The sequence below is a fragment of the Streptomyces sp. NPDC003027 genome (assembly GCF_053591435.1).
This window is the reverse complement of sequence record NZ_JBSFTU010000046.1, coordinates 1-47,845: the sequence shown is the minus strand read 5'-3', so window position 1 is coordinate 47,845 and position 47,845 is coordinate 1. Positions and strand designations below refer to the sequence as shown.

The window sequence follows — 47,845 nt, the reverse complement described above, 5'->3', positions numbered from 1 at the left end:
ACCCTCTCGGGCTTTCCTCCGGGCTTTTCCCTTCGGTCTTTCGTGTTTCCAGCTTAGCAGATCCGTTTTCCGTTTCCGCCACCCGCTGGAGCGGGCTGCCGGTCCGTTCTCCGCTTTCGCGTTTCCCTTTCCGGCGGTTCCGACTCTATCAGATCCTTTCGGGCCTGATTCCCAGTCAGCGGGGTTTGTCTTCCCGGCTGTTGGGCCGTTCCGACGAGTGAGACTTTAGCGGATTCCCCGCCGCCGACGCTAATCGGGCGGCTCGTGCTCAAACTTCGAACACGGATTCCTCATTTCGCAGAAACGCACGGAAAGCAGAACGGCACGGAGAAGTGCCGTCGGCTTGAGTGGTTCTTGCGGAATGGCTGTCCGGGGCCGACCGGGGTCGGTGCTCACGTCGGACAGCTCGGAGAACACTACGGATCGGTCAAACCCATGTCAACCCGGGGTCTGAGGCGTACTCTCCTCGCATGACTACGCATGCGCGCACCCTCCAGTGGTGGGCCGCCTGACGGCGGCCGCGCACACGCATGCACATCAGCGGCCGCCGCCTCGGCGGCCGTTCGCGTATCCCCCTCCGGGTGCCGGCCGTCGAGCCGGCGGTCGCGCTCCGACCACGAGCAGCACCGAACCAGGAGTGAGGGAGAGGAACGCATGAGGAAGCGGATCTTCAGCGGGGTCAAGCCGACCGGGCATCTGACGCTGGGCAACTACCTCGGAGCCGTACGGCAGTGGGTGGAGGCCGACCAGTACGCGGCGGACGCGCTGTTCAGCGTCGTCGATCTGCACGCTCTGACGGTGGAGCACGATCCGGCGCGGGTGCGGCGGCTCAGTCGGCAGGCGGCCACGCTGCTGCTGGCGGCCGGGCTCGATCCGAAGCTGTGCACCGTGTTCGTACAGAGTCATGTGGATGAGCACACCAGGCTGTCGTACCTGCTGGAGTGCACGGCCACGGACGGCGAGCTGCGGCGGATGATCCAGTACAAGGAGAAGGGCGAGCGGGCGCGGGCCACCGGGCAGAGTGTGCGGCTGTCGTTGCTGACGTATCCGGTGCTGATGGCGGCGGACATCCTCGCGTACCGGACGGACGAGGTGCCGGTGGGTGAGGACCAGAGGCAGCATGTGGAGCTGACCCGGGACCTGGCGGTGCGGTTCAACCAGCGGTACGGGCATGTGTTCACCGTGCCGAAGGCGACGTCTCCCGCGGTGGCGGCGCGCGTCATGGATCTGCAGGACCCGTGCTCGAAGATGGGGAAGTCGCACGAGAACACGGCGGGCATCGTCTATCTGCTGGACGACGCGGACACCGTCCGGCGGAAGATCATGCGGGCGGTGACCGACAGCGGTCGCGAGGTGGAGTACGACCGGGAGGCCAGGCCGGGCGTCGCGAATCTGCTCGATCTGCTGGCCGCTTCGACGGGTGGGGACCCGGAGGCGCTGGCCGGTGCGTACGAGTCGTACGGATCCCTGAAGAAGGACACGGCGGACGCGGTGGTCGAGCTGCTGAGGCCGGTGCGGGAGCGGCACGCGGAGCTGGCCGCCGATCCGGGGCATGCGGATCAGGTGCTGAGGGAGGGGGCCGAGCGGGCCCGGGGGATGGCGCGACCGGTGGTGGACAGCGCCTATCGGGCGGTCGGTCTGCTGCCGGCCGGGTGACACGACGAAGGGGATAGGGAAGCGGCCGCCGGGGTGCGGGGACCCCGGCGGGTCGTGGTCGGTCAGCCGTTGCCGGAGGCGAGTTCGCGGCTGCGGTCGCGGGCGGCCTCCAGTGCGGCGATCAGGGCCGCGCGTACGCCGTGGTTCTCGAGCTCGCGGATGGCGCTGATGGTGGTGCCGGCCGGGGAGGTCACGGCCTCGCGGAGCTTGACCGGGTGTTCGCCGCTGTCGCGGAGCATCACGGCGGCGCCGATGGCGGCCTGGACGATCAGGTCGTGGGCCTGGGCGCGGGGCAGGCCGAGGAGGATGCCGGCGTCGGTCATGGCTTCGACGAGGAAGTAGAAGTAGGCCGGGCCGGAGCCGGAGAGGGCGGTGGCGGCGTCCTGCTGGGACTCGGGGACGCGCAGCGTCTTGCCGACGCCGCCGAAGATCTCCTCGGCGTGGGCGAGGTGCTCCAGGGTGGCGTGGCTGCCGGCCGAGATCACGGACATGCCCTCGTCGACGAGGACGGGGGTGTTGGGCATGACGCGGACGACGGGGGTGTCGGCGGCGAGGCGGTCCTCGATGAAGGAGGTGGGGATACCCGCGGCGGCGCTGATGACGAGGCGGTCGGCGGTGACGTGGGGGGCGAGTTCGTCGAGGAGGCGGCCCATGTCCTGCGGCTTCACCGCGAGGATGAGGGTGTCGGCGCGCTTGGCGGCTTCGGCGTTCGTCACGGGCTCGACGCCGTAGCGGGCGCGGAGTTCCTCGGCGCGTTCGGTGCGGCGGGCGGTGACCAGGAGGTCGGCGGGGCGCCAGCCGGCTCGGATCATGCCGCTGAGGAGCGCTTCACCGATCTTGCCGGTGCCGAGGACTGCGACGGTCTGGGTCATGGCTCTGTTCACCTCGCCGTGGATACGTATGTGCCGCCATCCTCGCACCGTGCGCCGTCGGTGGGGGCGGGTGTCCGAGGGGCGGTCACCCCGTGGGGTCAGGCGGTGCGGCGGCGGAGGGTGGCGGCGCCGAGGGTGAGGACGAGGAGGGCGCAGCCCGCGACGACGAGGGCGTCGCGGACGAAGGCGCCGGTGACGTCGGGGTGGCGGAGGACTTCGTTCATGCCGTCGACGGCGTACGACATGGGCAGCGCGTCGGAGATCGCTTCCAGCACGGGGTGCATCCGGTCGCGCGGGGTGAACAGGCCGCACAGGAGCAGCTGCGGGAAGATCACGGCCGGCATGAACTGGACGGCCTGGAATTCGGAGGCGGCGAAGGCGGAGACGAAGAGGCCGAGGGCGGTGCCGAGGAGGGCGTCGAGGAGGGCGACGAGGAGGAGCAGCCAGGGCGAGCCGACGACGTCGAGGCCGAGGAGCCAGAGGGCGAGGCCGGTGGCGAGGGCCGACTGGACGACAGCGAGGAGGCCGAAGGCGAGGGCGTAGCCGGCGATGAGATCGCCTTTGCCGAGGGGCATGGCGAGGAGGCGTTCCAGGGTGCCGGAGGTGCGTTCGCGCAGGGTGGCGATCGAGGTCACCAGGAACATGGTGATCAGCGGGAAGATGCCGAGCAGCGAGGCGCCGATGCTGTCGAAGGTGCGGGGGCTTCCGTCGAAGACGTACCGGAGCAGGAGGAGCATCAGGCACGGGACGAGGAGCATCAGGGCGATCGAGCGGGGGTCGTGGCGCAGCTGACGCAGGACGCGGGCGGCGGTGGCGAGGGTGCGGGCGCCGTTCATCGCTGGGACTCCTCAAGGGGTGCTGCCGCGCGGGCGGCGGCGTCGACGAGGCGGAGGAAGGCGTCTTCGACGGTGGCGGTGTCGTTGCGGCGGCGCAGGGCTTCGGGGGTGTCGTCGGCCAGGATCTCGCCCTCGCGCATGAGCAGGAGGCGGTGGCAGCGCTCGGCCTCGTCCATGACGTGGGAGGAGACGAGGATCGTCGCGCCGCGCCGGTCGGCGATGCGGTGGAAGAGGTCCCACAGGTCGCGGCGGAGGACGGGGTCGAGGCCGACGGTCGGTTCGTCGAGGACGAGGAGCTCGGGGGTGCCGAGGAGGGCGACGGCGAGGGAGACGCGGCTGCGTTGGCCGCCGGAGAGCCGGCCGGCGAGCGCGTCGGCGTGCGAGACGAGGTCGACGTCGCCGATGGCCCGGTCGACGGCGGTGCGGCGCTCGTCGCGGTGGGCGCGGCCGGGGAGGAGGACGGAGGCGAAGTAGTCGAGGTTCTGGGCGACGGTGAGGTCGTCGTAGACGGACGGTGCCTGGGTGACGTAGCCGACGCGGGAGCGCAGGGCGGCGTCGCCGGCGGGGTGGCCGAGGACGTCGAGGGTGCCGGTGACCTTGCCCTGGGTGCCGACGACGGCCCGCATGAGCGTGGATTTGCCGCAGCCGGAGGGGCCGAGGAGGCCGGTGATCTGCCCGGGTGGGACGGCGAAGTCGAGACCTCGCAGGACGGTGCGGTCGCCGCGGACGACGGTGAGGCCGCGCGCGACGATCGCTCCTGCCGGGACCCGCTCGGAGTAATTCACCATGTGATGAATAATGCGCACGGGGGTGGGGGGCGTCAAGGATGAGGGGTGGGTGCAGGGCTGTATGGGGGCGCCCTGCCTCTGCCTGGGGGCGCCTGCCCCGACCGCTCGCCCTCGGCGAGGGCCGGTGCCTGGCGGGTTACTTTCGCTTGGGCTTCTTGCGGGACGCCGGGTTGCCCGTGCGGGAACCGCGCCGCTTCTCGTACCGGGCGCGGGCGGTGTCGTACTCGGTGCGGAGGAGTTTCTCGCCGGGGGCCTCCACGAAGCAGCGGAGGGCATAGGCGAGGAGGGAGCCGATGAAGCCGATGGCCTTGAGGCTGCGCAGCGACTCCTCGCGCGCGGGGTCGCTGGGGCGCCGGACGAAGCCCTCCCAGGTCTTGCGGAAGGCGATGGCGCTGCAGATCGCGAACATGACGATCACGAGGGTGTTGACGAAGCCGCCGACCTCGGCGATCTCAAGCCCTTGGTAGCCGAAGCGCAGGACGAGGCACCCCGCCGCGGCGGCGGCGAGCGCACCGGCGGCGAGGCCGGCGCGGCGCAGTCCGTAGTGGCCGTCGTGGTCCACCCAGGTCGTGCCGAAGAAGCGGATCGCCTCGGGCCGCGGCCCGGCGGGGCCCGCGCCGGGCGCACCCTCGGCGGCGGCGCGGTCGGTGCCGCCGCCGCCCTTGGGGGTGCGGGGATCCTCGGGCCGGGAGGTACGGTCGTCGTCGCTCACGAGGTCGATTATCCCCGGGCGGCCCTGGGAGGGGTCAGCCGCAGCGGCGGGCGACGTAGCCGTCGCTGCCCGTCTTCACATAGGCGTCGGAGATGAACTCGCCCGGCGCGATGTTGTCCCAGATGTCGGTGGTGCCGTACGGGCCGGAGATCCATTCGCCCGGCGTCTGGCAGTAGATGGCCACCCGCACGTCGAGGGCGAGCGTCCGCACGATCCGGTACTGCGTGCCCGGCCCCGAGCGGACGTTGACCCGGTAGCCCGGGGCCACCGGGTAGCGCGTCACGCTCATCGTGGTCACTCCGTCCGGCTCGGCGGCGACCGTCGATCCGCTCTTCTCGTCCACGCCCATGGCGTCCTCCCCCGTGCGCAGAAGCGCTGCGCTGCGATTCACTCTCTGCGACGCGCAGGCTAGCAAGCCCCACCGGTACCGCGGGCACCATGGACTAGGCTCCGTGCGTCGCGCACGCGCGTGAACACAACGGGGAACCACACGGGGGTTGGCTATGCCGCCGTTGCGCAGTACCGGCGCCGACCGGGAAGCGGAAGAACCTGAGTACGCCGGCGAATACCGTCTCCAGGCCTGTCTCGGCGCGGGCGGCATGGGAGTGGTGCACCTGGCCACCTCCGCCTCCGGGCTGCGGCTCGCGGTCAAGGTCGTCCACGGGCAGTACGCGGAGGACCCGGAGTTCAGGGCCCGGTTCCGCCAGGAGGTGGCCGCCGCCCGCCGGGTGAGCGGTGCCTTCACCGCCCCCGTCGTGGACGCCGATCCCGACGCCGTGCGCCCCTGGATGGCGACGCTGTACGTCCCCGGCCCCACCCTCGCCGACCAGGTCAAGCGGAACGGGCCCCTCGCCCCCGCCGAGCTGCGCCGGCTGACCGCGGGGCTCGCGGAGGCGCTGCGCGACATCCACCGGGCGGGGGTCGTGCACCGGGACCTCAAGCCGAGCAACGTACTGCTCACCGACACCGGGCCCAAGGTGATCGACTTCGGCATCTCCCGGCCCCTGGACAGCGATCTGCGTACGGAGACGGGGAAGTTGATCGGGTCGCCGCCCTTCATGGCGCCCGAGCAGTTCCAGCGGCCCCGTGAGGTCGGGCCGGCGGCGGACGTCTTCGCGCTCGGCTCCGTCCTGGTGCACGCGGCGACCGGCCACGGCCCGTTCGACTCCGACAGCGCGTACATCGTGGCGTACCAGGTCGTCCACGACGAGCCGGACCTCACGGGTGTTCCGGCCGACCTCGCGCCGCTCGTCGCCCGCTGTCTCGCGAAGGAGCCCGCCGAGCGTCCGACCCCCGCCGAGATCATGGCGGCGCTGCTGCCTCCGTCGTACGAGGCGGCGGCGTTCATACCCGCGCAGCGGCGGCCGCTCACACTGCCCGAACCGGGGCCGGGGTCCACGCCGTCCTGGGACGCGGACACACCCGTACGGGTCGCGGCGCCGGCCCCGCGGCGCCGCCGGCTCCGTCTGCCGGTCGTCGCCACCGCGCTCGCCGCCGCCCTGGCCGCCGGCGGCCTGGCGGTGGCGCTCCGGGCGGGCGGCGGCGCCCCCGCGCCCGCTCCGGACAGGACCGGGGTGGCCAGGGTCTTCACCGGCTGGCAGACCCCGCTGCAGAAGGGAGGCGCCTCCGCCGCCCCGGCCTGCGCCTCCACCGGCGACGCGCTGTTCTGCTCGGCCCGCGGCACCGGCCTGGCCCGCCTCGATCCCGCGACCGGCCGGGTCCTGTGGTCACGGCAGGCCGACGTCGGCCACCCCGTCTCCGCGCCGGTCGCGTTCGGCGGCCTGGTCGGCGTCGTCACGGCCGACGGCACCCTGCGCGCGTACGAGAGGGAGCGGGGTGCTCCAGGGTGGGACACCGGGGGCGCGCGCCCGGGTGGGGCCACGCCCGCCGGAGACACGCTGGTGTTCCCGGCGGACTCGGCAGCAGCCGTCAGGGCCGTCGACGGTACGACGGGGGAGCAACGCTGGCAGCGCGCCCTGCCGGGGTTCAAGGCGCCCCGGTTCGGGCTCCACGACGCCGCGACCGGCCTCCTGCCCGTGTTCGAGACGGCGGCCGGCGGAACGCACACGCTCCTCGGGGCGCTGCGGCCGGAGACGGGCGAGGTCGTCTGGCGGAAGCGGTTGGACGGAGACCTGGTGCCCGTGGGCGCGGGCAGCGGCGGTGTGCTGTTCCTGCGCTCCGCGAACAGCGACTCGCGGATCGACGCCGTCGTCCGCTACGACCCGGCGCGGGGGTCCGCCCGCCGTGTCCCGCTGCCGTACCGGATGGACGAACCCGGGATCAGCGTGCGGGGCGACACCGTCCATCTCCTCACGCCGACCGGTCGGCTGGTCGCCCTCGACACCGCCGCTCCCGGCGGACGTGTCCTGTGGGAGTTGGAGACCGCCGCCGGGAACGTCTCCGCGCCCGTCGCCGGCGCCCGTGACCGGCTCTATCTGTCCGCGTCCGACGGGCGGCTGCTCGCCGTCGACACCGCGCGGGGCGCGCTGCTCGGGCAGACCGAGCCGCGGCTGCGCGACGGCAGGCTCGGGTACGCGGCCACGGTTCCGGCACCGGTCGTGTCCGGGGACCGGGTGTTCGGGACCGCGCCCGACGGGTCGGTGTTCGCCGTGGACGGGCGGGACCCCGGCGCCTGGTGAGGGACGGGGGCGCGGGAGGCGGGCGCGGCCCGGACACGTCCCGGACCGCGCGCTGCGCCTCAGCCCAGGCGGGTCACGTCCCGGACCGCGCCCTTGTCGGCGCTCGTCGCCATCGCCGCGTACGCCCGCAGCGCCGCCGAGACCTTGCGCTCGCGGTTCTTCGGGGCGTAGACGCCGCCCAGCGCCTCGCGGCGGGCGGCCAGCGTCTCCTCGTCGACGAGGAGTTCGATCGAGCGGCTCGGGATGTCGATACGGATCCGGTCACCGTCCTCGACGAGCGCGATGGTGCCGCCCGAGGCCGCCTCCGGGGAGGCGTGGCCGATGGACAGGCCCGACGTACCGCCCGAGAAGCGGCCGTCCGTGACCAGCGCGCACGTCTTGCCCAGGCCACGGCCCTTCAGGAAGGACGTCGGGTAGAGCATCTCCTGCATGCCGGGGCCGCCGCGCGGGCCCTCGTAGCGGATGACGACCACGTCGCCGTCCTTGACCTTCTTGTTGAGGATCTTCTCGACGGCCTCGTCCTGCGACTCGCAGACGACCGCCGGGCCCTCGAAGGTCCAGATCGACTCGTCGACGCCGGCCGTCTTGACGACACAGCCGTCCTCCGCCAGATTGCCGCGCAGGACCGCGAGACCGCCGTCCTCGGAGTACGCGTGGGCCGCGTCGCGGATGCAGCCGCCGGCCGCGTCCGTGTCGAGGCTGTCCCACCGCTCCGACTGCGAGAAGGCGGTCGCGGAGCGGACGCAGCCGGGGGCGGCGTGCCACAGCTCGACGGCCTCCTCCGAGGGGGACCCGCCGCGCACGTCCCAGGTCTCCAGCCACTCCTTGACGGAGCGGGAGTGGACGGTGTGGACGTCCTCGTTCAGGAGCCCGGCGCGGTACAGCTCTCCCAGGATGGCGGGGATGCCGCCGGCGCGGTGGACGTCCTCCATGTAGTACGTGCCGCCGGGGGCCACGTTCGGGGCGACCTTGGCCAGGCACGGCACCCGGCGCGAGACCGCGTCCATGTCGGACAGGCCGTAGTCCAGCTCGGCCTCCTGGGCGGCGGCGAGCAGGTGCAGGATCGTGTTGGTCGAGCCGCCCATGGCGATGTCGAGGGCCATGGCGTTGTCGAAGGCCGCGCGGGTGGCGATGGAGCGCGGCAGGACGGAGTGGTCGTCCTCGTCGTAGTAGCGCCGGGTGATGTCGACGACCGTGCGGGCCGCGTTCTCGTACAGCGCCTTGCGGGCGGTGTGGGTGGCGAGGACCGAGCCGTTGCCCGGCAGGGAGAGGCCGATGGCCTCGGTCAGGCAGTTCATCGAGTTGGCGGTGAACATGCCGGAACAGGACCCGCAGGTCGGACAGGCGTTCTCCTCGATACGGAGCATGTCCGCGTCGGAGATCTTGTCGTTGACGGCCTCCGACATCGCGTCGACCAGGTCGAGCGTGCGGACCGTGCCGTCGACCAGGGTCGCCTTGCCGGACTCCATCGGGCCGCCGGAGACGAAGACCGTCGGGATGTTGAGGCGCAGGGCGGCCATCAGCATGCCGGGGGTGATCTTGTCGCAGTTGGAGATGCAGATCAGGGCGTCGGCGCAGTGCGCCTCGACCATGTACTCCACACTGTCCGCGATCAGGTCGCGGGAGGGCAGGGAGTAGAGCATGCCGCCGTGGCCCATGGCGATGCCGTCGTCGACGGCGATCGTGTTGAACTCGCGCGGGATGGCTCCGGCGGCGGTGATGGCCTCGGAGACGATCCGGCCGACCGGCTGGAGGTGGGTGTGGCCGGGGACGAACTCGGTGAAGGAGTTGGCGACGGCGATGATCGGCTTCCGGCCGATGTCCGCGCCGGGTACACCGGAGGCGCGCATAAGGGCGCGTGCGCCCGCCATGTTGCGGCCGTGGGTGACAGTGCGGGACCTCAGCTGGGGCATCGTCGCTCGCTCCTCGGGTGATGGGTGTGCTTGCTTTCGAGCGTACGCCGACGCTCCAAGATCTGGACAGGGTGTCCGTATGCCGGACCAGTTGTTCAGCTTTCGGTCAACCGGGCGGGCGGCGCGGGAACAGGCCGATGGGTCCGGTCGCGCTCAGGCTTCCGTGAGGTACCGCTGGAGGGTCGGAGCCACCTGGGCCACGATCTCCTCCGGGTCCGCGGAGGCCAGCGGCTCCACCTGGATGACGTACCGCAGGATCACGACGCCGATCATCTGCGAGGCGGCGAGCTCCGCGCGGAACTTCGGGTCCGGTACGCGCAGGTCGGCGGCCACCCGCTCCAGCAGTCGGCGCAGGACGAAGCCGCGCAGCACCTTGGCCGCCGCCTCGTGGGTGAGGGCGGAGCGGATGATCGCCAGCAGCGGGGCGCGGGTCGTGGGGTTCTCCCAGACGCCGATGAAATAGCGGGCGAGGCGCTCGCCGATGCCTTCGGGCGGGCCGCCGAGGACCGCGGGGATGACCAGAGCGGGCTCGAAGGAGACCTCGATGGCGGCGGCGAAGACCTCGTCCTTCGTACCGAAGTAATGGTGCACCAGCGCCGGGTCGACGCCGGCCGCCTTGGCGATGCCGCGGACGGAGGTCTTGTCGTAGCCGCGGTCGGCGAACTGCGCGCGGGCCGCCTCCAGGATCCGCTGCCGCGCGCCGGGGCCGCTGTCCTCGGCGGTACGGGACGGGCGGCCGCGCCGGCGCGGGGCCGGTCCGGTCATGAGCGGGGGACCCGGCGCCGGGGCGTCGCGGTCGACGAGGCGAGGTGGAGGCGGGTGAAGGCGAGGGCCTCGGCGAGGTCGGCCTCCCGTTCGGCGGCGGACATCGCGCGGCGGGTGTTGACCTCGATGACGACATGGCCGTCGAAGCCGGTGAGCGCGAGACGCTCAAGGACCTCGGCGCAGGGCTGGGTGCCGCGGCCGGGGACCAGGTGCTCGTCCTTGGCGGAGCCCCTGCCGTCGGCGAGGTGGACGTGGCCCAGGCGGTCGCCCATGCGGTCGACCATGGCGAGGGCGTCGGTGCGGGCGGTGGCGGTGTGGGAGAGGTCGACCGTGAAGTGGCGGTAGTCGTCCTTGGTGACGTCCCACTCGGGGGCGTACGCGAGCATCTCGCGGTCCTTGTACCGCCAGGGGTACATGTTCTCGACGGCGAACCGGACGTCGGTCTCGTCGGCCATCCGCCAGATTCCGGTGACGAAGTCGCGGGCGTACTGGCGCTGCCAGCGGAACGGCGGGTGCACGACGACGGTGGAGGCGCCGAGCTTCTCGGCGGCCGCCTGGGCGCGCTGGAGCTTGACCCAGGGGTCGGTGGTCCAGACGCGCTGGGTGATGAGGAGGCAGGGCGCGTGGACGGCGAGGACCGGGACCTGGTGGTAGTCCGAGAGCCGGCGCAGGGCCTCGATGTCCTGGCTGACGGGGTCGGTCCAGACCATGACCTCGACCCCGTCGTAGCCGAGGCGCGCGGCGATCTCGAAGGCCGTCGCCGTCGACTCCGGATAGACCGAGGCCGTCGACAGGGCGACCTTCGCATCCGGGATGCGCACCACTGGTTCTGCCACGAAGGACAGGGTACGGGGCCGACCGCGACGCCGTGGAGGTGGTTCCGGTCACTCGGGGGCGCGCGGCCCGCGACGAGGGAGGCGACCGCAGACGAGGGGCGGCCCCGCACGGCGCCGAGGGGGCGACGGAGACGCTGTTCCGGCGGGCGAGAGGTGGTCCAGGCGGAGATCTACTCCGGCGGGAGGCGGTCCAGGCGGAGATCTACTCCGGCGGGAGGTGGTCCAGGCGGAGATCTACTCCGGCGGGAGGTGGTCCAGGCGGCGCAGGATCACGCCCTCGCGGAGGGCCCAGGGGCAGATCTCCAGGTCGTCCACGCCGAAGAGGTCCATCGCGCCCTCGGCGACGAGCGCTCCGGCCAGGAGCTGGGGGGCGCGGCCCTCCGAGACACCGGGGAGGCCGGCGCGTTCCCGGACCGTCATGGCGGCGAGCTTGGGGACCCACTCCTCCAGGGACCTGCGGGTGAGGTCGCGCTGGACGTACAGCCCTTCGCCGGATCCGGGCGCCCCGGCGATCCGGGCCAGCTGCTTGAAGGTCTTGGAGGTGGCCACGACGTGGTCCGGCTTGCCGAAGCGGGTGAACTCACCGACGCTACGGGCGATCTGAGCGCGTACATGGCGACGCAGCGCCTTCACGTCCGCCGCCTCGGCCGGATCTCCGGGGAGCCAGCCGGCCGTCAGCCTCCCCGCCCCCAGGGGCAGCGAGACGGCCGCGTCCGGCTCCTCGTCTATGCCGTAGGCGATCTCCAGCGAGCCGCCGCCGATGTCGAGCAGGAGCAGCTTGCCCGCGGACCAGCCGAACCAGCGGCGGGCGGCGAGGAAGGTGAGGCGCGCCTCCTCCTCGCCGGTGAGGACCTGGAGGTCGACGCCGGTCTCCGCCTTGATCAGGGCGAGGACGGCGTCGGCGTTCGTCGCCTCGCGCACCGCCGAGGTCGCGAACGGCAGCACCTCCTCGCAGCCCTTGTCCTCGGCCGCCTGGAGCGCCTCGGCGACCGTGGCGATGAGCCGCTCGATCCCGCCCGGGGCGATGGCCCCGCGCTCGTCGAGGAGTTCGGCGAGACGCAGCTCCGCCTTGTGGGAGTGGGCGGGCAGCGGCCGCGCGCCCGGGTGGGCGTCCACCACCAGCAGGTGCACCGTGTTCGAACCGACGTCGAGGACTCCGAGTCTCATGGGCGGAACGCTACTGCGCCCGCGCGCATACGCTTGTCGTGTGCCAAAGACGAAAAAGGCGAAGCCGGACAAAGCCAGTGGCGGCGACAGCGGCCTCCCGTCCCCCAAGGCTCGCAAGGCCCCCAAGGAGCTCCCGATCCTCCACCCCAAGAAGCAGGTCAAGGCGCCCGAACCGGACGAGAAGGGCCTCGACTTTCCCCGTGCCTGGGTCGAGTTCCCCGACCCGGCCGACGACGAGCAGGTCTTCCGCTGCGACCTGACCTGGCTGACCTCGCGCTGGAGCTGCGTCTTCGGCAGCGGCTGCCAGGGCATCCAGGCCGGGCGGGCCGACGACGGGTGCTGCACGCTGGGCGCCCACTTCTCCGACGAGGACGACGAGAAGCGGGTCGCCTCGTACGTGGACCGGCTCACCCCGGAGCTGTGGCAGTTCCATGACGTCGGTACGGCGACGGGCTGGACGCAGCTCGACGAGGACGGCGACCGGCAGACCCGCCGCTGGGAGGGGTCCTGCATCTTCCAGAACCGTCCCGGCTTCGCGGGCGGCGCCGGCTGCTCGCTGCACATCCTGGCCCTCAAGGAGGGCAAGGAGCCGCTGGAGACCAAGCCGGACGTCTGCTGGCAGCTGCCGGTGCGGCGCACCTACGAGTGGATCGACCGGCCGGACGACACCCGGGTCCTCCAGGTGTCGATCGGCGAGTACGACCGCCGGGGCTGGGGTCCGGGCGGGCACGACCTGCACTGGTGGTGCACGTCGGCGACCTCGGCGCACGGCGCCGGGGAGCCGGTGTACGTGACGTACCGGCCGGAGCTGACCGAGCTGATGGGCAAGGCGGCGTACGACGTGCTGACCGAGCTGTGCGAGGCCCGGCTCGCCTCCGGGCTGCCGCTGGTCGCCGCGCACCCGGCGGACCCGGTGCGATAGCCCGAGGCGCCGGTGGTCCGGGCCCCGGAGACACCAGGCGGCCGTGGTCACGGTGCCGGTGGGCCGGGCCCCGGAGATCACCAGGCGGCCGTGGTCAGGACGCCGGCGGCGGGGTCCCCGCGCCGCCCGAGGTGCCCGGGTCCGTCGACGGCTCCCCCGATGAGGGGGGCGGTGTGGTCGGGTCCGTGGTCGGCGGCGGGGTTGTCGGGTCGGTCGAGGGCGGCGGTTCCTCCGTCGTCGGCGGAGGCGTGGTCGGGTCCGTGGTCGGCGGAGGCGTGGTCGGGTCGGTCGACGGCGGCGGCTCCTCCGTCGTCGGCGGAGGCGTGGCCGCGCCGCGGCCGCTGATCCGCACCACCGCGCCCGAGGGGTTCACTCCGACCCGCGCCGACCAGGCGCCCGCCGGCTCGCGCGCGGGGTCGACGGAGATGTGGACCGTCACGGACTGCCCCGGACGCAGCGTGCCGGACGCCTGGCTCACGTACAGCCAGGGTCCGTCCGTCCACAGCGACCAGTCGGCGGTGGAGTCGCCGGAGTTGGTGAGCGTGAGCGTCGTCGTGTCGCCGTCGCCGTGCGCGGCGACCGTGATCCGGCCCGGGCCCCGCTGGCCGGGCGGGGTCGGTCCGGCCGGTCCGCCGGGGGTGAGAATCTCGACCGAGACGTCGGGGCCGCGGTTGCCCTGGGTGAAGCGGGGGTCGGCCGTGGTGCGGGCGTTGCCCGTGTTCTCGTAGCGGTCGTTGGGGTCGCCGTCGAGGCTCACCGGGCCGCCGTCCTCGCGCGCGGTGACCGGGGTTCCGGACCCGCCCTCCCCCGTCGCCGGGGCGCCGCGGTACGAGGCCCACAGGGCGAGGACCGGCGCGGCGACCACGGCGGCGACGACCGTCGTCGTCACCGCGCGGGCCCGCATGCGGTCGCGGCGGGCGGCGTGGTCCTTGGGGTCCATCGGGAATCCGGCGGGGCCGAAGCGCGGGGCGGCGGCACGCGCGCGGGAGGCGTGCAGCATCGCCAGGTACGTCGCGGCCCGGTCCGCCTCGACCAGCGGGAGCCTTCCCGGGGGGACCGTCGTCGCGCCGGGCCACGGGCCGCCCGCACCCGCGCGTTCGGCGGCCCGCCGGCAGCGCGGGCAGTCGTCGACATGACGGACGAGTTCGGCGCGCAGGGCGGCGGAGAACAGCACCTGGTGGTCGCCCGTGAGCCGGGCGACCGTGGGGCAGGCGCCGGTCTCGACGACCGCGAGGGCGGCCCGGGTCCGCTCGACCTCGCAGGCGGCGGAGGAGAGCAGCTCGCGCGCGGCGAGGGGGTCGAGGGAGAGCACGGCGGCCACCTGGCGGTGCCCGAGGCCGTGGCGGACGGCGAGCTCCAGGGCTTCGCGCTGCTCGGGGCTGGTGCCGGCGGCCTCGGGCCAGGCGAGCAGGGCCAGTTCGGCGCGGCGCTGCTGCGGGTCCCTGCCGGATGCGGCACCGCCGGAGGTCTCCTCGGGGCCCCGGGCCGGCTCGGGCGCGGCGGCGGGGCGGCCGGTGTGCGTGCCCCGCCGGTGGCGGCGCTGCTCGGCGAGGCTGCGCAGGCAGGCCCAGCGCGCCAGCGCGTACAGCCAGGCCGTACGCCCGTCCTCGTCGGAGGGGCAGCGGCCGCGGTGGCGTTCGGCGACGGCCAGGACGTCGCCGAGGACGGCGGTCGCGGTGTCGTGGTCGCAGAGCACGGAGAGGCAGTACGTGAACAGGCCGTCGAGATACGCCTCGTAGCGCGCCGGCGGATGCTGGCCGCGCGTGCGGCTCCCGGGGTCCGCGGCGGAGTGGGACGGCGCGCGGCGGTGCGCCCGGTGTGCGCCGGTGGTGTGGGTGGGGGGTTCCAGCCTGCTGCTCGTCACTGGGCGACCGTAGGCAGGGCGGGGCGGCCTCTTCGCACCCCTCCCGCACTTTTAATCCTTACGGGTGAAGGTATCCCTCGAAAGGGGACAGGAATCCTTCATTCCGTTGGGGTGGGGTGAGAGCGCGCCGTGGGCTGACGTCGGGGGTTCGGCCGGGAGGGCGGCCAGGGGGCGGCCGCCGCCGGAGGTGTTGTCAGAGGGGCCCGCTACGGTTCGGTGCATGGCTGCCCGTACGAAATCCGCCAAGGACAGGCCGTCCTACCGCTGCACCGAATGCGGCTGGACGACCGCCAAATGGCTCGGCCGTTGCCCCGAGTGCCAAGCCTGGGGGACGGTCGAGGAGTACGGCGCGCCCGCCGTCCGCACCACGGCCGCGGGGCGCGTCTCCACCGCCGCCCTCCCCATCGGGCAGGTCGACGGCCGGACGGCCGCCGCGCGCTCCACGGGCGTCGACGAGCTGGACCGGGTCCTCGGCGGGGGGCTGGTGCCGGGCGCGGTCGTGCTCCTCGCGGGTGAGCCGGGCGTCGGCAAGTCCACGCTCCTGCTCGATGTCGCCGCGAAGGCGGCGAGCGACGAGCACCGCACGCTGTATGTGACGGGCGAGGAATCCGCCAGCCAGGTCCGGCTGCGCGCGGACCGGATCAACGCCCTGAACGACCATCTGTATCTGGCGGCCGAGACGGATCTGTCGGCGGTCCTCGGCCACCTCGACGCCGTCAAGCCGTCACTGCTGATCATGGACTCGGTGCAGACGGTGGCCTCCCCCGAGATCGACGGCGCGCCGGGCGGCATGGCGCAGGTCCGCGAGGTCGCCGGGGCGCTGATCCGGGCCTCCAAGGAGCGCGGGATGTCCACGCTCCTCGTCGGGCACGTGACGAAGGACGGGGCCATCGCCGGACCGAGGCTCCTGGAGCACCTCGTCGACGTCGTGCTCTCCTTCGAGGGCGACCGGCACGCGCGTCTGCGGCTGGTACGGGGCGTGAAGAACCGGTACGGGGCGACGGACGAGGTCGGCTGCTTCGAGCTGCACGACGAGGGGATCACGGGCCTGGCCGACCCGTCGGGTCTCTTCCTGACCCGCCGCGACGTGGCCGTCCCGGGGACCTGCCTGACGGTGACCCTGGAGGGCCGCCGGCCGCTCGTCGCCGAGGTCCAGGCGCTGACGGTGGACTCCCAGATCCCCTCGCCGCGCCGGACGACGTCCGGTCTGGAGACCTCCCGCGTCTCGATGATGCTGGCCGTGCTCGAACAGCGCGGCCGGATCACCGCGCTCGGCAAGCGGGACATCTACTCCGCGACGGTCGGCGGGGTGAAGCTCTCCGAGCCGGCCGCCGACCTGGCGATCGCCCTCGCCCTGGCCTCCGCGGCCAGCGACACCCCGCTGCCGAAGAACCTGGTCGCGATCGGCGAGGTCGGCCTCGCGGGCGAGGTCCGCCGTGTGACCGGCGTGCAGCGCCGACTGGCCGAGGCCCACCGGCTCGGCTTCACCCACGCCCTGGTCCCGACCGACCCGGGCAGGGTCCCGGCGGGCATGAAGGTGACAGAGGTGGCGGACATGGGCGACGCGCTGCGGGTCCTTCCGCGGAGCCGACGGGCGCCCTCCGCGAAGGGCGAGGAGGGCTAGGGTCTTTCGTTTGGATCATGCCTGCCCGACGATCTGCCCGTCGGATCAGGCGGGACAGGCCCGAGAACCGCCGACCCTGATCCGCCGGAACGGCGTCGGCGGACCCCGGGCTTCGGTGTACCGCGGCCCCGGGCGGGGCAGGCCCCGCACGGGTCGCGCGGCGCGCGGCAGAGGGCCGCCGGGTCGTGTCGCTAGACTTTGCCCTGGTCTCGCCCATCCGTACGAGCCGGAGGAGTGCAGTGGCAGCCAAGGACGGGGCAGCAGCTCCCGGAAAGTCCGGCGCGGGCTCCGGCATCGAAGCGCTCATGCGCGCCTCGCTCAGCGCCGTCGCCCCCGGCACCGCGCTGCGCGACGGCCTGGAGCGCATCCTCCGGGGCAACACCGGTGGCCTCATCGTCCTCGGCATGGACAAAACGGTCGAATCGATGTGCACCGGCGGCTTCGTGCTGGACGTCGAGTTCACCGCGACCCGCCTGCGCGAGCTGTGCAAGCTCGACGGCGCGCTCATCCTCGACAAGGACATCACCAAGATCCTGCGGGCCGGCGTCCAGCTCGTCCCGGACGCCTCCATCCCCACCGAGGAGACCGGCACCCGCCACCGCACCGCGGACCGGGTCTCCAAGCAGTGCGGCTTCCCGGTCATCTCGGTCTCCCAGTCGATGCGCCTGATCGCGCTGTACGTGGACGGCGAGCGCCGGGTCCTGGAGGAGTCGGCCGCGATCCTCTCCCGCGCCAACCAGGCGCTCGCGACCCTGGAGCGGTACAAGCTCCGCCTCGACGAGGTCGCCGGCACGCTCTCCGCCCTGGAGATCGAGGACCTGGTGACCGTCCGGGACGTCACGGCCGTCGCCCAGCGTCTGGAGATGGTCCGCCGGATCGCCACCGAGATCGCCGAGTACGTCGTCGAGCTGGGCACCGACGGCCGCCTCCTCTCGCTCCAGCTCGACGAGTTGATCGCCGGAGTGGAGCCCGAGCGCGAGCTCGTCATCCGCGACTACGTCCCCGAGCCCACGGCCAAGCGCTCCCGTACGGTCTCCGAGGCGCTCACCGAGCTGGACGCGCTCACCCACGCCGAACTCCTCGAACTGCCCATAGTGGCAAGGGCCCTGGGCTACAGCGGCTCCCCCGAGACCCTGGACTCCGCGGTCTCCCCGCGCGGCTACCGGCTCCTCGCCAAGGTCCCCCGGCTGCCCGGGGCGATCATCGAGCGCCTCGTCGAGCACTTCGGCGGTCTGCAGAAGCTGCTCGCGGCGAGCGTCGACGACCTCCAGACCGTGGACGGTGTCGGTGAGGCGCGGGCGCGCAGCGTCCGCGAGGGCCTCTCCCGGCTCGCCGAGTCCTCGATCCTCGAACGGTACGTGTAGCGGCGGTACGGACCGTACGGACGCCGGACGGACCTGCCCGTACTGGCTGGCCCGTCGGCCGTACGGGTCCGTACCGCCGACGGGCTGTCCGTCAGTCCTTGGCCAGCGTGAACGACGCCGGAAGCACCTTCGCGCCCGGCATCGTCGCCTCCACCAGATACGTCCCGGGGCCCACCGGGCCCGCCGGGGCGGTCGCGCACCGCGGGGCGCTGCGCTCGCGGTCCCACTCGACCGTGTGCGTGACCGTCGACCGCGCCGGCAGCCTGAGCAGGACGCCGTCGCCCGGGCGGGGGCAGTCGCGGGAGGCCCAGACCTGGTCACCCGTGGCATCGCTGATCGTCAACACGGCGTTCCTCGGCCCGAAGTCGGCCTTGCAGTCGACGGCCGAGGTGTTCCTGGCGACGAGATGGAAGCGCGGCTTCTCGCCCGGTTCGTACGAGACCTTGGCGCTCCTGAGCGTCAACTGAAGGGCGCCGGGGGCGCAGTTCGGGAGCGGGGACCCGGCCGGAACCCGCTGTCCCGCGCCCGCTCCGCCGCCGTCGCCGCCCACGCCGTCCGTGTCGCCGTTCTTGCCGGCGCCCTCCGTACCGGCGCCCGCGCCCGTGTTCGTACCGCCCTCGGCGTCGCCGCCGGAGCTGTCGCCGGAGCCGGAGCCGGACCCGCCCGACTCGTCGCGTCCACCGGGCTGTTCGCTGATCGCGGGGCCGGACCCGGAGGGTCCGGGGGTGATCGAGGGGGCGGGAGAAGCGCCGTTGGCGCCGTCACTCGCCTTCTTCCCGCCACCCCCACCGGAGGTGACGGCCCACAGCGCGAGCACCGCGACCAGCGCGATCAGGCACAGCGCGACCGCCCTCCGTCGCCAGTAGATGGAGGAGGGAAGCGGCCCGACCGGATTGCGCAGAGATCCCACGCCACGAACCTTACGAGAGATCGGCGCCAACTCCCGCCCCACCCGCCGCCCCAGGCGACAAGTTTTGCCGATGATCACATCCTCCTCCGTCGTCCACGGCCCCCGGTCGCCCGGTGACGGGGGCCGTGGTGTGGTGCGCCGGGCGCGGGCCGCGCCCGCACGCCTCCGCGCGCCCCGAGGGCGTGCGCCACGGCGCGTACGGAACGTGTCAGGATCGGGGGTGCCATGACTTCCATCGATGCCCCCTTCACCGACGCCCCTCCGGCCCCTGCCGATCTGCACGGGCCCGTCCTCGCCTGGTTCGACCGGCACGCCCGCGACCTCCCCTGGCGCCGCCCGGAGGCGGGGGCGTGGGGCGTGATGGTGAGCGAGTTCATGCTGCAGCAGACGCCCGTCGTGCGGGTCCTGCCGGTGTACGAGCAGTGGCTCGCGCGCTGGCCCCGCCCGGCCGACCTGGCCGCCGAGGCGCCGGGCGAGGCCGTGCGCGCCTGGGGCAGGCTCGGGTACCCGCGGCGGGCGCTGCGGCTGCACGCGGCGGCCGTCGCCATAACGGAGCGGCACGGCGGGGACGTACCGAGCGAGCACGCCCAGCTGCTCGCGCTGCCCGGGATCGGGGAGTACACCGCGGCGGCGGTGGCCTCCTTCGCGTACGGGCAGCGGCACCCGGTCCTCGACACCAACGTCCGCCGGGTCTTCGCCCGGGCGGCGACCGGCGTCCAGTACCCGCCGAACGCCACCACGGCCGCCGAGCGCAGGCTCGCGCGGGAGCTGCTGCCACCGGACGAGGCGACGGCGGCCCGCTGGGCGGCGGCCTCCATGGAGCTGGGCGCGCTGGTGTGCACCGCGAAGAACGAGGACTGCGGGCGCTGCCCGATCGCGGCTCGGTGTGTCTGGCGGCTCTCCGGGAAGCCGGCCCACGACGGCCCGCCGCGGCGCGGCCAGACGTACGCGGGGACGGACCGCCAGGTGCGCGGCAAGCTCCTGGCCGTCCTGCGGGAGGCGGTGGCCGCGGTGCCGCAGGCCGCCCTGGACGCGGTCTGGGACGAGCCGGTCCAGCGTGCCCGCGCCCTGGACGGTCTGGTCGCGGACGGACTGGTGGAGCCGCTGGAGAACGGCTTCTACCGCCTGCCGCTCTCCTGACCCCTTGACCGCGTGCCGGCCGGCACGCTGCGAGCCGCCACCACTGTCCCGACCGCCCCGGCCGGCCGGTGGAGCTCCGCGCCACTGTCCCGACCGCCCCGGCCCGGCCGGTGCAGCTCCCGCCCCGGGCCCTGTTACACAACCGATGGGCAGCCGTGCGTCCGCCGACGGCTGCCCCGGACAGCCCCGTGACAACCGCTCCGTAGCGTCGTCGGCGTCACAGAGACAAGCAGGTCACGGGGATCGGAAGGCGGTTCGGGATGTCGCACGGCGAGGTGCTCGACTTCGAGGAGTACGTACGCACTCGGCAGGACGCGCTGCTGCGCAGCGCCCGTCGGCTGGTGCCCGACCCCGTCGACGCGCAGGACCTGCTGCAGACCGCTCTCGTCCGCACCTACGGGCGCTGGGACGGGATAGCCGACAAGTCGCTCGCCGACGCCTACCTCCGCCGGGTGATGATCAACACGCGTACGGAGTGGTGGCGCGCCCGCAAGCTGGAGGAGGTCCCCACCGAGCAGCTGCCCGACGCCCGCGTCGACGACGCCACGGAGCAGCACGCCGACCGGGCCCTGCTCATGGACATTCTCAAGATCCTCGCGCCGAAGCAGCGCAGCGTGGTCGTCCTGCGCCACTGGGAGCAGATGAGCACGGAGGAGACCGCGGCGGCGCTCGGCATGTCGACGGGTACGGTGAAGAGCACGCTCCACCGCGCACTGGCCCGGCTTCGTCAGGAACTGGAGAGCCGCGGCGTCGCCGACGCCCGGGATCTGGAGCGGACGACCGAACGGACCACGGCACGAGGCAACGAACGGGGGCGGGAGCGGTGCGCGGCCTAGGCGCCAGATCCGACACCCACGAGCACCACGAGAAGCAGGACCAGGCGGAGCAGGCCCCCGGGGCCCGCGGCCTCGGTTCGGTCCGGGCGGCGAGCACCACGGCACTGGCCGGGCTCGTCGCCGTCGGTCTGTTCATGACCGCCTGTTCGACCGGGGGTACAGGCTCCCGCGACGAGGGCGCGGCCCGCGCGGACGAGCCGCCCTCGGCGCCCGCGGCCTCCTCTCCGTCGGCCTCCGCCGGGCAGCCGCCGTCCAAGCGGGTCGACCCGATCACGCTGATCAAGTCGGATCCGAAGATCGGCCAGCGGCTGAAGGAGGACCTGAAGCCCTGCGTGGCGGACGCGTACCCGGTGGACACCTCCTACGGGAACCTGACGGGCGGAGCCTCGCCCGATGTCGTCGTCAACGTCATGACCTGCGGTGACGCCGTCGGTATCGGCACGTACGTGTACCGCGAGGAGAACGACCGGTACACGAACGTCTTCATGGCCGAGGACGCGGCGGTCTACGCCACGATCGACCGCGGCGACCTGGTGGTGACCAAGCAGGTGTACGCCAAGGGCGACCCGGTGGCGTACCCGTCGGGCGAGGACGTGATCACGTACCGGTGGTCGGGGAACAAGTTCACCCAGCACGACTGGGTGCACAACGACTACAGCCGCGCGCTGGGCGACGGTGGCATCGACCCGGCGCCCGCTCCCTCCGGCGGCGACTGACCGCGACGGCCGACACCGGCCGGGCCCGACGGGCACGGTCAGAACCGCGAGCACCAGAAGCACCACAGGCACGACGAGAACGACCCCGGAACGGAGAGGCGCGCGATGGCCGAGACCCATGTGCTGTTCGTCGAGGACGACGACGTCATCCGCGAGGCGACCCAGCTCGCACTGGAGCGGGACGGCTTCGCGGTGACCGCGATGCCCGACGGGCTCTCCGGCCTGGAGGCCTTCCGGGCCGACCGGCCCGACATCGCGCTCCTGGATGTGATGCTGCCGGGGATGGACGGCGTGAGCCTGTGCCGGCGGATCCGCGACGAGTCGACCGTGCCCGTGATCATGCTGTCCGCGCGGGCCGACTCCATCGATGTCGTCCTGGGCCTGGAGGCCGGGGCGGACGACTATGTGACCAAGCCCTTCGACGGGTCCGTTCTCGTCGCCCGGATCCGTGCCGTGCTGCGCCGCTTCGGGCACGCGGGCGGACCGGCGGCCGGTGAGGCGGGGCGGTCCGAGGCGTCCGAGGGCGGGGTGCTCGCCTTCGGCGACCTGGAGGTCGACACCGAGGGCATGGAGGTCCGCAAGGGCGGTGCGCCGGTGGCGCTCACCCCGACCGAGATGCGGCTGCTGCTGGAGTTCTCCTCGGCGCCGGGCACGGTGCTCTCCCGCGACAAGCTCCTGGAGCGGGTCTGGGACTACGGCTGGGGCGGTGACACCCGGGTGGTGGACGTCCATGTCCAGCGGCTGCGGAGCAAGATCGGCCAGGACCGGATCGAGACGGTCCGCGGCTTCGGCTACAAACTCAAGGGATAGAACTCGAGCGAGAGAGCTCGAGGGATGGCACTCAAGGGATGAAGCTCAAGGGATGAAGCGGGTCGCACTGCGTACGGGGGTCCGCTGGAAGATCGCCGTCGCCATCGCCGCGGTGGGCGCGCTCATCGCCGTCACCCTCAGCCTGGTCGTCCACAACTCGGCCCGCGTCTCGATGCTCGACAACGCGCGCGAGGTGCAGATGGAGCGGCTGCTCTTCGCCCAGCGCCTGTACGAGAGCTCCAAGCCGAAGGAGCCCCGGTTCGGCACCAAGATCAACGATTCGATGCTGCCGCCGCAGCTGGACCAGCTGATGCGGGACAGGCGGCGGGGCACCTTCGTACAGGAGCACCGCCACGGCGGGCCGCCCGACGTGTGGGCGGCCGTACCGCTCGCCAACGGGGACGTGCTGTCGCTGCACATCCCGTTCGCCGACCGCAGTACGGCGATCATGAAGGACCTCGACCGGGCCCTGATCATCGGCTCGGTCTCGGTGGTCTTCGGCGGCTGCGCGCTCGGCGTCCTCATCGGCGGCCAGCTCTCGCGCCGGCTGCGCAAGGCGGCCGCCGCGGCGGGCAAGGTCGCGCAGGGCAACACGAACGTACGGGTGCGGCACGCGATCGGCGGGGTCGTACGCGACGAGACGGACGAGCTGGCCCGGGCGGTCGACGCCCTGACCGACGCGCTCCAGGAGCGGATCGACGCCGAGCGCCGGGTCACCGCGGACATCGCGCACGAGCTGCGCACCCCGGTCACCGGGTTGCTGACGGCGGCCGAGCTGCTGCCGCCGGGGCGGCCGACCGAGCTCGTGCGGGACCGGGCGCAGGCGATGCGGACCCTGGTCGAGGACGTGCTGGAGGTCGCCCGGCTCGACTCCGCGTCGGAGCGGGCCGAGCTCCAGGAGATCGCGCTCGGCGAGTTCGTCGAGCGCCGGGTGCGTGCGCTCGACCCGCAGGCGGTGGTGCGGGTGGTGCACGAGTCCTGGGTCAACACCGATCCGCGGCGCCTGGAGCGGATCCTGGGCAATCTGCTCGCGAACGCGGCCAAGCACGGCAAGCCGCCGGTGGAGGTCACGGTCGAGGGCCGGGTCGTCCGCGTACGGGACCACGGCCCCGGCTTCCCGGAGGCGCTGCTGCGCGAGGGCCCGAGCCGGTTCCGTACGGGCACGAGCGACCGCGCGGGCCAGGGGCACGGGCTCGGTCTGACGATCGCGGCGGGGCAGGCCCGGGTCCTGGGGGCGCGGCTGACCTTCCGGAACGCGGCGCCCGAGGGCACCCCGGAGGGGTCGGGCGGCGCGATCGCGGTGCTGTGGCTCCCGGACCACGCGCCGACGAACACCGGCAGCTTTCCGATGATCACCTTCCCGGACTGAGAACCCCCCACCCGAATCCCCGGACGGACGACACCCGCCCGAACGGCGGACGGCCCCGGCGCACTCGCGCCGGGGCCGTCCGCGTACCGGTGAGGCTCAGACCTTCTCGGCGACCTTCGGAGCGCCGCCCTCGGTGGCCGTGGCCGGCCCGCGCTCGGGACCGGCCCCGCGCAGCGCCACCTCCTTGACGAAGAAGGCGAGGACGAAGCCGATCACCGAGACCGCCGCGGCCACCAGGAAGGCGGAGTGGATGCCGGAGGCCACCGCGTACTGGTACGCCTCGCGCAGCCCGGCCGGCAGCTTCGCCAGGCTCGCGGCGTCGAGCTGGGCCGAGCCCTCGGTCAGCCCGGCGCCGCCGCGCGCCGCCATCTCGTCCTGGACCCGGCCGGTGAAGAGCGCGCCCATGATCGCGACGCCGAAGGAGGAGCCGAGCGTCCGGAACAGGGTGGTCGCGGAGGAGGCCACGCCCATGTCCTTCAGCTCGACGCTGTTCTGCGCGACGAGCATCGTGATCTGCATCAGGAATCCCATGCCCGCGCCCAGCACGGCCATGTAGACGCCCGAGGTGAGCCGCGAGGTGCCGGTGTCCATCTGGGCGAGCAGGAACAGGCCGACGACCATCAGCGCGGTACCGGCGATCGGGAAGATCTTGTACCTGCCGCTGTTGGTGGTGATCCGGCCGGAGACCAGCGAGACGACCATCATCGCGAGCAGCATCGGCAGGAGCAGCAGACCGGAGTTGGTGGCGGAGGCGCCCTGCACGGACTGCTGGTAGAGCGGCAGGAAGAGGACCGCGCCGAACATCACGAAGCCGGTGAGGAAGCCGATCACCGACATGAGGGTGAAGTTGCCGCTGCGGAAGATGTGCAGCGGCATGATCGGGTCGGCGGCGCGCGTCTCGGCCCACAGGAACGCGGCCAGGGCGGCGAGGCCGGCGACCGAGAGTCCGACGATGGTCGCGGAACCCCAGGCGTACTCCGTACCGCCCCAGGTGGTGACGAGGACGATCGCGGTGATGCCGGCGGTCAGCAGGGCGGCGCCGAGGAAGTCGATCCGTACGGTGCGGTCGCGCCGCTTCTTCGGCAGGTGCAGCACGGCGGTGACCATCGCGAGGGCGACGGCGCCCAGCGGGAGGTTGATGTAGAAGGACCAGCGCCAGCCCCAGTGGTCGGTGATGGTGCCGCCGACGAGCGGTCCGCCGATCATGGCGAGGGCCATCACCCCGGCCATCATGCCCTGGTACCTGCCGCGCTCACGGGGCGGGATGAGGTCGCCGATGATCGCCATGACGCCGACCATCAGACCACCGGCGCCCAGGCCCTGGATCGTACGGAAGCCGATGAGCTGGCCCATGTCCTGGGCCATGCCGCTGAGCGCCGATCCGATCAGGAAGATCACGATGGAGACCAGGAAGATGCCCTTGCGGCCGAACATGTCGCCGAGCTTGCCCCAGAGGGGCGTGGAGGCGGCCGTGGCCAGGGTGTAGGCGGTGACGACCCAGGAGAGGTGCTCCAGGCCGCCGAGCTCACCGACGATCGTCGGCATGGCGGTGCCGATGATCATGTTGTCCAGCATCGCGAGCAGCATCGCGATCATCAGGGCGAGCAGGACGACGCGGACGCTGCGCTGCCGCCCCGCCGTCGGTCCCTCGGACGTTTTCACTGGTTCGGTCGTCGCCATTCTTCCGCTCCCCACAACCCTTCGGGCGCTTACTTGCCGCCCGGCTAGTTACTACACTGGGGACGGTAGACCCGTAACTAGCCGGTCGTCAAGTAAGTAAGAGCGTGTGGGAGCGGACCATGGCCAGAGGCAACACCCGGCAGCGCATCCAGGACGTGGCCCTCGAACTCTTCGCGGAACAGGGCTACGAGAAGACCTCGCTGCGCGAGATCGCCGAGCACCTCGACGTCACCAAGGCCGCGCTGTACTACCACTTCAAGACCAAGGAAGACATCATCATCGGCATCTTCCAGGACCTCACCAGGCCCATGGACGAGCTGATCGCATGGGCGCGGGAGCAGCCGCGCACGCTGGAGGTCAGGGAGGAGATTCTGCGCCGCTACCAGCAGGCCCTGATCGGCGCGGCCCCGCTGTTCCGCTTCATGCAGGAGAACCAGGCGGCCGTCCGCGAGCTGAGCATCGGCCTGACCTTCAAGGAGCGGATGCTCGAACTGAGCAACCTGATCCAGGAGCCGGAGTTCGCCGTGATCGACCGGGTCCGCTGTGTGAGCGCGATCTTCACCCTGCACGCGGGGATGTTCTTCATGGACAACGTCGAAGGCGACCCCGAGGAGAAGCGCGAAGCCGTCCTCGAGGTCGCCCTCGACATGCTCACCCAGGCGCACGGCGCGCGGTGAGGCGTTCCTCGGGTCAGATGGTGACGCCGACCGAGCGCAGGAACGCCGACGGGTTGAGCGCGGAGCCGTAGTTCGGGGTCGTACGGATCTCGAAGTGCAGGTGCGGGCCGGACGAGTTGCCGGTGTTGCCCGACAGGGCGATCTTCTGGCCGGCGGCGACCTTCTGGCCGATGTGCACGTTGATCTTCGACAGGTGGGCGTACTGCGAGTACTTGCCGTTGGCGTGCTTGACGACGATGGCGTTGCCGTACGCCGGGCCGTCGCCGCCGCCGTTCGGGCCCGCCTTCACGACGGTGCCGGCGCCGGCGGCCTTGACCGCGGTGCCGACCGGGACGGCGAAGTCCTGGCCGGAGTGCTTGTGGGACCACATGGCGCCGCCCTGGTTGAAGCTGGCGGTCAGCGTGTAGGACGTGACCGGCTTGACCCAGGCGGGGTTCTTCTTGGCGGCCTTGGGGGCGGCCTTCTTCGCGGCGGCGGCCTTCGCGGCGACCTGCTTGGCGGCCAGGGCCTTCGCGGCGGCCTGCTTCACGGCGGCGGCCTTGGCCGCGGCCTGCTTCACGGCGACGGCGTGGGCGGCGGCCTGCGCCTGGGCTTCGGCCTGGGCGGCGACGGCGGCGGACGGGGCGGTGGCGATCGTGGCCTTGCCCTCGGCGGCGAAGGCGGACCCTGCTCCGGCCACCAGCGACGCTCCCATACCCGCGGCGGCGAGGGCGACGGCGGTGACACGGGCGGCGGGGTTCATGACGCGCTTCGACATACGGGGGAAAACCTCCGGGCAGAACGGGACCCGACGCGAGCGGCGCGCCGGGCTGGCCATCCCTTGGTAACCCGGACCCCCATCCCCGCCCAAACCCCCCATCTACGACATCTCGTCGTAGCGATCTCCGGGGAAGTTCAGGTCTTGACGACCCCGGACCCCCCTCTCGGAAATCGGACAAACCATCCCAAGCACATCGGTTTATCCGCACGTCGGGCCCATGGCGGACGGGCCGAAAGGCCGTATGCCGTACGGGTCGGGGCACCTGGGGACCAAAGTCCCGGGCCGGGCACCCTGAAAGTCCCGAATCGACACCAATGGTCATCACTATTCCGGTTAGTACAGCCCGAAACGCCTGTGCGCCTTGTCACGGCGGGCCGCGCCGGAATGCGACCTGGGTCACGCGACGAAGGCCCTCCGCGTGCCCTCCCGCACTACGCTGACGGCTTCTGGAACGCACGGGGGAGACAGCTATGGATCCAGCACTCATCGGCACGCGCCTCGCCTCCGGCGCGATCGGCCCGCTGCTGAAAAAACTCCTGGTCAAGGACGGGCCGGGAGCGGGCCTCACGGGGGCGGGCCGCCGCATCCGGCTCTCCCGGCTCGTCTCCTTCCGCGGCGAGCAGCGCACCCTCACCGACAAGGACGTCCGCGCCCTGGCCGCCACCCTGGTCGGGCGCGCGCGGACGGGCCCCGGGGAGCCCCCGTTCCCCGCGGACGAGACCGAGGCCGTCACCGACACCCTCTCCGCCACGCTCCTCGCCCTCGGCGACCTCGACATGGACGACGTCCAGGCGGTCCGGCTCGGCCACCGCGACCTCGCCCGCCGCCTGCGCGCCGCGGCCCCGCCCCCCGACGGCCTGTCGACGGACTCCGCCCTCTTCCTCGACTCGCTCACCGAGTGGGCCTGCCTGCACATCCTGGAGTTCTTCACCCAGCGCTCCACGTTCGTCGGCCGCACCCTCGTGGAGCAGAGCCGAGGCCAGAGCGAGCTCATCGCCAAGGTCGACGCGCTGCTCACCCGTACACCGAGGCCGGACGGGCGCGACGCGGAGTTCGAGCGGCGCTATCTGGCACACCTGGCGAAGAAGCACGGCCGGCTGACGATCTACGGCGTCGATCTGCACCACTCCCCGGACGAGTGGCCGCTGGACATGGCGTACCTGTCCCTGGAGGCGACGGCGGAGCCGGTCGTCTCCAGCCCCTGGTTCGCGGCCCCCGAAGCGACGGACGGCCCGGACGGCCCGGTATTCATGGTCCGCGAAGCGAGCAGCACCGGCCCGGACGGCCCGTGGTCCCCGCCCCCCGAAGCCGCGGACGGTCCGGTCGGCCCCTGGTTCGCGGTCCCCGACGAGGACGCGCCCCCGGGGCTCATCGTCCCCGTGCACGGCGCGGCGGACTCCCTCCGCGCCGATCTCGCCCTCGCCCACCACGACAAGGTCCTCCTGCGCGGCCTGGCAGGCTCCGGCAAGACGACCCTCGTCCAGTGGCTGACGGTCGCGGCGGCGAGCGAGCGCCGGGCGGAGGGCATGGAGTACCTCCGGGGCCGCGTCCCCTTCGTCCTCCCCCTCCGTGCCCTCACTCGCCACGGCGAACGGCTCCCCTCCCCCGACCGCTTCCTCTCCGCCGCCGGCTGCCCGCTCACCCCGCCCGAGGGCTGGGCCGACCGGGTCCTCACCGCCGGACGCGGCCTGATCCTCGTCGACGGCATCGACGAGATCCCCGAGGCCGAGCGCGAGCGCGCCCGCCGCTGGCTCCGCGACCTCCTGGACTCGTACGAAGGCAACCGCTGGCTGGTGACCTCCCGCCCCACCGCCGTACGCGACGACTGGCTGGCCGCCGACGGCTTCATCGAACTGGCCCTCTCGCCCATGTCCCGCGCCGAGGTGACCACCTTCGTCCAGCGCTGGCACCAGGCGGCGGGGACGGACGCCCAGCCGTACGAGCGCCCCCTCCTGGACGCCCTGCGCACCACCGAGCACGTCGCCCAGCTCGCCACCAACCCACTGATGTGCGGTCTCATCTGCGCCCTGCACCGCGACCGCCGCGGGTTCCTGCCCCGGGGCCGCAAGGCGCTCTACGAGGCCGCGCTGTCGATGCTCCTCTCGCGCCGGGACCGCGAGCGCGACATGGGGACGCCGTACGGGATCGAGCTGGGCGAGGCGCCGCAGATCCAGCTGATCCAGCGGCTCGCGTACTGGCTGACGCTCAACGGCCGCACGCAGATGGACCGTTCGCACGCGGAGTCGATCGTACGGTCCGCGGTTCCGGCCGTCCCTGAGGCGGCGGCCTTCGGCGACCCCGGCGCGGTCTTCACGCATCTGCTCCACCGCAGCGGTCTGCTGCGCGAACCGACCCCCGACACGGTCGATTTCGTGCACCGCACCTTCCAGGACCACCTCGCCGCGAAGGCCCTCGTCGACGAGTGGCACATCGGCGTCCTGGTCCAGAACGCGGCGGACGACCAGTGGGAGGACGTCGTCCGCATGGCGGTCGGCCACGCCCGCCCGCGGGAATGCGCGGAGATCCTCGCCGAGTTGCTGAAGGCGGCGGACGCGGCGGCGGACCGCCGCACCCGGCTCCGCGTCCTGGTGGTGGCGGCGACGGCCCTGGAACAGGCGACGGAGGTCTCCCCGGAGATCAGGGAGCGGATCCTCGCGCGCACGGCCGAGGTGATCCCGCCGCGCGACCCGGCGGAGGCGCGGGAGCTGGCGTCGGTGGGGCGGGCGGTACTGGACCTGCTGCCCGCGCCGGACGGTCTGCGCGACCATGAGGCCCAGATGGCCGTGGTGACCGCCTCCCACGTCGCGGCCGACGCCGCGCTGCCCTACCTGGCCCGGTTCGCCGACCATCCCGACCTCCTGATCCGCTCCCAGCTCATGTGGGCCTGGCACCGGTACGACGCCCATGCGTACGCCGACGAGGTCATCGCCCGGATCGACCAGACGGACCTCCAGTTCACCGTCGGCTCGGACGAGCAGGCGGACGCGCTCACCCGACTGGGGCTGAGGCCCGCGGCGCTGGACCTCCGACCGGGCCTCTCGGACCGGGGACTGGCGACCCTGGCGCCCGTCCTCGCCGAGGTCAGGAACCTGAACCTCTCCGCATGGGACACGTGGAGCGCCGCGACCTTCCTGACGTCCGACGGCCTGTACAGGCTCGTCGCCTCCGCCGCCCCGACCGAGGGCTTCGGCTCGCTCGCCCGCCTGCCGGAGCTGGGGATGCTCGTCCTGCGGCAGGCCCCCTCGCTCACCGACCGGGACTGGGACGAGCTGGCCGGGCTGGAGAGCGTGCGCATCCTCCACGTCCGCTCCGGGGTGCTGCGCGACGCCCCCGACGGCCTCCGGCTGCCTCGGATCGAGCGGCTGACGCTGTACCTCGCCTACACCGACGCGCCCCTCACCAAGGTCGCCCAGGTCTTTCCCGGGCTCCAGCACCTGTCCCTGCGGCAGGGGCCCGAGGACTGGGAGCAGAACCTGGCTCCCCTGGCCGGGCTCGGCCGGCTGCGGCTGGTCAGCGGGCCCGGCCTCCGCTTCACCGGCACCGAACACCTCCGCCCCGCGGTCGACGTCCGGACCTGACCCGACACGCCGGAAAAAGGGGCGGCCCCGGACTCGTGAGAGTCCGGGGCCGCCCCTTTTCGCCGCTCAGCGCGGCGTCACGCGTCCTTCGAGAGGTTCGGGCCGGAACCGCCCGCGGCCTGCTCGATCGGCGGGACGTCGGGCAGTGCCGACTTCTCCTCGCCGCGGAAGGTGAACTTCTTCTCCTCACCCTCGCCCTCGGTGTCCACGACCACGATGTGACCGGGGCGCAGCTCACCGAAGAGGATCTTCTCGGAGAGCGAGTCCTCGATCTCGCGCTGGATCGTCCGGCGCAGCGGCCGGGCGCCCAGAACGGGGTCGTAACCCTTCTTGGCGAGCAGGTCCTTCGCGGACTGGGAGAGCTCGAGGCCCATGTCCCGGTCCTTGAGGCGCTCGTCCACCCGGCCGATCATCAGGTCGACGATCTGGAGGATGTCGTCCTGGGTGAGCTGCGGGAAGACGATGACGTCGTCCACACGGTTCAGGAACTCCGGGCGGAAGTGCTGCTTCAGCTCGTCGCTGACCTTCGCCTTCATCCGCTCGTAGTTGGACTTCGTGTCGCCCTGGGCCGCGAAGCCGAGGTTGAAGCCCTTCGAGATGTCCCGGGTCCCGAGGTTGGTCGTCATGATGATGACCGTGTTCTTGAAGTCCACGACCCGGCCCTGGGAGTCGGTCAGGCGACCGTCCTCCAGGATCTGGAGAAGGGAATTGAAGATATCGGGGTGGGCCTTCTCGACCTCGTCGAAGAGGACGACGGAGAACGGCTTGCGGCGCACCTTCTCGGTGAGCTGACCGCCCTCTTCGTAGCCCACGTATCCGGGGGGAGAACCGAAGAGACGGGAGACCGTGTGCTTCTCGCTGAACTCCGACATGTCGAGGGAGATCATCGCGTCCTCGTCGCCGAAGAGGAATTCGGCGAGCGCCTTGGACAGCTCGGTCTTACCGACACCGGACGGGCCGGCGAAGATGAACGAGCCACCGGGGCGCTTGGGGTCCTTCAGACCGGCACGCGTACGGCGGATCGCCTTCGACAGACCGCGGACGGCGTCGACCTGGCCGATGACGCGCTTGTGGAGCTCGTCCTCCATGCGGAGCAGACGCGAGGACTCCTCCTCGGTCAGCTTGAAGACCGGGATGCCGGTGGCGGTCGCGAGGACCTCGGCGATGAGCTCGCCGTCGACCTCGGCGACGACGTCCATGTCGCCGGCCTTCCACTCCTTCTCCCGCTTGGCCTTCGCGGCGAGGAGCTGCTTCTCCTTGTCGCGGAGGGAAGCCGCCTTCTCGAAGTCCTGCGAGTCGATCGCGGACTCCTTGTCCCGGCGGACACCGGCGATCTTCTCGTCGAACTCGCGGAGGTCCGGCGGCGCGGTCATCCGGCGGATGCGCATCCGGGAGCCGGCCTCGTCGATCAGGTCGATCGCCTTGTCCGGGAGGAAGCGGTCCGAGATGTACCGGTCGGCCAGGGTGGCGGCCTGGACGAGGGCCTCGTCCGTGATGGAGACACGGTGGTGGGCCTCGTACCGGTCACGCAGACCCTTGAGGATCTCGATCGTGTGCGGCAGCGACGGCTCGGCGACCTGGATGGGCTGGAAGCGGCGCTCGAGGGCCGCGTCCTTCTCCAGGTACTTGCGGTACTCGTCGAGCGTGGTGGCACCGATGGTCTGGAGTTCGCCACGGGCCAGCATCGGCTTGAGGATGCTGGCGGCGTCGATCGCGCCCTCGGCGGCGCCCGCACCCACGAGCGTGTGGAGCTCGTCGATGAACAGGATGATGTCGCCGCGGGTGCGGATCTCCTTGAGGACCTTCTTCAGGCGCTCCTCGAAGTCACCGCGGTAGCGGGAGCCGGCGACCAGCGCGCCGAGGTCGAGGGTGTAGAGGTGCTTGTCCTTGAGGGTCTCGGGCACCTCGCCCTTGACGATGGCCTGCGCCAGGCCCTCGACGACGGCGGTCTTGCCGACGCCGGGCTCGCCGATGAGGACCGGGTTGTTCTTCGTACGGCGGGACAGCACCTGCATGACCCGCTCGATCTCCTTCTCGCGCCCGATGACCGGGTCGAGCTTGGACTCACGAGCGGCCTGGGTGAGGTTCCGGCCGAACTGGTCGAGGACCAGGGACGTCGAGGGGGTGCCCTCGGCAGGACCGCCCGCGGTGGCGGCTTCCTTGCCCTGGTAGCCGGAGAGCAGCTGGATGACCTGCTGCCGCACCCGGTTGAGATCGGCGCCCAGCTTCACGAGGACCTGGGCGGCGACGCCCTCGCCCTCGCGGATCAGGCCGAGCAGGATGTGCTCGGTGCCGATGTAGTTGTGGCCGAGCTGGAGGGCCTCCCGGAGCGACAGCTCCAGGACCTTCTTGGCACGAGGGGTGAAGGGGATGTGCCCGGACGGGGCCTGCTGCCCCTGACCGATGATCTCCTCCACCTGCTGCCGGACCGCCTCGAGCGAAATCCCGAGGCTCTCCAGGGCCTTAGCGGCGACACCCTCACCCTCATGGATAAGGCCCAGGAGGATGTGCTCGGTGCCGATGTAGTTGTGGTTGAGCATCCGGGCTTCTTCCTGAGCCAGGACGACAACCCGCCGCGCGCGGTCGGTGAACCTCTCGAACATCGTTAATCGCTCCTCAGAGCGGTCAGTCAGTTAGGGGTCGATCCCCTCCCTGTCCTTCCGCAGCTTAGTCCCGCAAGCGGGGACCGCTCATTCCAACTGCCGACATCCGTCCGGATCACCCCCTTGTCCGTGGGGAGACCTGCTGCCGAACAGCCGACAAATGCTCCAACCCGATGGTGCGAGACGATGTTCCCGCAGGCCAAGCAGTTACCCACGCCATCTGTACGCCGATGGCGAACGTGAGACGCCCGAACCCGTGAGTCGCCCCTCCTCACTAGGAATGTCTTACCCGTAAGCACTGACACTCCATGCGGCACACCCTGGTTCCCTCCGCTACGGGCGAACAACCTTGCGCTCGCGGATGCACCCGTACGCCCCCATCCCGGACACCGAGTGCGACGACGTGGAGACAGAGAGTCAGCGTCGGGCGTAACCAACGCGTCCGGGTGGGAGTTCCCCGGGCATGGCCTTCACCGTCCCGCTCCCCCGCCCGCCACTCGAGGACGACCCCGCGTGGTGGTACGAGAACGAGCTCGGCTGGGCGACCGCGGAGGGTCCGCCGGTGCGGCTGGTCACGGGGCTGCGCTTCGACGTCCTGGAGCTGCCCGCGGCGGCCGGCGGTGCCGTGCTGCGCAGGATGGGCTCCGCCACGGGGCCGGTGGCCCTCCATGGGCCGAGGATGCGGCTACTGGTCGCCGCCGGAAGCGCGGACGAGCTGCCGGGGCTGCTCGACTGGCTGGAGTGGGGCGGGATCTCGCTGGATCTCGCCGCGCTGGGCGCGGGCGGCCGGATGACCGCGCCCATCCCCCCAGGATGGAGCGGCTCCGGCGCGCCGGGCGCCCCGGTGTGGCTGCGGGCCCCCGAGCCCGGCCGCGAGGTGGAGTCCTCGCTGCCGGCCCTGCGGGCCGCCGTGCGGGGCGGTGCGGCCACCCCGTGTCTCGTACGGCTCGTGGCCGCCGCGGCCGCGGAGTGCCACCGGGTGCGGCTGCTGAGCGCCCGTAGCCGTGCGAACGGCCCGGCGTCCCAGCAGCTGACGCCTCAGCGGTTCGCGTCCTCGTAGGCGGCCTTGATCTCGGCGGGCACCCGGCCGCGGTCGTTCACGTTGTAACCGTTCTCCTTGGCCCAGGCGCGGATCTTCGCGGTGTCCTGGCTGCCGCCGCCGGCGGCGACCCGGCCCTTGCCGCGCGTACCGGCGCTACGGCCACCGGTGCGCCGGCCGCTCTTGGTGTACGGCTCGAGCAGACCGCGGAGCTTGTCCGCGTTGGCGGTGGTGAGGTCGATCTCGTAGGTCTTGCCGTCCAGAGCGAACGTCACGGTCTCGTCCGCCTCGCCGCCGTCGAGGTCATCGACAAGAAGGACCTGAACCTTCTGTGCCACCGGATTTCCTTTCATCGAAAATGCAGTACGCGGAAAGGAAACCGCTTTTCCCGGAAAAACACAAACCCCTGGCAGAGGTTCAGAAGCCCGACAGCGCGGGAAACGTGCGCGATTCGGACATAGGGTTCCGGACGTTCCTTACGCTCACAGGTGCAGAAGCATCCGGCTGTTGCCCAAGGTGTTCGGCTTCACTCGTTCGAGACCCAGGAACTCGGCGACGCCCTCGTCATAGGAACGCAGGAGCTCGCTGTAGACATCTCCGTCGACCGGAGTCTCACCGATCTCGACGAAGCCGTGCTTCGCGAAGAAGTCGACTTCGAAGGTCAGGCAGAATACCCGGCGCACCCCGAGCCATCGGGCGGTGTGCAACAACTTGTCGAGCACCTGATGTCCGACGCCGGCGCCCTTGAACTCGGGATCGACGGCGAGAGTGCGCACTTCGGCGAGGTCTTCCCACATGACATGGAGTGCTCCGCATCCGACGACGGCCCCGTCCTCGTCGCGTTCGGCGACCCAGAACTCCTGGATGTCCTCGTAAAGAGTCACCGTCGCTTTGTCGAGCAGGATGCCCCGGCCGACGTACGGATCCACGAGTCGGCGGACCGCCGGGACATCACTGGTGCGGGCCCGGCGTACGGTGACCGCTTTCGAAGAGGACGGGGATGCGGAGGACGACGGCATGGGGGGACGTTATCGCCCCGGGCCCTCTGTCCCGTCGGCACCCTCCGCGGGTGGGGGCGGCGCGTCGACGGTGTTGTGGCCCACGATGCGGATGGCGTCGTTGAGGGCCTCCCGCTGTTCGGGCGACATCATGCCGAAGAAGGCGACCAGGGCGGCGGCGGGGTTGTCGCTCCGGGACCACGCCTCGTTCATCAGCGCGGCGGAGTAGGCGGCACGGGTGGAGACGGCGGTATATCGATAGGCGCGGCCGTCGACTTCCCTGCGCACCCAGCCCTTCTGATGGAGATTGTCCATTACCGTCATGACGGTGGTGTAGGCGATGGACCGTTCCTGCTGGAGATCCTCCAGCACTTCCCGGACGGTCACCGGGCGGTTCCATTGCCAGACGCGTGTCATGACGGCGTCTTCGAGCTCTCCCAATTGACGGGGCACATCGCCACCATAGTGGGCGATGGCGGAACCACAGGCTATTGACGTAACAAACGCAACAAAAAGGACGTACGCCGCTAAAGCGGGCGTACGTCCTCGGTGGCGCGGTCCGGAGCCGTGGCTACGGAGTGGAGCCGTCCGTCTGGCGGCCGGCCTCGGTGCGGGCGAGGGCGGCGTCGACGGCCGCGTCCTCCTTGGCCTTGTTCGGGCCGCCCTGGCTCTTGACGATCGTGACCACGAGAGCGGTGAAGAACGCGGCCATCACGACGGGGGGCACGAGCGCGGATACGTAGTCCATGGCGTCCAGGGTAGCTATCCGGCGACGCGTTCCTCGGGTGGGGGCGGGGGTACGGGGCGCCGGCGCGGCGGAAAGACCTCGGAGGGCTTGGGCACCGGGCGCTCGGCGGGCGCGGGCGGTGGCGTCGGCCTCGGCTTGGGCTCGTCGGCGGCGCGACCGCCGGGCAGGGCGAGCAGCCGGGCGCGCGGGCCGGGGGTGGTGGTCACGGACGCCTGGGAGACCCGGGCGAGGCGGGCGCGCACGGAGCGCTCCGCGAGGACCTGGCAGCGCTCCAGGAGCGCGGCGGCGCGGGGGTTGCCGCGCAGGGCCCGCAGGGCGGCGAGGTCGTCCGCGGCGGGGTCGTACCCGGCGGCCAGGGCGTCCTGGAGGAGCTCGAGGTAGCCGGGGAGCGAGCCGGGCAGGGCCTCGCGGTAGCGGGCCAGGTCGCCGAGGAGGAAGGCCCGCAGCCGGCCGGCCTCGCGGACGGCGTCGTCCACGGATTCGGCGAGGCGCAGGCAGTCCTGGACGTCCTCCTCGTGGAGGGGGGCAGGGTGGAGGGCGGTGGCAAGGGCGCGGCGGAGCACACGCAGCTCGTCCGCGCTGAACGCCATGCCGCCGCGGGATCCGTATGGCGTGGGCATGAGGTGACAATACGCGCTAATCGGACAAATTTCGTTTACCGATCATCCCCCGGGCGCGTTGCCCGCCGTGCGGGCGGCGGGACACGGGACGGGGCCCGGAGGCCCCGCCGCCTACATCCGGGACACGTTGCGCTCGTAGACCAGGCGGAGGCCGATCAGGGTCAGCCAGGGCTCGTGCTCGTCGATCTGCGCCGCCTCGCCCAGGACCATCGGCGCCAGGCCGCCCGTCGCGATCACCGTCACGTCCGCCGGGTCGCCGCCGCGGCCCACGAGGTCGCGCTTCATCCGGGCCACCACGCCGTCGACCTGGCCCGCGAAGCCGAAGACGATGCCCGACTGCATCGCCTCGACCGTGTTCTTGCCGATCACACTGCGCGGCCGGGCCAGCTCGATCTTGCGGAGCTGGGCACCGCGGACCCCCAGCGCCTCCACCGAGATCTCGATGCCCGGCGCGATCGCCCCGCCCGCGTACTCGCCGCGCGCGGTGATCGCGTCGTACGTCGTCGCCGTCCCGAAGTCGACCACGATGGCGGGCCCGCCGTACAGCTCGACCGCCGCGACCGCGTTGATGATGCGGTCCGCGCCGACCTCCTTCGGATTGTCCGTGAGGATCGGGACGCCGGTCTTGACGCCCGGCTCGACGAGAACGGCCGGAACGTCGCCGTAGTAGCGCCGCGTCACCTCGCGCAGCTCGTGCAGGACCGAGGGGACCGTCGCGCAGATCGCGATGCCCTCGATCCCGTCGCTCAGCTCCACGCCCAGCAGCGGATGCATGCCCATCAGGCCCTGGAGCAGGACCGCCATCTCGTCGGCGGTGCGACGCGGGTCCGTCGAGATGCGCCAGTGCTCGACGATCTCCTCGCCGTCGAAGAGACCGAGGACGGTGTGCGTGTTGCCGACGTCGATGGTCAGAAGCATCAGACAGCCGCCCCTGGGGCGTCGCGCAGGTCCAGGCCGATGTCCAGGATCGGGGACGAGTGCGTGAGCCCGCCGACCGCGAGGTAGTCCACGCCGGTGGCCGCGTAGGCCGCGGCGTTCTCCAGCGTGAGACGGCCGGAGGACTCCAGGGCGGCACGGCCCGCGACGAGAGCGACCGCCTCCTCGGTCTCCATGGGGGTGAAGTTGTCGAGCAGGATCAGGTCCGCGCCCGCGTCCAGGACCTCGCGGACCTGGTGCAGCGTGTCCACCTCGACCTCGATGGGCAGGTCCGGGAAGAGCTCCCGTACGGCCTTGAACGCCTGCGCCACGCCGCCGGCGGCCACCACGTGGTTGTCCTTCACCAGGGCCGCGTCGGAGAGCGACATGCGGTGGTTGACGCCACCGCCGCAGCGCACCGCGTACTTCTCCAGGGCGCGCAGGCCCGGTGTGGTCTTGCGGGTGTCGCGGACCCGGGCCCCGGTGCCCTCCAGGGCGTCCGCCCACGCGCGCGTGGCGGTGGCGATCCCGGAGAGACGGCACAGGATGTTCAGCGCGCTGCGCTCACCGGTGAGCAGGTCGCGGGTGCGCGTGGTGACCGACAGCAGCTTCTGGCCGGCCTCGACCCGCTCGCCGTCCTCCACGTGCCGCTCGACCTCGAAGGTCTCGGTGCAGACGATGGACAGGATCGCCTCGGCGACCCGCAGGCCGGCCACGACGCCGGCCTCGCGCGCGGTGAAGTCGGCGGTGGCGACGGCGTCCTCGGGGACGGTCGCGACCGTGGTCACGTCCACCCCGCCGTCGAGGTCCTCCTCGATGGCCAGGTGGGCGATGTCCTCGACCTGGACGGGGTCGAGCCCCGTGTCGGCGAGCAGCTGCGCGAGGGCGGGGTCGAGCCCGCACTCGTACACCTCGTCGCCGTCGGCGCAGCCGCAGCCGTCACCGCAGCCGCCCGCGTCCGCCGCGGCCGTGCCGGGCGCGCTGATCTGGATCAGGGGTACGTCCACGGGCTGCGGGCGTTCTTCTTCGGGGGTGCTCGGCGTGCTCACGGTTACGGCTCCCTGGGTGCGTCGGCGGCGGTGGGGGGAAAGTCATGGTTCTCGGTGGGCCGGACGTCGAGGGCCCGCTCCGGGGTGAGGCGTACGACGAGATGGCGGCGCCAGGCCGTGTCGTCGCGCTCGGGGTGGTCCTCGCGCCAGTGGCAGCCGCGGGTCTCCTCCCGGCGGCGGGCGGCCGCGACGAGGACGCGGGCGACGCAGAGGAGGTTGGTGGTCTCCCAGGACTCGACGCCGGGCTCGGTGGCCTTCGAGTCGTCGGTGCCGCCCGCGAGGGCGTCCGTGTGGAGGGCGTCCAGGGCCTCGGCTGCCTCGCGCAGACTCGCCGCGGAGCGGAGCACTCCGGCTCCGGCGGTCATGATCCGCTGGATACGGGTGCGGGCGCCGGCGACCGGCAGCGGGAGGATGACCGGCGCCGGGTGCGGCACGGGGGTGCCCGGCACGCGCGCGGTGCGGGCCGTGATGTCCTCGGCGATGCGCTCGGCGAAGACCAGACCCTCCAGGAGGGAGTTGGAGGCCAGCCGGTTGGCGCCGTGCACGCCCGTACAGGCCACCTCGCCGCAGGCGTAGAGGCCCGGGACGGTGGTCCGGCCCCGCAGGTCGGTGCGGACCCCGCCGGAGGCGTAGTGGGCCGCGGGGGCGACCGGGATCGGCTCGGTGACCGGGTCGATGCCGTGGGCGCGGCAGGCGGCCAGGATCGTGGGGAAGCGGTGCTCCCACATCTCCGCGCCGAAGTGCCGGGCGTCGAGGTACATGTGCTCGGTGCCCCGCTCCCGCATGCGGCGCGTGATCGCCTTGGCGACGATGTCGCGGGGGGCGAGTTCCGCCAGCTCGTGCTGGCCGAGCATGAAGCGGACCCCGTCCGCGTCGACGAGGTGGGCGCCCTCTCCGCGTACCGCCTCGGAGACCAGCGGCTGCTGGCCCTCGGCGTCGGCACCGAGGAAGAGCACCGTGGGGTGGAACTGGACGAACTCGAGGTCGGAGACCTCGGCCCCGGCGCGCAGCGCGAGCGCGACCCCATCGCCGGTGGAGACGGCCGGGTTGGTGGTGGCGGAGAAGACCTGGCCCATGCCGCCGGTGGCGAGGACCACGGCGGGGGCGTGGACGGCGCCGACGCCGTCGTGCTGGCCCTCGCCCATGACGTGCAGGGTCACGCCCGCCGTGCGGCCCTCGGCGTCCGTGAGGAGGTCCAGGACGAGCGCGTGCTCGATGGTGCGCACGCCCCGGTCGCGTATCGCCTCGACGAGCGCGCGGGAGATCTCGGCGCCGGTGGCGTCGCCGCCGGCGTGGGCGATCCGGCGGCGGTGGTGACCGCCCTCGCGGGTCAGGGCGATCTCGCCCTCGGAGGTCTTGTCGAAGTCGGCGCCGGTGGCGATGAGCCGGCGGACGGCGTCGGGGCCCTCGGTGACCAGGGCGTGCACGGCCTGCTCGTCGCAGAGCCCGGCGCCCGCGACGAGCGTGTCGTCCAGGTGCTGCTCGGGGGTGTCGCCCTCGCCGAGCGCGGCGGCTATGCCGCCCTGGGCCCAGCGGGTGGAGCCGTCGTCCAGGCGGGCCTTGGTGACGACGACCGTACGCAGTCCGGCGGCGGTGCAGCGCAGGGCGGCGGTCAGGCCGGCGACGCCGGAGCCGACCACGACGACGTCGGCGTCGATGGCCCAGCCCGGCGCGGGCGCGTGCAGCCGTATTCCGGTCACTTGGTGGCTCCGAACGTCAGCGGGATGTTGTCGATCAGCCGCGTGGTGCCCACGCGCGCGGCGACGGCGAGGATCGCCTCGCCGTGGTGGTCGTCGGCGACGTCGGTGAAGTCGGCCGGGTCGACGAGGGCGAGATAGTCCAGGACGAGCGGCGGGTCGGCCTTCGCCGCGTCGTCGAGGACGGCGCGGGCCGCCGCCCGTACGGCGTCGGCGCCGCCCCACTCGGTGGCGGTGGCCTGGGCGACGGCGTGCGCGTCGGCCGCCGCGCGGGCCTCGCCGAGCCGGGAGAGCGCCTCGGCGCGGCTCTCCGAGCCGGGCAGCGACGCGGCACGCGCGCGCAGCGCCTGCTGGGCGGCGAGCCGGTCGCTCGCGGCGAACAGCGCCCGGGACAGGGCGAGCGCGGTGCGGCGCTCGGCGGTGGAGAGGTAGCGGTTGCGGCTGGAGAGCGCGAGGCCGTCGCTCTCGCGGACGGTCGGCACGCCGACGATCTCGACCGGGAAGTTCAGATCGCGGACCATCCGGCGGATGAGGGCCAGCTGCTGGGCGTCCTTCTGGCCGAAGAAGGCCACGTCGGGGCGGGTGAGGTGGAGGAGCTTGGCGACGACGGTGAGCATGCCGTCGAAGTGCCCGGGGCGGGAGGCGCCCTCGAGGCGCTCCCCCATGGGTCCGGCGGTGATCCGGACCTGGGGCTCCCCGCCGGGGTAGACCTCCTCGGCGGAGGGGGCGAAGACGGCGCTCGCGCCCGCGGCGAAGGCCAGTTCCAGGTCGGCCTCCAGCGTGCGCGGGTAGCGGTCGAGGTCCTCGCCGGCGCCGAACTGGAGCGGGTTGACGAAGACGGTGACGACGACGAACCCCTCGCCGCCGACGCGCTCGCGCGCGGCACGGATCAGGGTGGCGTGGCCCTCGTGGAGTGCGCCCATGGTCATGACCACGGCCGTGCGCCCCGGCGCACTCCGGTGGGCGAGGGCGTCGTGGAGCTCCTCGACCGCGGGGATCAGCTCGGCCGGCTGGTGGCGGGTGGCGCCGGCGGCATGGTCACGGGCGAACAGGTTCATCGGTCGTCTCCTTGCGGCCCGTCGGCGTCACCGGCGGTACCGGCGGCGGCCGCCGAGGTGTCGGCGAGCACGCCCAGCAGGTCCTCGGCCAGCTCGGGCTTGAGCAGACCGCGCGCGAGCGCCCGGTCCGCGGTCGTGCGGGCCATCGCCAGATAGCCGGCGACCGTGCCGGGGGCGTGCTTGCGCAGCTCGGCGACGTGGGCGGCGACCGTGCCGGCGTCCCCGCGCGCGACGGGGCCGGTGAGGGCCGCGTCACCGGAGCGCAGGGCGTTGTCCAGGGCGGCGCCCAGGAGCGGGCCGAGCATCCGGTCGGGGGCGGCGACCCCGGCCGTACGGAGCAGGTCCAGGGACTGGGCCACCAGCGTGACCAGGTGGTTGGCGCCGAGGGCGAGGGCCGCGTGGTAGAGCGGGCGGGCCTCCTCCGCGATCCACTCGGGCTCGCCGCCCATCTCGATCACCAGGGCCTCGGCGGCCAGCCGCAGCTCCTCGGGCGCGGTGACGCCGAAGGAGCAGCCGGCCAGCCGCTGCACGTCGACCGAGGTCCCGGTGAAGGTCATGGCCGGGTGCAGGGCGAGGGGCAGCGCGCCGGCGCGGCGGGCGGCGTCCAGGACCTTCACTCCGTACCGCCCGGAGGTGTGCACCAGGATCTGCCCGGGCCGGACGGCCCCGGTCTCGGCGAGGCCCTCGACCAGGCCCGGCAGGGCGTCGTCCGGGACCGTCAGCAGGACCAGGTCGGCATGGGCGAGCACCTGGGCGGGCGACATGATCGGCACGTCAGGGAGCAGGGTCGCGGCGCGGCGCACGGACGCGTCGGAGACCGCGGAGACGGCGACGGGGCGGTGCCCCGCCAGCCGCAGGCAGGCGGCGAGGGCGGGCCCCACGCGGCCGGCCCCGACGACTCCGACGGTGAGTCGCGCGGGACGGTCTTCCGCTCGGGGTTCTGCAGCTTGGTTCACGCGGCAACGGCCTTCCGTTCCAGTCCGCGGGGGGTACCGGACGATTTCTCGTCATGCTACGCCAGCGTTTCGCGCCCCTCCGTGCCTGTCCACAGGGTGTGGGCGCCAGTGTGATGATCGGCGGATGGACGAGTCGGAGCAGGACGCGAAACGGTACCGGGCCTCGGTGTGGTCGGGCGCCGGGCGGGCGCTGTGGCGCTCGCCGGCGGAGGCGTCGGTCGGCGAACGGCTGGCCGAGCTGACGGAGCTGGCGCGGCGGGGCCGCACGCTCATGGACCCGCACGAGCTGGTCGACACCTACGGCGGCGGCCCGGTCGGGGAGGTCGAGCGGCGGGTCGCCGACACGCTGGGCCTCCCCGCCGCGGTGTTCTTCCCGACCGGCACGATGGCCCAGCAGGTGGCGCTGCGCTGCTGGTCGGGGCGGACCGGCAGCCCGGTCGTCGCCCTGCACCCCCTCTCGCACCCGGAGGTCCACGAGCGCGGTGCGCTCGGAGCGGTGAGCGGGCTGCGCACGGTCCATCCGACGGACGAGCCCCGGCTGCCGACGGCCGAGGAGGTACGGACCCACCCGGAGCCCTTCGGGACGCTGATGCTGGAGCTGCCGCTGCGGGACGCCGGTTTCACGCTGCCGACCTGGGACGAACTGGTGGACGTCGTGGACGCGGCGCGTGAACGTGACGCAGTGGTGCACTTCGACGGCGCGCGGTTGTGGGAGTGCGCCCCTCACTTCGGGCGCGGTCTGCGGGAGATCGCCGGCCTCGCCGACACCGTGTACGTGTCCTTCTACAAGTCGCTGGGCGGCATCTCGGGGGCCGCGCTGGCCGGCCCCGAGGAGGTGATGGAGGAGGCGCGGGTGTGGCTCCACCGGTACGGGGGGCTGGTCTTCCAGCAGTTCCCCGCGGCGGTGGCGGCGCTGAGGGGCCTCGCCGTGGAGCTGCCGAGGCTTCCCTCGTACGTGGCGCACGCGCGCGTGGTGGCGGACGGACTGCGGGCGGGCTTCGAGGAGGCGGGGGTGCCGTGGTTCCGGGTCCACCCCGAGCCCCCGCACACCCACCAGTTCCAGGTGTGGCTCCCGTACGATGCGGACCTTCTCACGGCGGCGTCGCTGGCCCTCACGGTGGAGACGGACACGGTGCTCTTCCGCCGCTGGTCCTCGCCGGGGACGGGCGGGCCGCCCGGGGTGGCGGTGACGGAGGTGACGGTCGGGGAGCCGGGACTGTCCTGGACGAAGGACGACGTACGCGAGGCGGTGGGCGCCTTCCTCGCGCGCGTGGGGTGATCCCGCCGTGGTGCCGCGACCGGGGCGGCGCCGGGTCAGACCGCTCCGCCGCCGGCCCGCACCAGGCCCGTCTCGTACGCCAGGACCACGACCTGCACCCGGTCGCGCAGGTCCAGCTTGGTCAGGATCCGGCCGACGTGCGTCTTCACCGTCGCCTCGGACAGGACCAGCCGCGCGGCGATCTCACCGTTCGACAGACCCTGCGCGACCAGCATCATCACCTCGCGCTCGCGCTCGGTGAGCCTCTCGATCTCCTTGTGCTGGGGCTCCTTGCCCGACGAGGGCAGCATCGGCGAGAAGCGGTCGAGCAGCCGGCGCGTGGTCGACGGGGCCACCACCGCGTCCCCGCTGTGCACCGAGCGGATCGCGCCCAGCAGCTCAGCGGGCGGCACGTCCTTGAGCATGAAGCCGCTCGCCCCGGCCTTCAGCCCGGAGAAGGCGTACTCGTCGAGGTCGAACGTGGTCAGGATCAGCACCTTCGGCGCGTCGGGCTGCGAGCAGATCCGCCGGGTCGCCTCGACCCCGTCCAGCTTGGGCATCCGTACGTCCATCAGCACCACGTCCACGGCCGTGGACCGCAGCACCTCCAGCGCCTCCACCCCGTCGCCGGCCTCGGCCACGACCTCCATGTCCGGCTGGGCGGCCAGCACCATGCGGAATCCGGTGCGCAGCAGCACCTGGTCGTCGACGAGCATCACGCGGATGGACATGGAGGGTTCCTTCGGTTCGTCGGTGGGCCAAGGGGCTCGGGGAGATGCCACGTGCGCGGGCTCAGTGGGCGGGCTTCAAAGGGAGCAGGGCGCTGATACGGAAGCCGCCGCCGGGGCGGGGTCCCGCGTCAAGGGTGCCGCCGACCATGCCGACCCGCTCCCGCATGCCGATCAGGCCGTGGCCCCGGCCGTCGGCGCCGCCGTCCTCGTACATCTCCGTGGTCGCGCCCCGCCCGTCGTCCTCGACGAGCAGGCCGAGCCCGTCGTCGAAGTACACCAGACGGACACTGGCCCCGGCTTCGGGGCCGCCGTGCTTGCGGGTGTTGGTGAGGGCTTCCTGCACGATCCGGTACGCCGTGAGCTCGACGCCGCTGGGCAGCGGCCGGGGCGTGCCCTCGACCTTGAAGTCGACGGTCAGACCGGCTCCGCGGACCTGGTCCACCAGATCCTCGATCTGCTGGACGTCGGGCTGGGGCACGTACTCCCCCGCCTCCTCGTGCTCACCGGTGCGCAGGATCCCGAGGAGCCGGCGCATCTCGGCCAGCGCCTGCCGGCCGGTGGAGGAGATGGTCTCCAGGGCCTGCTTGGCCTGCTCCGGCGAGGCGTCCATGACATAGGCGGCGCCGTCGGCCTGCACCACCATGACGGAGACGTTGTGGGCGACGACGTCGTGCAGCTCGCGGGCGATCCGGGCGCGCTCGGCGGCCACCGCGACCTTGGACTGCGCCTCGCGCTCCTGCTCCAGGCGCGTGGCGCGCTCCTCCAGCTGCGCGAAGTAGGCGCGGCGGGTGCGCAGGGAGTCGCCGAGCACCCAGGCGAGGGCGAACGGCACCGTCATGATCACCGTGAAGAACACCTTGGCGAGCGCCGAGCCCTCGCCCTCCATCGGCCATCTCAGCTGGGAGAGCGTGGCGGCGCTCAGGCCGCCGGCCAGCGCGAGGCGGGAGGCCCAGCGCGGACCGTCGTGCGCGGCGACCGTGTAGATGATCACCAGCATCGCGAAGTCGGCGACGAACGGCATCAGCCCGAAGGCGAGCTGGGCGAGCCCCAGGGCGACCGCGAGCAGCAGCATCTTCTCGGGCGCGCGCCGGCGCAGCGCGACGACCAGCGAGAGCAGCGCGGCGACGACGCCGTGCGCGGCGGGCTCCTCGACCGCCGGGTAGGTCGACCCGACCCACAGCAGGGAGAACCCGAGGAGGACGGCGGCCCAGAAGCTGTCGACGCCCGTCGGGTGTCTGCGGATGAAGTCGTAGACGCGCTGCACGTGACCCAGCGTAGGGAAGGCGGATAGGTGCAGGGGTCAACCGTGGGGGCGATCCTTGGCGGGAAGGCCGTACTCCGCAAGGTGGAGACTGGGGCACGTGACGGATGAGACGTGTCAATGGCCGGACGGGCAGCGCGGCTGGCGGGGCTGGCGGGAGGCCGCCGAGCGGGCGCTGTACGGGCCGGGCGGCTTCTATCTGCGCCCCGAGGGCCCGGCCGGGCACTTCCGCACCTCGGTGCACGCCTCCCCCCTCTTCGCCGACGCCGTCGCCCGGCTGCTGACAAACACGGCGCTCGAACTCGGCACGGACGAGATCGCGCTGGTGGACGTGGGCGCTGGGCGGGGCGAGCTGTTGACGGGGGTGCTGGCCGCCGCTCCGGCGGGGCTTTCGGTACGTCCGTACGGCGTCGAGCGCGCCGCCCGCCCCGCCGGGCTCGACCCGCGGATCGCCTGGACGGACCGGGTGCCGGAAGGGGTGCGCGGGCTGCTCTTCGCGAACGAGTGGCTGGACAACGTGCCGGTGGACGTCGCCCAGGCCGACACGTCGGGGACTGCGCGCTATGTCGAGGTGCGGGCCGACGGCACGGAACGGCTCGGCGAGGCGGTCACGGGCCGGGACGCGCAGTGGCTGGAGCGGTGGTGGCCGCTGCGGGAGCCGGGCGAGCGGGCCGAGATCGGGCGCCCGCGGGACGAGGCGTGGGCGCGCGCGGTGGGCGCGCTGGAGGCCGGCCTCGCGGTGGCGGTGGACTACGCCCATGTACGGGGGGCCAGGCCGCCCTTCGGGACGCTGACCGGGTTCCGCGCGGGGCGGGAGGTTCCGGCGGTGCCGGACGGGTCGTGCGACCTGACCTCGCACGTGGCGCTGGACGCGGTCGCCGCGGCGGGCGGCCCCGGGGCCGAGCTGACGACCCAGCGGGAGGCGCTGCGGGGGCTGGGGGTGAGCGGCGGAAGGCCGCCGCTGTCCCTGGCGTCGAGCGATCCGGCGGCGTACGTGCGGGCGCTGGCCTCGGCGGGGGAGGCGGCGGAGCTCACCGCCCGGGGCGGTCTGGGGGACTTCCTGTGGCTCACCCAGCGGGTGTCGGGCCGCCGGGCCTGAGCCGGGCCCGTGGGACTGCGTCCACGGGGACCGCCGGTGGGACGGCCGCCCACGGCGGTGGAGGGGCGGGGGATACTGTGCCCATGACGGAGACGACGGTCGGAATCGGCGGGGCGGCGGAGAGCACCGACATGGTGCTGAACATCGGGCCGCAGCATCCCTCGACCCATGGCGTGCTCCGCCTCCGGCTGGTCCTGGACGGCGAGGTCATCCGGCACGCCGAGCCGGTCATCGGCTACATGCACCGCGGCGCCGAGAAGCTCTTCGAGGCGCGCGACTACCGCCAGATCATCATGCTCGCCAACCGCCACGACTGGCTGTCGGCCTTCTCCAACGAGCTCGGTGTCGTGATGGCGGTTGAGCGGATGCTCGGCATGGAGGTCCCCGAGCGCGCCGTGTGGACCCGTACGCTGCTCGCGGAGCTGAACCGGGTGCTCAACCACCTCATGTTCCTGGGGTCCTACCCCCTCGAACTGGGCGGTATCACCCCGGTCTTCTACGCCTTCCGGGAGCGCGAGGAGCTCCAGGCCGTGATGGAGGAGGTCTCCGGCGGCCGGATGCACTACATGTTCAACCGGGTCGGCGGCCTCAAGGAGGACCTGCCGGCCGGCTGGCAGGACCGGGCGCGCGCGGCCGTGGCCGACGTCCGGTCCCGGATGGACGTGTACGACAAGCTGGTCCTCGGCAACGAGATCTTCCGGGGACGCACCCGTGGCATCGGCGTCCTGAGCCGGGAGACCGCGCACGCCTACGGCGTCTCGGGGCCCATCGCCCGCGCCTCCGGCGTCGACTTCGACCTGCGCCGCGACGAGCCGTACCTGGCCTACGGAGAGCTTCAGGACACGCTCAAGGTCGTCACCCGGCAGGAGGGCGACTGCCTGGCCCGGTTCGAGTGCCTCCTCGACCAGACGCACAACTCCCTGGAGCTCGCCGACGCCTGCCTCGACCGGCTCGCGGAGCTTCCCCCGGGGCCGGTCAACCAGCGGCTGCCGAAGGTCCTCAAGGCCCCGGAGGGCCATACGTACGCCTGGACCGAGAACCCTCTCGGCATCAACGGCTACTACCTGGTCTCCAAGGGCGAGAAGACCCCGTACCGCCTCAAGCTCCGCTCGGCGTCGTTCAACAACATCCAGGCGCTGACCGAGCTGCTGCCCGGCACGCTGGTCGCCGACATGGTGGCCATCCTGGGCTCGCTGTTCTTCGTCGTCGGCGACATCGACAAGTGACCGGCGGCCGGCCCGGATCTCCCGGGCCGCATCCGGACACCGCCCCGTGTACGTCCTCTAGGGTCTTTCGTTTGGGTCAGGCCGGATCAGGGAGCGGGGTCTGGTGCATGGGGTCTCCCCAGGCCCGCCAGGGCCGAGGGGACGGATCGCAAG

At 72.6% G+C, this 47,845-nt stretch carries 43 protein-coding genes; 17 read left to right on the top strand and 26 right to left on the bottom strand.

Translation table 11 applies throughout. The features are described 5' to 3' along the window. Together ACWDX6_RS26155 and trpS are read left to right on the top strand one after the other, a co-directional pair. Positions 1–221, top strand: a 221-nt coding sequence (locus ACWDX6_RS26155) for a hypothetical protein (protein WP_451487327.1), incomplete at its 5' end; no start/stop codon positions are given. Positions 222–654: 433 nt separating this feature from the next. Then, complete coding sequence (gene trpS, locus ACWDX6_RS26150; protein ID WP_451487326.1) at positions 655–1,656, top strand: tryptophan--tRNA ligase; 1,002 nt, start codon at positions 655–657, stop codon at positions 1,654–1,656. 62 nt (positions 1,657–1,718) lie between these two features. Here the strand turns inward: trpS and proC are convergent, their stop codons facing one another. The 5 genes from proC to ACWDX6_RS26125 all read right to left on the bottom strand — a co-directional run bounded on the left by proC (position 1,719) and on the right by ACWDX6_RS26125 (position 5,213). Beyond that, the gene (proC, locus tag ACWDX6_RS26145; protein WP_451487325.1) at positions 1,719–2,528 is read right to left on the bottom strand and encodes a pyrroline-5-carboxylate reductase; all 810 of its coding nucleotides are present in this window, start codon (positions 2,526–2,528) and stop codon (positions 1,719–1,721) included. A gap of 98 nt (positions 2,529–2,626) precedes the next feature. Further along, positions 2,627–3,364: an ABC transporter permease gene (locus tag ACWDX6_RS26140; protein WP_451487324.1), complete on the bottom strand. Its 738-nt coding sequence runs from the start codon at positions 3,362–3,364 to the stop codon at positions 2,627–2,629. Further along, positions 3,361–4,152 carry an ABC transporter ATP-binding protein gene (locus ACWDX6_RS26135; protein ID WP_451487323.1) on the bottom strand — a complete coding sequence of 264 codons (792 nt, stop codon included), beginning with the start codon at positions 4,150–4,152 and terminating at the stop codon, positions 3,361–3,363. The genes ACWDX6_RS26140 and ACWDX6_RS26135 overlap by 4 nt, the downstream gene beginning before the upstream one ends. Before the next feature lie 136 nt (positions 4,153–4,288). Continuing rightward, positions 4,289–4,864 (bottom strand): hypothetical protein, encoded by a 576-nt coding sequence (locus ACWDX6_RS26130; protein ID WP_451487322.1) that lies wholly within the window; start codon positions 4,862–4,864, stop codon positions 4,289–4,291. A 34-nt stretch (positions 4,865–4,898) separates the two neighbouring features. Next, positions 4,899–5,213 (bottom strand): hypothetical protein, encoded by a 315-nt coding sequence (locus tag ACWDX6_RS26125; RefSeq protein ID WP_451487330.1) that lies wholly within the window; start codon positions 5,211–5,213, stop codon positions 4,899–4,901. A gap of 154 nt (positions 5,214–5,367) precedes the next feature. Here ACWDX6_RS26125 and ACWDX6_RS26120 point away from each other — a divergent pair, with 154 nt between their 5' ends. Then, on the top strand, positions 5,368–7,503 hold the full coding sequence (locus ACWDX6_RS26120) for a protein kinase domain-containing protein (protein WP_451487321.1): 2,136 nt from the start codon (positions 5,368–5,370) through the stop codon (positions 7,501–7,503). Between the two features lie 59 nt (positions 7,504–7,562). On the opposite strand, the gene ilvD is transcribed toward ACWDX6_RS26120, so the two are convergent. The 4 genes from ilvD to ACWDX6_RS26100 form a co-directional block, all read right to left on the bottom strand. Further along, positions 7,563–9,416, bottom strand: a complete 1,854-nt coding sequence (gene ilvD, locus ACWDX6_RS26115; RefSeq protein ID WP_451487320.1) for a dihydroxy-acid dehydratase — start codon at positions 9,414–9,416, stop codon at positions 7,563–7,565. Between the two features lie 153 nt (positions 9,417–9,569). Further along, a complete protein-coding gene (locus ACWDX6_RS26110; RefSeq protein WP_451487319.1) occupies positions 9,570–10,181 on the bottom strand; it encodes a TetR/AcrR family transcriptional regulator in 612 nt (203 codons plus the stop codon). After that, positions 10,178–11,017, bottom strand: a complete 840-nt coding sequence (locus tag ACWDX6_RS26105) for a sugar phosphate isomerase/epimerase family protein (protein WP_451487318.1) — start codon at positions 11,015–11,017, stop codon at positions 10,178–10,180. Before ACWDX6_RS26105 ends, ACWDX6_RS26110 begins: the two co-directional genes overlap by 4 nt. Positions 11,018–11,251: 234 nt before the next feature. After that, entirely contained in the window at positions 11,252–12,184 is a 933-nt protein-coding gene (locus tag ACWDX6_RS26100; RefSeq protein WP_451487317.1) for a Ppx/GppA phosphatase family protein, read from the bottom strand. Between the two features lie 136 nt (positions 12,185–12,320). Between ACWDX6_RS26100 and ACWDX6_RS26095 the strand changes: the two genes are divergently transcribed. Continuing rightward, the gene (locus tag ACWDX6_RS26095; protein ID WP_451487329.1) at positions 12,321–13,106 is read left to right on the top strand and encodes a hypothetical protein; all 786 of its coding nucleotides are present in this window, start codon (positions 12,321–12,323) and stop codon (positions 13,104–13,106) included. Between the two features lie 94 nt (positions 13,107–13,200). Here ACWDX6_RS26095 and ACWDX6_RS26090 read toward each other — a convergent pair whose 3' ends face one another. Beyond that, positions 13,201–14,970: a BACON domain-containing protein gene (locus ACWDX6_RS26090; protein WP_451487316.1), complete on the bottom strand. Its 1,770-nt coding sequence runs from the start codon at positions 14,968–14,970 to the stop codon at positions 13,201–13,203. Positions 14,971–15,190: 220 nt separating this feature from the next. Between ACWDX6_RS26090 and radA the strand changes: the two genes are divergently transcribed. Both radA and disA read left to right on the top strand, forming a co-directional pair. After that, on the top strand, positions 15,191–16,594 hold the full coding sequence (radA, locus tag ACWDX6_RS26085; protein WP_451487315.1) for a DNA repair protein RadA: 1,404 nt from the start codon (positions 15,191–15,193) through the stop codon (positions 16,592–16,594). Between the two features lie 239 nt (positions 16,595–16,833). Continuing rightward, positions 16,834–17,958: a DNA integrity scanning diadenylate cyclase DisA gene (gene disA / locus ACWDX6_RS26080; protein ID WP_451487314.1), complete on the top strand. Its 1,125-nt coding sequence runs from the start codon at positions 16,834–16,836 to the stop codon at positions 17,956–17,958. Positions 17,959–18,049: 91 nt separating this feature from the next. Here the strand turns inward: disA and ACWDX6_RS26075 are convergent, their stop codons facing one another. After that, positions 18,050–18,868 (bottom strand): hypothetical protein, encoded by an 819-nt coding sequence (locus ACWDX6_RS26075; RefSeq protein ID WP_451487313.1) that lies wholly within the window; start codon positions 18,866–18,868, stop codon positions 18,050–18,052. Positions 18,869–19,093: 225 nt separating this feature from the next. On the opposite strand from ACWDX6_RS26075, the gene ACWDX6_RS26070 reads away from it, so the two are divergent. From ACWDX6_RS26070 to cseC, 5 genes are all read left to right on the top strand, one after another. Next, positions 19,094–20,008 (top strand): A/G-specific adenine glycosylase, encoded by a 915-nt coding sequence (locus ACWDX6_RS26070; protein ID WP_451487312.1) that lies wholly within the window; start codon positions 19,094–19,096, stop codon positions 20,006–20,008. A 260-nt stretch (positions 20,009–20,268) separates the two neighbouring features. After that, entirely contained in the window at positions 20,269–20,844 is a 576-nt protein-coding gene (locus tag ACWDX6_RS26065; protein WP_451487311.1) for a SigE family RNA polymerase sigma factor, read from the top strand. After that, a complete protein-coding gene (locus ACWDX6_RS26060; RefSeq protein ID WP_451487310.1) occupies positions 20,832–21,560 on the top strand; it encodes a hypothetical protein in 729 nt (242 codons plus the stop codon). Before ACWDX6_RS26065 ends, ACWDX6_RS26060 begins: the two co-directional genes overlap by 13 nt. 105 nt (positions 21,561–21,665) lie before the next feature. Then, positions 21,666–22,370: a two-component system response regulator CseB gene (gene cseB, locus ACWDX6_RS26055; RefSeq protein ID WP_451487309.1), complete on the top strand. Its 705-nt coding sequence runs from the start codon at positions 21,666–21,668 to the stop codon at positions 22,368–22,370. A gap of 52 nt (positions 22,371–22,422) precedes the next feature. Beyond that, complete coding sequence (gene cseC, locus ACWDX6_RS26050; RefSeq protein WP_451487308.1) at positions 22,423–23,739, top strand: two-component system sensor histidine kinase CseC; 1,317 nt, start codon at positions 22,423–22,425, stop codon at positions 23,737–23,739. 96 nt (positions 23,740–23,835) lie between these two features. On the opposite strand, the gene ACWDX6_RS26045 is transcribed toward cseC, so the two are convergent. Beyond that, positions 23,836–25,419, bottom strand: coding sequence for an MDR family MFS transporter (locus ACWDX6_RS26045; RefSeq protein ID WP_451487307.1), 1,584 nt, complete (start codon positions 25,417–25,419; stop codon positions 23,836–23,838). A gap of 119 nt (positions 25,420–25,538) precedes the next feature. Here ACWDX6_RS26045 and ACWDX6_RS26040 point away from each other — a divergent pair, with 119 nt between their 5' ends. Continuing rightward, a complete protein-coding gene (locus ACWDX6_RS26040) occupies positions 25,539–26,096 on the top strand; it encodes a TetR/AcrR family transcriptional regulator (RefSeq protein WP_451487306.1) in 558 nt (185 codons plus the stop codon). Between the two features lie 13 nt (positions 26,097–26,109). Here ACWDX6_RS26040 and ACWDX6_RS26035 read toward each other — a convergent pair whose 3' ends face one another. Continuing rightward, positions 26,110–26,853 (bottom strand): M23 family metallopeptidase, encoded by a 744-nt coding sequence (locus ACWDX6_RS26035; RefSeq protein ID WP_451487305.1) that lies wholly within the window; start codon positions 26,851–26,853, stop codon positions 26,110–26,112. Between the two features lie 473 nt (positions 26,854–27,326). Here ACWDX6_RS26035 and ACWDX6_RS26030 point away from each other — a divergent pair, with 473 nt between their 5' ends. Next, on the top strand, positions 27,327–30,434 hold the full coding sequence (locus tag ACWDX6_RS26030) for an NACHT N-terminal Helical domain 1-containing protein (RefSeq protein WP_451487304.1): 3,108 nt from the start codon (positions 27,327–27,329) through the stop codon (positions 30,432–30,434). Positions 30,435–30,511: 77 nt separating this feature from the next. Here the strand turns inward: ACWDX6_RS26030 and ACWDX6_RS26025 are convergent, their stop codons facing one another. Continuing rightward, positions 30,512–33,037 (bottom strand): ATP-dependent Clp protease ATP-binding subunit, encoded by a 2,526-nt coding sequence (locus tag ACWDX6_RS26025; protein WP_451487303.1) that lies wholly within the window; start codon positions 33,035–33,037, stop codon positions 30,512–30,514. A gap of 463 nt (positions 33,038–33,500) precedes the next feature. On the opposite strand from ACWDX6_RS26025, the gene ACWDX6_RS26020 reads away from it, so the two are divergent. Further along, the gene (locus ACWDX6_RS26020; RefSeq protein ID WP_451487302.1) at positions 33,501–34,097 is read left to right on the top strand and encodes an SCO3374 family protein; all 597 of its coding nucleotides are present in this window, start codon (positions 33,501–33,503) and stop codon (positions 34,095–34,097) included. Here the strand turns inward: ACWDX6_RS26020 and ACWDX6_RS26015 are convergent. The 10 genes from ACWDX6_RS26015 to ACWDX6_RS25970 form a co-directional block, all read right to left on the bottom strand. Next, the gene (locus ACWDX6_RS26015) at positions 34,076–34,414 is read right to left on the bottom strand and encodes a histone-like nucleoid-structuring protein Lsr2 (RefSeq protein ID WP_403293951.1); all 339 of its coding nucleotides are present in this window, start codon (positions 34,412–34,414) and stop codon (positions 34,076–34,078) included. The two genes, ACWDX6_RS26020 and ACWDX6_RS26015, sit on opposite strands and share 22 nt — an antisense overlap. A 144-nt stretch (positions 34,415–34,558) precedes the next feature. Then, positions 34,559–35,095, bottom strand: coding sequence for an amino-acid N-acetyltransferase (locus ACWDX6_RS26010; protein ID WP_356888549.1), 537 nt, complete (start codon positions 35,093–35,095; stop codon positions 34,559–34,561). A gap of 9 nt (positions 35,096–35,104) precedes the next feature. Next, positions 35,105–35,527, bottom strand: a complete 423-nt coding sequence (locus ACWDX6_RS26005; protein WP_451487301.1) for a BlaI/MecI/CopY family transcriptional regulator — start codon at positions 35,525–35,527, stop codon at positions 35,105–35,107. Positions 35,528–35,645: 118 nt separating this feature from the next. Further along, complete coding sequence (locus ACWDX6_RS26000) at positions 35,646–35,822, bottom strand: hypothetical protein (protein ID WP_451487300.1); 177 nt, start codon at positions 35,820–35,822, stop codon at positions 35,646–35,648. Positions 35,823–35,836: 14 nt separating this feature from the next. Next, positions 35,837–36,412, bottom strand: a complete 576-nt coding sequence (locus ACWDX6_RS25995; RefSeq protein ID WP_451487328.1) for a hypothetical protein — start codon at positions 36,410–36,412, stop codon at positions 35,837–35,839. 141 nt (positions 36,413–36,553) lie between these two features. Further along, positions 36,554–37,360, bottom strand: a complete 807-nt coding sequence (locus ACWDX6_RS25990) for a type III pantothenate kinase (protein WP_403293944.1) — start codon at positions 37,358–37,360, stop codon at positions 36,554–36,556. Further along, positions 37,360–38,406, bottom strand: a complete 1,047-nt coding sequence (gene nadC, locus ACWDX6_RS25985; protein WP_451487299.1) for a carboxylating nicotinate-nucleotide diphosphorylase — start codon at positions 38,404–38,406, stop codon at positions 37,360–37,362. The genes ACWDX6_RS25990 and nadC overlap by 1 nt, the downstream gene beginning before the upstream one ends. A 2-nt stretch (positions 38,407–38,408) precedes the next feature. Next, positions 38,409–40,106, bottom strand: a complete 1,698-nt coding sequence (locus ACWDX6_RS25980) for an L-aspartate oxidase (protein WP_451487298.1) — start codon at positions 40,104–40,106, stop codon at positions 38,409–38,411. Then, complete coding sequence (gene panC / locus ACWDX6_RS25975) at positions 40,103–41,161, bottom strand: pantoate--beta-alanine ligase (protein ID WP_451487297.1); 1,059 nt, start codon at positions 41,159–41,161, stop codon at positions 40,103–40,105. Before panC ends, ACWDX6_RS25980 begins: the two co-directional genes overlap by 4 nt. Further along, positions 41,158–42,117: a Rossmann-like and DUF2520 domain-containing protein gene (locus ACWDX6_RS25970; protein ID WP_451487296.1), complete on the bottom strand. Its 960-nt coding sequence runs from the start codon at positions 42,115–42,117 to the stop codon at positions 41,158–41,160. The genes panC and ACWDX6_RS25970 overlap by 4 nt, the downstream gene beginning before the upstream one ends. Before the next feature lie 124 nt (positions 42,118–42,241). Between ACWDX6_RS25970 and ACWDX6_RS25965 the strand changes: the two genes are divergently transcribed. Then, complete coding sequence (locus ACWDX6_RS25965) at positions 42,242–43,396, top strand: threonine aldolase family protein (RefSeq protein WP_451487295.1); 1,155 nt, start codon at positions 42,242–42,244, stop codon at positions 43,394–43,396. Between the two features lie 35 nt (positions 43,397–43,431). Here the strand turns inward: ACWDX6_RS25965 and ACWDX6_RS25960 are convergent, their stop codons facing one another. Then, positions 43,432–44,106 carry a response regulator gene (locus ACWDX6_RS25960; protein WP_451487294.1) on the bottom strand — a complete coding sequence of 225 codons (675 nt, stop codon included), beginning with the start codon at positions 44,104–44,106 and terminating at the stop codon, positions 43,432–43,434. A gap of 61 nt (positions 44,107–44,167) precedes the next feature. Next, the gene (locus ACWDX6_RS25955; protein ID WP_451487293.1) at positions 44,168–45,370 is read right to left on the bottom strand and encodes a sensor histidine kinase; all 1,203 of its coding nucleotides are present in this window, start codon (positions 45,368–45,370) and stop codon (positions 44,168–44,170) included. A gap of 97 nt (positions 45,371–45,467) precedes the next feature. Between ACWDX6_RS25955 and ACWDX6_RS25950 the strand changes: the two genes are divergently transcribed. Both ACWDX6_RS25950 and ACWDX6_RS25945 read left to right on the top strand, forming a co-directional pair. Continuing rightward, complete coding sequence (locus tag ACWDX6_RS25950) at positions 45,468–46,466, top strand: SAM-dependent methyltransferase (protein ID WP_451487292.1); 999 nt, start codon at positions 45,468–45,470, stop codon at positions 46,464–46,466. An 83-nt stretch (positions 46,467–46,549) separates the two neighbouring features. Next, positions 46,550–47,692, top strand: a complete 1,143-nt coding sequence (locus tag ACWDX6_RS25945) for an NADH-quinone oxidoreductase subunit D (protein WP_451487291.1) — start codon at positions 46,550–46,552, stop codon at positions 47,690–47,692. The last annotated feature ends 153 nt before the right edge of the window (positions 47,693–47,845 follow it).

Bases quoted from the DNA above. Each gene is read 5' to 3' on its own strand.
- trpS (WP_451487326.1), top strand. From the start codon at position 655: ATGAGGAAGCGGATCTTCAGCGGGGTCAAGCCGACCGGGCATCTGACG.
- proC (WP_451487325.1), bottom strand. From the start codon at position 2,528: ATGACCCAGACCGTCGCAGTCCTCGGCACCGGCAAGATCGGTGAAGCG.
- ACWDX6_RS26140 (WP_451487324.1), bottom strand. From the start codon at position 3,364: ATGAACGGCGCCCGCACCCTCGCCACCGCCGCCCGCGTCCTGCGTCAG.
- ACWDX6_RS26135 (WP_451487323.1), bottom strand. From the start codon at position 4,152: ATGGTGAATTACTCCGAGCGGGTCCCGGCAGGAGCGATCGTCGCGCGC.
- ACWDX6_RS26125 (WP_451487330.1), bottom strand. From the start codon at position 5,213: ATGGGCGTGGACGAGAAGAGCGGATCGACGGTCGCCGCCGAGCCGGAC.
- ACWDX6_RS26120 (WP_451487321.1), top strand. From the start codon at position 5,368: ATGCCGCCGTTGCGCAGTACCGGCGCCGACCGGGAAGCGGAAGAACCT.
- ilvD (WP_451487320.1), bottom strand. From the start codon at position 9,416: ATGCCCCAGCTGAGGTCCCGCACTGTCACCCACGGCCGCAACATGGCG.
- ACWDX6_RS26110 (WP_451487319.1), bottom strand. From the start codon at position 10,181: ATGACCGGACCGGCCCCGCGCCGGCGCGGCCGCCCGTCCCGTACCGCC.
- ACWDX6_RS26100 (WP_451487317.1), bottom strand. From the start codon at position 12,184: ATGAGACTCGGAGTCCTCGACGTCGGTTCGAACACGGTGCACCTGCTG.
- radA (WP_451487315.1), top strand. From the start codon at position 15,191: ATGGCTGCCCGTACGAAATCCGCCAAGGACAGGCCGTCCTACCGCTGC.
- ACWDX6_RS26070 (WP_451487312.1), top strand. From the start codon at position 19,094: ATGACTTCCATCGATGCCCCCTTCACCGACGCCCCTCCGGCCCCTGCC.
- ACWDX6_RS26065 (WP_451487311.1), top strand. From the start codon at position 20,269: ATGTCGCACGGCGAGGTGCTCGACTTCGAGGAGTACGTACGCACTCGG.
- cseB (WP_451487309.1), top strand. From the start codon at position 21,666: ATGGCCGAGACCCATGTGCTGTTCGTCGAGGACGACGACGTCATCCGC.
- cseC (WP_451487308.1), top strand. From the start codon at position 22,423: ATGAAGCGGGTCGCACTGCGTACGGGGGTCCGCTGGAAGATCGCCGTC.
- ACWDX6_RS26045 (WP_451487307.1), bottom strand. From the start codon at position 25,419: ATGGCGACGACCGAACCAGTGAAAACGTCCGAGGGACCGACGGCGGGG.
- ACWDX6_RS26040 (WP_451487306.1), top strand. From the start codon at position 25,539: ATGGCCAGAGGCAACACCCGGCAGCGCATCCAGGACGTGGCCCTCGAA.
- ACWDX6_RS26035 (WP_451487305.1), bottom strand. From the start codon at position 26,853: ATGTCGAAGCGCGTCATGAACCCCGCCGCCCGTGTCACCGCCGTCGCC.
- ACWDX6_RS26030 (WP_451487304.1), top strand. From the start codon at position 27,327: ATGGATCCAGCACTCATCGGCACGCGCCTCGCCTCCGGCGCGATCGGC.
- ACWDX6_RS26025 (WP_451487303.1), bottom strand. From the start codon at position 33,037: ATGTTCGAGAGGTTCACCGACCGCGCGCGGCGGGTTGTCGTCCTGGCT.
- ACWDX6_RS26020 (WP_451487302.1), top strand. From the start codon at position 33,501: ATGGCCTTCACCGTCCCGCTCCCCCGCCCGCCACTCGAGGACGACCCC.
- ACWDX6_RS26010 (WP_356888549.1), bottom strand. From the start codon at position 35,095: ATGCCGTCGTCCTCCGCATCCCCGTCCTCTTCGAAAGCGGTCACCGTA.
- ACWDX6_RS26000 (WP_451487300.1), bottom strand. From the start codon at position 35,822: ATGGACTACGTATCCGCGCTCGTGCCCCCCGTCGTGATGGCCGCGTTC.
- ACWDX6_RS25995 (WP_451487328.1), bottom strand. From the start codon at position 36,412: ATGGCGTTCAGCGCGGACGAGCTGCGTGTGCTCCGCCGCGCCCTTGCC.
- ACWDX6_RS25990 (WP_403293944.1), bottom strand. From the start codon at position 37,360: ATGCTTCTGACCATCGACGTCGGCAACACGCACACCGTCCTCGGTCTC.
- panC (WP_451487297.1), bottom strand. From the start codon at position 41,161: ATGAACCTGTTCGCCCGTGACCATGCCGCCGGCGCCACCCGCCACCAG.
- ACWDX6_RS25965 (WP_451487295.1), top strand. From the start codon at position 42,242: ATGGACGAGTCGGAGCAGGACGCGAAACGGTACCGGGCCTCGGTGTGG.
- ACWDX6_RS25960 (WP_451487294.1), bottom strand. From the start codon at position 44,106: ATGTCCATCCGCGTGATGCTCGTCGACGACCAGGTGCTGCTGCGCACC.
- ACWDX6_RS25945 (WP_451487291.1), top strand. From the start codon at position 46,550: ATGACGGAGACGACGGTCGGAATCGGCGGGGCGGCGGAGAGCACCGAC.